We start from the raw sequence: 56611 nt of genomic DNA, 5'->3' as shown, positions 1-56611 counted from the left end.
AATCACCCGTGCGGATGTTCATGGCTTCGTGCAGCGTCATTATGTGCCGAACAACTGCTTCATCGTCATCACGGGCGATGTCGAGACCGCCGCTGTCGTCGAGACCGTCCGCAGCCACTTCGGCGAATGGCAGCGCCGTGCCTTTGACCCCGTGCAGCTTCCTGACGAACCGCGCCAGCAGGGCAGTCGCTTCGCCGCGAAAAACTTCGCCACCGATCTCACGCGCATCGCGCTCGGCTGGCAGATTCCCGGTGAAAGCCATGCCGACAAGGCCGCGCTCGACGTGCTGGCCTTCCTGCTCGGCGCTGGGCGCAGCTCACGCCTGTATCAAGAACTGCGCGAGAAGCGCAGCCTCGCGCACTACGTCTCGGCCGGTGCCTGGTGCGCGCCCGAGTGTGGTTTGTTCACCATCGAGGCCGAATGCAATCCAGCCGATGCCGAGAAACTGCAACGCGGCATGCACGAAGTCATCGCACAGATGCAGCGCACCGGTCCCGGCCATGCGGAACTCGACAAAGCCGTGTGCGCCACGCTCAGCAGCCAGGTGCGTGCGTTAAGCACCGTGAAAGGCCAGGCGGGCACCCTCGGCAACGGCTGGCTGCTCTCCGGCTCGCTCGATTACCAGCGCCAGTTCCTCGCCGCCATCTCCGCTCTCACGCCAGACGTGATTCGTGATGCCGCACGTCGTTATCTGCCGCAAAACAGTTTCAGCACCGTGCTCGTCGGCCCCGAGGTTGAAACCGCGAGCAAGGCCGGTTCCACCACCGACTCCGCACGCCCGGCCATTCAGCGTTTCAAGCTCACCAATGGCCTCATCCTGCTCGTCGGTGAAAACCCGCGTCTGCCGCTCGTCAGCGTGCGCACCAACTTCCTCGCCGGTGTTCTCGCTGAAACCGACCTCACCGCTGGTGTGACGATGATTTCCGCACAAATGCTGCTCAAAGGCACCAAAAAGCGTGCCGCAGCCCAAATCGCCGCCGAACTCGAAAATCGCGGCGGCAGCCTGCACTGCACCGCCGACGCGCATCGCTACATCCTCGGCGCCGATGTCATGCGCGGCGATGAAACCGCCGCGCTCGACCTGCTGGCCGATCTCATCCTCAATCCTGCCCTGCCACCGCCGCAGCTCGCCGAAGTGAAGAAGCGTCAGATCGCCAACATCATTGAGGAACAGGAAGATCCACTCACCGTTGCCATGCGCAAGGCACGCCGCGAGATCTTCGCCGGCCAGCCGTTTCACCGCACCGCGCTCGGCAACGAGCAGACTGTTGCCGCATTGAAGCTCACCGACTGCCGCAACATGCTGCACGCCAGCTTCGCCACCGGCAACGGTGTCATCTCCGTATTCGGCGACGTGAAAGCGGCTGAGATCAAGAAACAGGTCGAAAAAACCTTCGCCAAACTTCCCCGCGGCCCCCGCCAGATCGCCCAAGGGCGTGAATACCACGCCAGCGCCAAACCTGCCGCATGGACGGAGCATCTCGACAAAGAACAGGCCGTCATCGTCGTCGGCTTTCGCACCGTCGGCCTCGAAGATCGCGATGTGCATGCACTCAACCTCATCGACGAAGCTTGCAGCGACATGGGCAGCCGTTTGTTCAACCGCATCCGCGAAGAACTCGGTCTCGCCTACTATGTCGGCGCGCAAAACTTCGCCGCCATGGGTGCAGGCGCCTTTTACTTCTACGTCGGCACCGATCCCAAAAAGGTGAAGCTCGCCGAGAAAGAACTCATGGCCCAGATCAACGATCTCGCCGCCAACGGTCTCACCGTCGATGAAATCGACCGTGCCCGCGTGACGTGGCGTTCATCATGGCTGCGTGCGCAGCAGGGCAACACCGGCATGGCCGACATCTGCGCCTGGAACGAAGTCAATGGCCTCGGCTGGGATCATTTCCAAAAACTTCCCGGCATCATGGCGGACATCTCCGCCAAGGAGATCCAGCGTGTCGCCGCCAAATACTTCGGTGAGAAGAAAGCCTTCATCGTCCGCGTGACGCCGAAGTAGTGATGTTCTGCGGCGTTGCTGAAGCAGCATGATGTTTGTGCGTGACAGACCGGTGTCGGATTTGGTATTGCCTGTTTCATGTACACTCAAAACGAAAGCACAGCGGTTTCCGGCGATGACTCCAAGCTGAGCGCCGAGGTCAAAGAATGGGCGTTTGGCATTCGCTGCGTCTTTGTGGTGTTGAATATTCTGCCGCTCTATTACTGTACACGCGTGCTGCTGGTGGCGCCCAAGTTTGAGCAGATCTTCGAAGACATGCTGGGATCGAAGGCCAAGCTGCCCACCCTGACCAACCTGCTGCTCGACCATGCGCTGCCGCTGCTGGCGGTGATCTGGTTGTTCACCGCGCTGGCGACGGTTTTGATGTTCACGGTCAAACGTGCCCGCTATGTATGGGTCACTGCCATGGTGACAGCACTGACGTTGATCGTGACCGGTCATCTCGCCGTCACCGCGCTCTTTGAACCGCTGGTCGTTGTGATCCAAAATCTCTCCGGCGGGAGTGAATCTTCGCCCTGATTGTAAAAATCTGAACTTCGTCACCAAACTTGGCCCGGCGGCTGCTCTATCAAGAACTCAGTTGGGGCGCAAGCCACACAAACTTTCCCCGGGTTCGCCTGGGGGAAAAACACAACGAGCTGGAGAGTCGCTTCATGGTTGGGGTCTCTCTGGTCACCTAAAGGCCCGGAAGGATTTTGGTTGGGTCCTTCCGGGCCGAGTTGTTTTCAGACAGCTCGGTTCCCGCTGACATGCCGGTGGTGATTTTGATCATTGCAAATCAAGGTCTTCGTGGCTCATTCGCGGCCCCCAACCAAACCACTATGAAATCAATCGCACCGACTCTTGCCGCCATCGTGTTTACACTTGCCGGTCTGACCGGCACAACCCCAGCACAAACCGTGAGTGACGCCAAACCAGTGAAAATCGTGATGGAAACCTCCAAAGGCACCATCGAACTCGAACTCGACGCCGCCAAGGCGCCGATCTCCGTCGCCAACTTCGTCAGCTACGTGAAGAAAGGCCACTACGACGGCCTGATCTTCCACCGCGTGATCCCCGACTTCATGATCCAAGGCGGCGGCTTCACCCCCGACATGCAACAGAAGGCCACCGACGCCAACATCGAGAACGAAGCCAAGAACGGCCTCAAGAACGTCAAAGGCACCCTCGCCATGGCCCGCACGCCGAATCCACACAGCGCCAGCTCGCAGTTCTTCATCAATCTCAAGGATAACAGCTTCCTCGACTACCCCGGCCAGGACGGCTGGGGCTACTGCGTCTTCGGCAAGGTGAGCAAAGGCATGGATGTGGTCGCTGCCATGGCCGCTGTCGCCACCAGCAGCAAAGGCCAGCACGGTGATGTCCCGGTGGAGCCGATCATCATCAAGAGCGCCAAGCTCGCGGAATAATTTCCCGCAGACGCCTCGATTCAAAATCTCAAATGCCAGCCGGTCGCTCCGGCTGGCATTTTTTGTGATCACATGAACTTCTTCACGCGATCGCGCACATCCGTTTCGAGGCGCTTCACATAGTTCACTGAGTATTCGACTGGGCACAGGCTGTCATCCTGCGTCAGCGGCGTCAGATCCATCGCAAAGGTGAGCAGGCTGGTGTTGTCCGTCGTGTGCGAGTCGAAGTAAGTCGCATTGGCGTGGCGCAGGCCTTCCTCGGCCAGGTCATAGCGCTTGCCGCCGCTGATCTGGGAGTCAAACACCCCCAGCAGCGGGCGCAGCATGTGTGGGTGCTTGTCCACCCACAGCATCACCTTGTCATCAGAAAGCAGCCAGTCGAGCTTGCGCCAGACTTCGCAACCATAGACCTTCTCAGGACGCATTTCCGGCGGCAGTTCGCGAATGGCCTCCAGACACCGCAGAAAAGTCGCCACATGCGTGTCATGCCTGTCACAGGGATTGTGAAGATAGAGAATCTTGGGCTGGGCATGCTCCAGTACGAACCTCAAGTCTGCCACGGCCGGCTCATGCTTCGGCTTTTTGATGTCCTCGCTCGGGTAGCCGAGCTGCACCATGATGCTGTACTCGCCCACGTAAGCCGCCTTGCGCTGCTCGATGAGGCGCACTTTCTGCATTTCCTCGTCTGTGTATTTGGCATACGGCCCCTTGCGCGGACTGCCTGCACCATCCGTCACCACCACGCCGCCGAACCATTGGTCTTCATTTTTAAAACACTCGGTGATGCCGTGATACGCGGCGATTTCGAGGTCGTCCTGATGTGATACAATGCCCAGATGCGTCACGCGACGTAGCGCGGTCCAAGGTTCGGTTTCGTCGGGAATATAGAGGTCGTGTTTGGGATGTCGAAATTGCACAGTAAACCGATCATGCACGGGTGGAGAAGCAGCGCAAAGGGCAATCCATCCGACGTTGCCTATCGTCTGGACAAAGCCATGCGCCACGCCATGCTCGCGCCCCAGATCAACCAATCCGAATCCATCCTCCCATGAGCTTTATCGCCAGCATCTCCGAAGACCTCAAGAACGCCATGCGGGCCAAGGACACCGTGGCTCTCAACGTCATCCGCAACCTCAAATCCGCCCTCAAATACGCCGCCATCGAAAAGCTCGGTGCCGACGGCGAACTCGGCGACACCGACGCCCTGGCCGTCGTGCGCAAGGAGATCAAGAAACTGCAGGATGCCGTGGATGGTGCGGAGAAAGCCGGACGACCAGAAGCCGTGGCCGCCGCCAAGGCTGAGATCGTCGTACTGGAAAAATACCTCCCTGCTGCGATGAGCGCGGAAGATCTGGGCAAGCTGGTCGAGACCGTCATCGCCGAACTCGACGCCACCTCGAAGAAAGACATGGGCAGCGTCATGAAAGCGCTGCAAGAACGCGTCGCCGGGCGTGCTGACAGCAAGTCGATCTCGACTGAAGTCACCAAACGCCTCGCGTAACTTCACCGGCCGTCATGACCTCCGCCATCATCGTCGCCGCAGGCAGCAGCCGACGCATGGGTTTCAACAAACTCATGGCTCCGCTCTCCGGCGAACCGGTGCTGCGACGCACGCTCGGTGCATTTCAAAAGTGCGTGGCGATTGATGAAATTATCGTCGTCACCAGCGAGGCGCTGCGCATGGAGATCGACGTGTGGCGCATGGGCGGCATGGAAAAAATCGCCCGGGTCATCACCGGTGGTGCCGAACGGCATCTCTCCGTGCATGCCGGCCTCCAGGCATTGAATCCAGCCTGCGACATCGTCGCGGTGCATGATGGCGCGCGTCCTTTGATCTCCGTGCATCAAATCACCCGCTGCATCGAAGCCGCCCGCACGCAGTCCGCCGTCGCCTGTGCTCGACCAATGACGGAAACGCTCAAGCGCTGCGACAGTGACGGCCGCATCACCGATTCCATCGAACGTGCGAACGCCTGGATCATGGAAACGCCGCAGGTGTTCCGCCGTGATCTGCTCGTGCGTGCCTATGACGCCGTCATGCGCGACGGCCTGCATGTCACCGACGAAGTTTCCGCCGTGCAGCATCTTGGCGAACCCGTTTTCGTCATCGAAAATTTCGAGCCCAACCCCAAGATCACGTTTCCGGCAGACATTCTGCTGGCCCAACGTTTTGTGGACTGAACGCCGCCATGCCCGACCCCCTTGATCTTGACAGCGCACCGCAGTTGCCACGCCGGAACTGGATTTCTATCGTGCTGGTGCTGGTGGTGCAGGCGCTCAATTCGTTCAGCGACAACTTTGTCAAAATGCTGCTGATCGCGCTGTCGATCATCATCGCGAAGGACTCGTGGGTGGGCCGCCACATGGAGCTGTGGCTCGGGGCGATTTTTTCTCTGCCCTACATGATCTTCGCGCCGCTCGCCGGTTATTGGTCAGATCGTTTCTCCAAACGCAACGTCATCATCTGGATGCAGGTGATGCAGATCATCTGCTTCGTGTGGCTCGCGCTCGCGCTGTGGTTGGAACGTATACCCGGTTCGCTGGAACTCTGCCTCGTCGGCTTCTTCATCCTCGCCGTACAGGCCGCCGTACTCAGCCCGGCCAAAATGGGCGTGATGAAGGAACTCGCCGGCTCACGCCGCCTAGGCCGCGTTTCCGGCTGGCTGCAGGTCACCATGCTCGCAGGCATTCTTGGCGGCATGTGGGCCGGGGGCATCTGGTATGGCACCGAATACGAACGCACCGGCGATGCCTGGATGTCCGCGCTCTGGCCCTTGATCATCATCGGCATCTTTGGTGTCGGCGAACTCATCGCCGCTCTCTGCATTCAAAAGACGCCGTCGCATCCCGAAGTGCACTGGCGCAAATCCATGGCGCTGGAGCATTTCGAAAGCGTGAAGATCGTCTTCCGCCGCCGTTCCATCCGTCTCGCGGCGCTTGGTGTCACTTACTTCTGGTTTATCTCGAACGCGATCAGCTTCATTCTCGTCACGCTCACGAAGGAACTGCATCCCGACACCGGTCATGGCGATGGACCGATGGAACTGGCCAAAGTTGCCGGCATTCTTGGCATTGGTGTCATCAGCGGCAGCTTCTTTGCCTCGCACATCAGCCGAAATCGCATTGAGCTCGGCCTCATCCCTGTCGGTGGCTTCGGACTCGTCGTCGGCCTGCTCTGGTCCGGCCTCGCCACGCTGGGCAGCAGTTGGATGTATGCCGGTATCATCTTCACCGGTGCCGCAGGCGGTTGCTTCATGGTGCCGCTGTATGCTTTCGCGCAGGACAAGGCGGAGAAGCAGGAGAAGGCACGCATCCACGCCGGGATGAATTTGATGGACTGCCTCGGCACACTCGTCGCCGTCGCCATTGTCGCCTTGATGAAATGGCTGGAGTTCAGCTCCTCCACACAGTTCCTGCTGCTCGCCATTCCCACCTTCGCCGCCGCCCTCTACACCATGCGCCTCCTGCCGCAGGATCTCGTGCGCTTCCTCATGCTCGCCGTCGTGCGCTTCGTCTATAAGGTCAGGGCGGTGCATGCGGATCGCGTGCCGGCCACAGGCGGAGTCCTGCTGCTGCCGAATCACGTCAGCTACGTCGATGCTTTTATCGTCGGCGCCGCCAATCGTCGCCCGGTGCGTTTCGTCATGTGGGAAAAGCTGTACAATCTGCGGTGGACCCAATGGCTCATGCGCCTCATCGGCACCGTGCCGATCTCCGCCACTCGCGCGAAAGACGCCATCCGAGCCGTCGCTGCGGCGCTCAAAGAAGGTGAGATCGTCTGCCTTTTCCCTGAGGGCCAAATCACCCGCCACGGCATGGTCAATGACTTGCGCAAAGGCTTCGAGCTCATGGCACGCCAGGGCGAGGCGCAGGTCGTGCCCGTCTATCTCGACGGCCTCTATGGCAGCATCTTCTCCTTCCAGGGCGGCAAATTCTTCACCAAACGCCCCAAACACCTGCGCTACCCTGTCGAGGTGCATTTCGGCGCACCTCTCAACGCACGCGAAGCCACCACCGCTGTCATCCGCCACGCCATGCTCGCCTTGAGCAGCGAAGCTTTCCTCCGCCGCAAAAGCTGGAACCACGCCGAGGATGATCTCGTCGCCTTCGCTAACGCCCTGCGCCTCGCCGAAGTCGAATGGTGCAGAGCAGGCGATGTCCTTCTCAGCCTCGAACCCGAAGGCACTCTCATCCACCGCACCGTCAAGGCGCTCACTCAGGTCATCCCCGGTTCCAAATACATTGCTGACATGGGTGAAGCAAACGCCGCCCACGTCGTCGCCTTTGGCACCCGCGCCAGCCTTTCCAAGCTCACCGGCCAGGAACGCCTCGCCTTCTGCCTCGAGAGCGACCTCTCTCCCCTGCCCTCCACCACCGCCCTGTGCGGTTACATCGACTCAGACAGCGGAATACTCATCTCCTCCGAAGTCCCCGACCCTGAAATGCCCGAAGACGAAATAGGTGGCCAGCTCGGTCAAAAAAGCGGTTCCCTCGGCCGCCTGCTCCCCGGCCTGACCATTGAATCCACGCCCGAAGGCGTGCGTATCAGCGGTTTGATGCCCAATGACACCCAATCGGTCTTTATCGCCGGTTTCAAACTCGATGAGCAGGGCTTTCTTGTGATCTAAAACATCACTCCGCCATGAACAGCGCCTGGATGTCGGCCTGGGTGAGCTGGAGTTTGTCAGTGCGGCCAGAAAGCAGGCCTTCGACAAGGGCGGCTTTCTTTTGCTGCATCTTGAGGATGCGTTCTTCGATGGTGTTTTCGCAGATGAGCTTGTGGACGAAGACGGGTTTGGTCTGGCCGATGCGGTGCGCACGATCACTCGCCTGCGCTTCGGCGGCGGGGTTCCACCAAGGGTCGTAATGGATGACGGTGTCAGCGGCGGTGAGGTTGAGGCCGGTACCGCCGGCTTTGAGGCTGATGAGGAAAACGGGCACGTTGCCGGTTTGGAATTCTTGAATCGGTGTCTCGCGATCCCGCGTGCTGCCGGTGAGTTTCACATAATGCGTGCCGTCTTTTTTCAAGCGCGCCTCGATGAGCGCGAGCATCTCGGTGAACTGCGAGAACAGCAGGATGCGACGGCCTTCGTCGATGAGCTCGGGCAGGAGTTCGTCCATCAAATAATTGGTTTTGGCCGAGTCCTCGACGTTTTGAGCCGTCTCCTGTTTGAGAAGCTTCGGATGGCAGCAGACCTGGCGGAGTTTGAGCAGCGCATCGAGCACGACGATCTGCGAGCGATCGAGTCCGTTCACTTCGATGGCTTCGCGCACGCGTTTGTCCATCGCGGCGCGGATGGTCTCGTACAAGTCGGTCTGCGCTTGGCCGAGTTCGATGCTGTGGAGAATTTCGGTCTTCGGTGGCAGTTCTTTGGCGACGGCGTCTTTGGTGCGACGCAGCAGCAGCGGCTGAATGCGAGTGCTGAGCTGTTTTTGGCGTTCCACATCGGCATCACGCTCGATGGGATTGCGATAGTGCTGGCGGAAGGTGTCGGCGGCGCTCAGCAGGCCGGGCATGAGGAAGTTGTAGAGGCTCCACAGCTCTCCCAGATGGTTTTCCATCGGTGTGCCCGTCAGGCAGAGACGGTGTTTGGCCTTCAAACCGCCGCAGACCTGCGCGGCGAGACTTTTGGGGTTCTTGATGTTCTGCGCTTCATCGAGCGCGACGATGTGCCACTCCTGGGCCTGCATGACATCGACATCGCGCACGAGCAGCGGGTAGCTGGTGACGACGAGATCGTACTGCTTGAGATGCTTGAAGTCGCTTTTGCGCGACTGGCCGCGCAGGAGCAGCAAACTGAGCGTGGGCGTGAATTTGATGGATTCATTGATCCAGTTCTTCAACACACTCGTGGGTGCCACGATGAGGCAAGGATGCGTCATGCGGCCGCTTTCCTTCTCGATGAGGATGTGGGTCAGCGTTTGCAGCGTTTTGCCCAAGCCCATGTCATCGGCCAAAATGCCGTGCAGGCCAAACTCTCGCAGGAATTGCATCCACGAGGCGCCTTCGCGCTGATAGTCGCGCAAACTGGCCTTCAGCGTCGCTGGTGGGTCGATGAGACCGATCTCGCGGAACGTGCCGAGTTGTTGACTGAGAGCGGTGAGTTCTGCGGGCGCACGAATCGGCATGCCATCGAGCGTCGCGAGCTGCGCGGCGCGCAGTTTATCGAGCTGGAGCTTGCCGTCTTTGCGCACGGGCCGCGTGGCGAGAAGTTCATCAAAGAATCGCAGCAGCACGACGAGTCGTCTGGCAGGAACGGAGAGCACATCACCGCAGTCACCACCAAGTGAGAGAAGGAAGCGCTGATCGAGATTTTGTTCCAAAACGGCTGCGGTAAGGCCCTGATCAATGCAATCGACCAACAACGGCACCATTGAGATGCGCTGGCCTTCGATCTCAATGCCGAGATCGAGCGAGAACCATTCGCGCCCGCCTTGATCTCCTACGAGATCGGTGAACCAAGCGTCTTCATCCGCTTCGTGGATTTGAAAGCCGATGCCGTCCGGCACTTCAACCTGCCAACCGGCCTCGCGCAGCTTCGGCACCTGATCTTTGAGGAACTGTGACCAAAACAACGCCTGATCGCCCGCCACAGCCATGAAGCCGAGCGTTGACTCGGGCGCCTTGGCTCCTGGCAGTGCCTCGGAGAACGATTTAAAACCGAGACCCGACAAATCAGCCAGCAGGAGGCGTTCGGAGCGTTGATTGCGCACCACGGTGTGTCGCATGCCTTCTTCATCCTTCCATTCATGCGCGGGACTGCGCACCAGCATCTCAAAGCGCAGCGGGCAGCCTTCATACTCGGCACAGGGCTGAATGAAGGCGACACTCTTCGGCACCCAGGCCCCGATGTTTCGCTTCGCCGTGAGTTGAGGCATCTCCACCGTCATGCGGCGCACGAGAAGCAGCGGTTTCGGCTCGGCGGGTGGCAATTCGACCGTTTCAGGCTTCGGTGACGCATCATTTTCCGGCGCTGGCGAGGCACGCTCCTGCACGCGTGCCATGCCTTCGATGCGGCGCTTCCCTTCATCATGATCAAGCATCAGCATCAACGTGGCCGCATGCTGGCAAAGCGTGCCCACCGCACAGGTGCAGTGGGAAGTCATGGCCAGGCTGTCATCGTCACGCAGCCGCAGATGCACCGTTACCGAAGCCGAATTGAACAGCCCCGTGCCAACTCCGGCGATGATCTCCAACTCGTTCTCAGCACACACATGCACTCCAGCCAGCCCCACATCGCCATGTTTGAGCAAACGACCGGCCTCCTCGATGTGCTGCCGCCGAAACAACCACAGCCACGACTTCGAACGCACCTGCATCCAGAGTTTGGGAAATGAGAAGTGGCCGAGATCCATGAACGCGTCGTCAAACACTGTGCTTCACCGCATCCCAGGCCGTGTCCATCTGCTCCAGCGAGAGCTTGCCGAGTTCGTGGCCTTGCTCGCGCAGATGGGTTTCCATGGCGTGGAAGCGGCGGGTGAATTTTTCATTGGCAGCGGCGAGCGCGGACTCGGATTCGATGCCGAGTTTGCGGGCGAGATTGACGACACTGAAGAGGAGATCGCCAAGTTCGTCTTCCATGTGGGCTTTGTCACCGCTGGCGATGGCTTCTTCGAGTTCGGCGGCTTCTTCACGGATCTTGGCGAAGACGGGTGTGGCGTCCGGCCAGTCGAAGCCGACACGGGCGGCCTTCTTTTGCAGCTTTTGCGCGCGCATGAGAGCGGGGAGGCCATTGCCGGTGCCATGGAGCAGGCCTTCGTGCTCGGCACCCTTTTCGGTGCGCTTGATGGCGTCCCATTGCTTGAGCACGGCATCGGAGGTGTTGGCGGTGGTGTCGCCGAAGACGTGCGGATGGCGGCGGATGAGCTTGTCCGTCAAACCGTGGGCCATTTGGTCGAGATTGAAGGCTCCAGTCTCGCTAGCGATCTCGGCATGGAGAATCGGTTGGAGAAGGATGTCGCCGAGTTCATCGCAAATTTGGGCAGGGTCGCCGCCACGGATGGCATCGGCGACTTCGTAGGCTTCCTCGATGACATGCGGGATGAGCGACGCGTGCGTCTGCTCCATGTCCCAGGGGCAGCCGCCGGGCGCGCGCAGACGGTGCACGACATAACGCAGGCGGGTGAGGGCATCGGGGTGATTGAGCATTTCGTCCATGCTTGGAGGTAGCGCGGAGCGGTGGCGGCGTCAAAGAGTCGTCAAGAGGGTGCCGTCCTGACTTCTTGATCACCTCTTGACGGCGCAGCCTTGACCTTCCCTCACAAGAAAATATTCGCCCCATATGATGAGTGCTTGGCAAAACGAGTGTTCTCCATGACTATCCCGTAACAACCTTAATCAAACCATGCCGCGCAAACTCAGCCATATCGCACCGGACTGGTGGGACTACACCACTTTAGAAAACGATCTCATCAACGACGCCGCCCGGCTCACGGAACGAGATTTGCGGCAGCTCTCGCGTCCCGGCTTCAAGGTGGTGATGTATGACACGCTGGAGGATTTTTATCTGGCCGAGGCGCTGGAATACATCCACGCGTGGAAACAGGCCACGCCGGACAATCCAGCGGGCATTTGCGGCCCCATCGGTCCGACGGAGCAGCTTCCGCTCGTCGCGCGGCTGGTGAACGACCTCGGCATCTCGATCAAGGACGGTCACTTCTGGGGCATGGACGAGTGGTATGATGAAGACACGAAGAAGGAGGTCACGATGGAGCATCCGCTATCGTTTGAGAAGGCCGACCGCGAGCTGTGCTTTGACCGCATTCAAAAGAAACTCTGCATGCCCGACACACAGCTTCATTTCCCGAAGGCTGATACTGCCAATTACATCAAGAGCTGGCAGAGCGGGGTGCGCTGCGCCGTGATGCAGGGCGGCCAGGGCGACATCAAGCACTGGGCCTTCAATGATCCGCCCAAGCGCACCGGCAAGTGGAAAAACGAAGCGCCGCCGCCTGCGGAGTATCGCAAGCTGACCACGCGCATCGTTGAGCTGCATCCGATCACGCTCGCGCAGAACGCCCGCACCTCAGGCGGTGGTAACATCACCATGGTGCCGAAGATGGCGATCACAGTGGGTCCCAAGGAGACGTGGATGGCCGAAAAGGTCAGCATCTGGCATGCCGGCATGCACGACAATCCGCTCGGTCAACGCCTGACGGCCCTGATGATCTCGAAACGCCTCGCTGATGCCTCCGTGCCAATGTCGCTGCTGGCCGATCATCCGAACGTGCAGTTCAACTACTACCGCGGCGGCCTCGGCCACTGTGCGGTGGAGATGCACTAACCGCCGCTTCGCGCCGAATAACGAAATCCGAATGAGGAATGCCGAATGATCTGAGCCGACTTCATTCGTCATTCTGATCTCGACATTCGTCATTCGCGGCCCAGATCACTCTCAACGCCCAGGATTCCCTCCCGCACCATGCTCCAGACACTCGACGTCGCCCTCGGCCTCTCGTTCATCTTTTTCTTGTTCAGCGTGCTGGTTTCGACCACTGGCGAGATGATTCTCTCGTGGTCGAATGCGCGGGGAAAGATGCTGTGGAAGGCGCTTTCACACATGCTGCCGGAAGGCATGCGTGGCAACAGCGTCACTCCCATGAATGATTTTGTGCAGCATCCGCTGATGGCGGCGCTGCACCGTCAAACCAGTACGAACGACGGGGTGGCGAAGCATTTCCCCTCCTACCTCTCGAACTCGCAGTTCAGCCAGGTGCTGATGGATTTGCTCGAAACGAAGGGCGTCGAAGCGAAGGCCGAGACGCGCTGGGAGCAGGTGCAGGCGGGCATCGCCACGCTCGGCGACGGAGCCAGCGGCTCTTTGAAAGCCTTGAGCCGCGATGCGGAGCGCAATCTGCTGCCCGGGCAGGAGCCGCTGAGCGTGTTCCAATTCCTCGCCGGGCAGTGGTTCGATGCCGTGATGGACCGCACCACCGGCATGTACAAACGCCTGTCGCAGCTCTGGAACTTCGGCATCGGCATCGTGCTCGCCGTGGTCTGCAATCTGAACACCATCGCCATCACGCGGGCGCTTTCGACCAATGACGACCTGCGCGCGGCCTTCGTGCAAAAGGCCGAGGCGTCCGTGAAGGCGCAGAGCGAACTCGCGGTCAAACTCGGCGTCGAAGAGTCCAAGGGCGCACGTGCCGTGTTCGATGAAGCCGTGAACGAACTGGCCGATGCCGGCTTCCCGGTCGGCTGGAACAAGACCACCGCAAAGGCTTGGGGAACGAATCCGGTCAGCATGTTGTTCGAAAGCCTGCTCGGCTGGCTTATGGCCGGTGCGGCGGCGGCGCTCGGTGCGCAGTTCTGGTTCGATCTGATGAAGAAGATCATCAACATGCGCGGCACAGGTGCGAAACCGGCATCTGGCACCGCCAATGCGGACGGAGAGGCTGGCATGGTCGGCCCGATCCCGCCGGCGGGACTGATCATCGACGGTACGGAGTCGCGGCAAGGCTGAGACCGGAAGCGCAAACAGTCGAAACAATCATTTGCTATTCCCTCAAAGCAGACGACAGATCCGCCGCAAGTTAACCTGATAAAGGCTAAGCTAAGTCGTTCATCAGGTTGTTTCTTTGGTGTTCTTAAATCCGATCTCGGAGCTTACTCAGGCCTCATGAAGGCTGACTGAACCCAAGAAAACGATATGAATACCAAAATGTATGTGGGCAATCTGCCCTTCACCGCCACCGAAGACGACGTCCGCGCTCTCTTCACTGATTACGGCACCGTCACTGACATCCATCTGCCCATGGACCGCGACTCCGGTCGCCCACGTGGCTTTGCCTTTGTCACCATGGACTCCCAAACAGCCATGAATGAAGCCATCCGTGGCCTCAACGAGAAAGAATACGGCGGTCGCAACCTGACCATCAACGAAGCCCGTCCGAAAGAAGATCGTCCTGCCTACGGCGGCGGCGGTGGTGGCGGCGGCGGATATGGTGGTGGCGGCGGCGGCGGTGGCCGTGGCGGCAAAAGTGGTGGCGGCGGCGGTGGCCGTGGCGGCTACTCCGGCGGTGGTGGTGGTGGCGGTCGCTACTAAGCGCCCCTGATCCCCTCCCAACCCCCAAAAATTCACGGCGGCATCCTGGCAACGGGATGCCGCCTTTTTATGTGCCAGTGAGCCGTCCTCTACTCAAACTTGATGTAGGCGTAGCCTTGCAATTGCAGGTCGATCAGGCGCGGGAAGGCTCCGACGACGAGTTTCACGCCGGGCATCAGCTCAGAGGGCTTCACGCCTTTCTGCTGCATCGTGTTTTCGCACAGCTCCACTTGCACGCCGCGTTTCATGAGTTCCACAAGGATTTCACCATTCGGATTCGCGCTACCAGCGCCGAGGCGTTTGCGGGCGGCGTCATTCACCACGGCGGCGATGCCAGCGCCGTGATACACGAGATGAAGATGCACCTGGTCGGCGGTGATGCCGTGCTCCTCGTAGGTATTGATGAGCTTGCGAGCGTAAAACAAGCCTTTGTTCACACTCTGATGCTGCGTGTCATCAGTGACCTGGTACACGATGCGCAGGTTCTCGCGCACTTGCAGCGGTACAATTTTGGGGTCCGCAGCTTGGCCAATCAATCCAACCGAGATGAGGGAGGCGCTGAGGATGAGTTTCTTCATGGATTTGATATTATGGATCTTTGCTGCTGTGAGACACCGGCTGTCCGGCCAGCTGCCAGGAGTGATAGCCGCGATGCAGATGCTGAATATGGGTGAAGCCCTGCGCCTTCAGTACCGCTGCCGCTTTGCGGCTGCGAAAACCGCCGGCGCAATACACCAGCACCGGCGTGGCCTTGTCGAGCTTGCCGACTTTCTGCTCGAACTCGGTATCGCCAATGGAGATATGAATTGCCGCAGGCAGCGCACCGCCGCTGAACTCGGCATCGGAGCGCACATCGAGCACCTGCGTTTCCGGATGCGTGTCGAGGAATGCCTTGGCCTCCTGCGGGTGAATGTTTACGCAAACGCGGCCGGGCTCTGACTTGAACAACTGCCGGTCCCACCGCCCCTCATACCAATACCAGCCGAGAACGATGAGGGTGACGATGATGAGTGTCCAGATCATGGTGCAGTGATTCACTTCGCCGCTTCGATGATGGCAATGGTGTCTTTCTCCACCTGTTCGGCGATGGTTTTCAATTCAACCGACTCTGACAGCGAAGCCAGCAGCGCCGAGGGACGCACCATGCCGATCAACGTCTTGCCCCCGTCTTGATAAACGGAGATGCGACATGGCAGCGCGATGTTCATGCCCATGTCAGCAGCGAGCACGGCGGCGGCTTGCTTGGGATTGCAGACTTCGAGAATATGGCAGGCGTTCGGCAGGTCAAAGCCTTTGCTCGCGAGGGTTTGTTTGAGGTCGTAGGTGTGCAACACGCCGTAGCCGTGCTGTTTGACCGAGGCTTCGAGATCGGTCACGGCCTGGGCCGGTGATTTGGTGGTTTCGACGATGTAGCGTGGATTCATGATGGAGTGGGGTTAGCGATGTGAACTGAAAGCAAACAGCAGCCCCATCACGCCGCCGTAGATGGCACCACGCCACCACGTCGAGGTGAGCGGGCAGGTGCCGGAACTGCATTGGCCGAAGTAGCCCATGAGTGAGCCGAGCGTGACTCCGATGGCGATGGGAATGAGGTAGCGAGTCATGGAATTAGCCGCATTTCCCGCCACCGCAGCAGCCGCCGCCTTTGTCGTTGCCGCCTTTGCCGCAGGTGCTGATGCCGAGTGGGGCATACAGCGGGCAGAAGCGGATGAAGGCGGTGAGCAGTGGCACAGCGCCGAGGGCTCCGATCCACGAGTGATTGACGATGCCGTAGGCGATGAGGCCGAGGCCGAGGAGGATGCGCAGAGCGCGGTCGATGCTTCCGATGTTGGGTTTCATATCAGTGTTTGGGTTCGGGGTGTGAATGTTTGTTCGCCATGAAATACAAGACGGGCACCGCCATGCGGCTGATGAGCAGGCTGGCTATTTCTCCGGCCATCAAAGCGATGGCGAGGCCTTGGAAGATGGGATCGGCGAGGATGACGGCGGCTCCGACGACGACGGCCATGGCGGTGAGGAGCATGGGGCGAAAGCGCACGGCTCCGGCGTCGATGACGGCCTCGCTCAGCGGCATGCCTTCACGCACGCGCAGCTCGATGAAATCGACGAGGATGATGCTGTTTCGCACGACGATACCGCCGCCAGCCATGAAGCCGATCATGCTGGTGGCGGAGAAGAAGGCGTCCATCAATCCGTGCGCGGGCAGGATGCCGACGAGCGAGAACGGAATGGCGATCATGACGATGGCAGGCGTCAGGAAGCTGCGGAACCAGCCGACCATGAGGACGTAAATCAGGATGATGCAGGCACCGAAAGCCGCGCCGAGGTCGCGGAAGACTTCGATGGTGATGTGCCATTCGCCGTCCCATTTCATCGCGGGCTCGGCATCGCTAAAGGGCATGGAGGCGTTGAGGATTTGCAGTTCCGCGCCGCTGCCGCCGAACTCACGGGTGTCGAGCTTCTTGAGCGCCTCGTTCATCTGAAAAATGGCATACACAGGGCTTTCGACGACTCCGGCGACATCGCCGATGACGTAGGTCACGGGCATGAGGTTCTTGTGATAAAGGCTCTTCTCGACGGTAACGTGCTCGACCTTCACCAACTCACGCAAGGGCACGAGCGGCGAGCCGCTGGCACCGGGTTCGGGCAGCGCGTTGGCATCGCCGGAGCGCACGCGGAGGGCGAGAAGCTCCTCGGGCGTGGTTTTAGCGCTGCGGGGCAGTTCGAGGCGAATGTTCACGTCTTCCTTCTCGGCAGGCTGATGGAGCAAATCGACGTTTTCACCATCGACAGCGATCTTGAGCGTCTGCGAGATCGTAGCGGCGCTGATGCCGTGCAAAGCGGCTTTTTCTTTGTCGATGATGAAGCGGGCTTTTTGCTGATCGGCCTCGATATACCAATCCACATCCACAACGCCGGGCGTGGCCTTGAAAATGCTCTTCACGGCTTCGGCGAGCTTCAATCGCGCTTCTTCGTTAGGCCCGTAAATCTCGGCGACGAGCGTTTGCAGCACCGGCGGGCCGGGCGGCACTTCGGCGATGGCGACGCGGGCTTTGTAGCGATCCGCGATGGCCGTGACGGCGGGACGGATGCGTTTGGCGATGTCGTGGCTCTGCGCTTTGCGCTCGTGTTTGCCGACGAGGTTGACCTGGATGTCAGCGACGTTCGCCCCGCGACGCATGAAGTAGTGACGCACGAGGCCGTTGAAATTGTAGGGAGAGGCGACACCGGCATAGACTTGGTAATCGGTGACTTCCGGCTCGGTGCGGATCGCAGCGGCCATTTCGCGAGCGACGGCGGCGGTTTGCTCCAGCGATGAGCCTTCCGGCATGTTCAGGATGACTTGGAATTCGCTCTTGTTGTCGAACGGCAGCATTTTCACCTTCACCCAGCCGAGTCCGACGGTTGCCATCGAACCAAGCAACAACACGGTGATGCCGATGAGGAAAGTCCAGCGCCAGCCGGTGTGATGCAGCAGCGGCCCCATGACGCGGCGGTAGAGTTTCGTGAAGAAATCCTCGGGATGCTCGCTGGCGTCGTGATGTTCGAGATCTTTGGCCGATGGCGTGCCGTCAGTGAGTGTCAAATACTTCTTTCCCCAACGAAGGATGCGAATCGAAGCCCACGGCGTGACGATGAACGCGATCAGCAATGACCAAAACATGGCCGCGCTGGCTCCGATGGGGATCGGGCGCATATACGGCCCCATGAGGCCACCGACGAAGGCCATCGGCAGCACGGCGGCTATCACCGCGAAGGTGGCGAGGATCGTGGGATTGCCGACTTCGCCCACGGCTTCGACGGCGATGGCGGACCAGTTGCGGCCTTTGTTTTGCGGCAGATGGAAGTGCCGCACGATGTTCTCCACCACCACGATGGCGTCATCCACGAGGATGCCGATGCTGAAGATGAGCGCGAACAGCGTGATGCGGTTCAGCGTGAAGCCGTAGAGGTAGAAGATGAGCAACGTGAGCGCCAGCGTGGCGGGGATGGCCACCGCGACAATGCCGCTCTCCCGCCAGCCAAGCGTGAGCCAGATGAGGATCGCCACACTGAAGACGGCGATGCCCATGTGCAGCAGCAACTCGTTGGATTTCTCCGCGGCGGTCTCGCCGTAGTTACGCGTGATGCTGACGGTGACATCGGCCGGAATGACGCTGCCTTTGAGCAGATCGACCTTGCGCAGCACTTCATCGGCCACGCTAATCGCATTCGCACCGGGGCGTTTGGCAATGCTGAGCGTGACAGCGGGCTCTTCGCTCGTTTTGCTGCCGTGGAAGACGTATTGCGTTGGTTCCTCGCCGGTGTCGGCGATCTCGGCGACTTCGCGGAGATAGACGGGACGACCACTGAACACGCCGATCACGACATCGCCGACTTCGTGAGCGGTTTTTAGAAAGCCGCCTGTTTCCACGAGCACTTCATTGTTGCCGGTGGTCAGGCCGCCGGCGCGGAATTGCCGGTTCGCCTGCTGGAGCATCGGCACGAGACCTGCGGGGCTCAAATTGCGCGAAGCGAGCTTCACGGGATCGAGCAGCACACGCACAGTGCGCCGCGAACCTCCTATCAGCGTCGTCTCGGCCACTAGCGGCACTTGTTTGATCTCTTCGTCGATTTGCGCAGCCAAACGACGCAGCGTGAGATGCTCGTAGCGGGCGCTGTGCAAGGTGAGCGCGAGGATGGGCACGTCGTCGATGCTCTTGAGCTTGATGAGCGGTGCGCTGACACCCATCGGGATGCGGTCGTAGTTCGAGCGCAGCTTCTCCGTGAGTCTCACGAGGCTGACGTCTGGATCTTCGCCCACTTTGAAGCGCACGATGACGAGGCTCTCGCTGTCGCGTGAGGTGCTGTAGATGTATTCCACGCCAGGCAGCTCCCAGAGCAGCTTTTCCATCGGTCGCGTGGCGCGTTCCTCGATTTCCTTCGCGGTGGAGCCGGGCATGGAAACCATCACATCGACCATCGGCACCTTGATCTGCGGCTCTTCTTCACGCGGCAGCAAAACAATCGCCGCCGCACCGAGCAAAACGGACGCGATGACGACGAGCGGCGTCAGCTTCGAGTCGATGAACGCCGCCGCGATGCGGCCTGCGATGCCGAGATGGCTGGAGGAAGGCTCGCTCATGGCTGGAGGGTCACGGGTTGGCCGTCGGTGAGTTGGGCGCTTTCGCTCACGATGACCTGTTCACCTTCTTCGAGGCCGGAAAGCACCTCGACGCGGTCTTCGAGCACTTTGCCAGTCTTCACGAGGCGTAGCGCGGCTTTGCCGTCTTTGGCGACGAAGACGAGCTCCATCTGTCCACGCTTCAAAACGGCGCTTTGTGGCACCAAAAGCAGTTTCACCTCGGCAACCGGCACCGACACGCGGCCGAACTGGCCGGTGCGCAGGCCTTCCATTTGTGGGAGGTCGAACTTCACATTGAAGGTGCGGCTTACGGGATCGGCCACGGGCGAGATTTCGCTCACGGTGCCTTCAATGACCTTCGCGAGGCGCACGAGCATCTTCGCGCCGAGTTTCACGCGATCGAGGATCGCCTCGGGAAGATCGGCCTCAAAGCGCAGCGAGGTGGGCGCTTCGATTTCGAGCAGCGGCTTACCCGGCATCGCAAGATCGCCCACATCGGCGAGTTTACGCGTGACCACACCATCAAAGGGCGCGGTGACTTTGGCGTAGCTCATCATCGTTTCGGCCTCGCTGACAGCTCCAGTGCCGATTTTCACACGAGCGTCCGCCGCGTCGAACTCCTGCCGCGTCGTCGCATTGCTGGCGATGAGCTGCTTTTGACGATCAAAGTCACGTTTGGCCTGATCGAGCATGGCGCGGGCTTGATCGACCTTCGCCTGGATCTCCTGCACATCGAGCCGAGCGAGCAAATCGCCCGCCTTCACCATCGCGCCGGGCGTGGCGGTGTATTCGAGCACGCGCCCGCTGACCTTCGCCTCCACGACGGCGCGTTGCTTTGAGCGCACCGTGCCCACGACCTCCTCGGTGGCGGTGTGGGGTTCCAGCTTCGCCGTCTGCACCTTCACCGTGACGCCTGGAAGCGGCGCGGCGTTTTGTTGAGCGGGCTCGTGTTTGCCACAAGCGGCCAGCACGAGCAGAGGAAGTAGCGGGAGCAGTCGTTTCATGGCGGGATGAGTGAATTTATTTCCTGGCGCAGCACGAACCGCCGACACCGAGCTTTTTGAGGATCATCTCCGCCGGGCAGAAGCCGGTGAAGGCGGATTGCAGCAGGTTCGCGCCCACGAAAGCGGTGAACCAGAGCCAGTTCGGGCTCATGTAGTGCGCGAGGGCAAGACTGATGAGGATGAAGGCACCGGCGAGGGCTCGGATGGCGTTTTCGAGTTTCATGAGGGTGATGCTATCAGGTTTCAGGTATCGCAGGGGTAATATCAGCGGGCGACCGTGGAGTGCTTCTTGTCATGCTCGCTCCAGCCATGGGCGGCGAAGGCGGAAACGACTTTGGCATGATTCTGAGCGATTTTGGCGGCGTTTGCTGTGCGTCCTTTGACCGTCATGCGCACGCCCTTGTCCGTGGCAGTGAATTCGTGGTCCATCTCGGCGTAGTGGTCGCAATACTCGGCGAAGGCCGGATCCCAGCGGCGCACGCTGAGTCCTTCCCCGAGACGTGCCCGCATCTGCCCGACATGCTTTTTCAAAGCTGCGGCCACTTTGGGATCATCGCTCTCCGTCAGGGCCGTATAGCCGTCGGCGGTGAGCTTCAAATCACGACGGATTTTGGCATGCGAGTCAAAGAGGGCATGGATCTGCTCCCGCGCCTCCGGTGGCAGGCCGCGACCGCCGACCTGCTGTGCGCAGGAGGAAGAAAAAGCCATGGCGGCGGTGAAAAGCGCCAGGACAAAATTTTTCGTGGACGAACTTGGTTTCATGGTGTTCATGTATTCAACTGTATGAGTCTATACGCATATAGTAGATGTCTGCAAACCCTTTTTAACATCATGCCCGCCGCACGAAAAAAAACCCTGCCGCCGGTCTCCGATGAGGCCCTCGCTTTGATCGCCTCATGGTTCCGAACGCTTGCCGAACCCAGCCGACTGAAAATCCTCCGCGCCCTGGAGGAAGGCGGCGAGTTGAACATCACTGAACTCGTCGCCGCCACCAGCCTGACCCAGGCGAACGTCTCCCGCCATGTGCAGTCGCTCGTCGATGCCGGGATGGTCGGACGCCGCAAGGAAGGCCTCACTGTCATCTGCTTCATCGCCGATCCCGGCATCACCGACCTCTGCGACAATGTGTGCAACAATCTCATGAAGCGTCTCTCCCATCAGGTGAAGAAGCTCGGCGGTTCTTGATCTCGCAGGCACCTCCTCATGCACACCACATTCTGGCTCTGCTGCTCTTCGCTGAGTGCTGAGGCCATGTGAGTGTGCCGCTGGTGAAGCTTGTGAAGGGGCCGTGAAATAACCGCTGGACATGAATATCCATGCGACAATAATTCCGCTCATTCACGCTGGATCGCTGAGTGCCTTGAACCGCACGGAAACGATCTTGCGGGGGCAAATGAAGCATTACAACGCCCTTGGGCGCGGTTGCCATGAAAAAGTCGCCTTCGTCTCTCTGTGCAGCCGCCTCAAGCTGCAGGATGAATGTTTGCGTCGTTATCTTCGCGGCTTGTCTGGTGCCCTGCGCGCTCCGCGCTGCGAGTGATGTCACGGTCAGCACGGCGGTCACCTCCGGCGGTGCGTTCGGCGGGACGACGACGAAGACCTTCACGCCCAGCGCGGCCAGCGCGAACGTGAACCGCGATGACATCCAGACGTTCCTCGACGCGGGCACAGCCGTGGTCATCGAGACTGCGAGCGGCCAGGCGTCTCCCGGCGACATCACAGTGAACAGTGCTGTGACGAAGTCCGCAGGCGGCGTGGCAACGCTGACCTTGACTGCGGCGCGGCACATCACGCTCAACCAAGGCATCGTGCTCACTGCCGGAACGCTCTCGCTCAGTGCGCAGGGGACGCTAACCGTGGGGGCCGCGTTGCCGGTGCAGTCACCTGGCACAATCAACGCGGTCGGTGGCATCACGTTGCAGGGCACGGCGACGATGCTGTTCACGCTGGATTTGACCACGAGCCAGTTGGGGACGAACGGTGCGGCGACGGTGGCGGGCGCATTGGCCGCGAATTTTGCGAATGACTTTGAGGATGCAATTGACGGTACGTTCAGCGCCACGGTGGTGCAGGCGGTGGGCGGAGTGTCAGGCACGTTCACGGGACAGCCACCGGCCTCGCGGTTGACGCTGCCGAACGATCATGGGTCGTTGCGGGTGAACTATGCGGCCAACGCGGTGACACTCGACGACTGGCAGCCCCTCCTTCATGACCTGAACTGGGATCCGGGCACGACCGACGCGGGCACGCAGGCGTTCTCCAACTCCGGCAACACGCGCGGTGGGCGCCACTACTTCAAGGTCACGGCTCAGGCCACGGACATCGGCGCGTGGCGCACACGACTGGCGGTGGCGAATGGCGAGGCGCATGTGTATCTGAAGCAGGGTTCGCTGCCGACGACCTCGTCGTTCGATTTCAAGTCCGAGCGCGCCGGCTCCGACGGTATCATGCTGCGCGCAGACCAGTTCAACACGGCGGAGGAATGGTTCATCCTCGTGGATGCGACGGATGGCGCGCAGTGGTCGCTCGTGTCGGGCCGCGCATTCGTAGAGAACCTGGGCACACTTGGTTTCACCGATGCAAACTTCAACAGCCAATACGACATTGGCGAAGCCGTCATCCCGACGACCTCCGGCGGGGCGATGCCGCCGGAAGGCATCCGCTTCCTGAAAGCCACGGTACCCACCGGCACGCCAGCTTGGAGCCTGTGGCTGAGCGGCAGCACGCGGGAGATCGCAGTGCGCAAGACGCAGGTGCCCTTCCCCGACACCGGCCAGTTCGACAAGAAGCAGTCGGGCAAGATGCTGCTGGTGCCGACTTACCTCGGCACGGGGACCGGCGTGTATTTCCTGAGCATCAGCGCCGATCCGGGCGAGAGCATCACCTTGGACTCGCGCATCCAGCAGGTCACGGACATGGCGTTCGACTCGACGGTATCGAACGTGAGCGTGCCCGGGCCGCCCTACCGGGTGTATCGCGTGCAGGTGCCCATCCAGCAGATCGCATGGGATGTGAGCACGACGGCGGTGAGCGGGAACCCCGACCTCGTGGTGCGGGAGAACAACGTGGGCGCGGAGTTTGACAACGACGGCTACTCCGAAGCCACGGGCAGCACAACGGACAGCGTGACGCTGGTGCCGAATGGTTTGTCCGACGGCACGTGGTTCATCACCGTGCATGGCATTGGCGCGTATGAGTTCACCCTGCGCAACGGCGAGCCGGTCATCACCACGATCTCCTTCACGGACTTGAAGACCAACGACCAGCCAACGCGCGCGGGCTGGCGCTACTACAAGCTCACGGACGTGCCGTCCCAGCTCGGCTCGCTGGGATGGGAGCTGGAGCTGGCGAATCAGGTGCCGGGCACGGAGATCGCCATCCGCCGCAATGCGGTGCCGGGCCGGTGGTTGTATCGTGCCAACGGTTCTTCTTTGCCCTCTGACTTGGGCTTTGTGGACTACTCATCCACGGAGGGCTTCATTCAGAGGCCGGGGCACCAGGCGGACATCTGGTATGTGGGCGTTTACACTCCGCAGCAGGCGCTGGGGGCGTTCCAGCTCGACGTGCATCCCATCACGCCGACGACGGTGACGTTCAACAACGGCACGCAGTCCGTTAGCAATCTCGCCGTGGGACGCTTCCGCTACTTCCGCGTGGATGTCCCGAACACCGCAGGCATCCTGGGCTGGGATGTGCGCGTGCGTGATGTCACGAGCGGCACGCCGCAGCTTGTGGTGCGGCGCGATGTGCTGCCGGAGAGCGTGGGTTCGAGCGGATTCGGTTCGAATCCATCGGAAGCCACCACTTGGGCGAGTGGCAACAGTTGGGCCGGATCGGTGGACTGGACGGGACGCTCGCAGACTCCCGGCGGCGGCACTGTGTCCACTCAACGACTCGTCGCAGGCATGGGGCGTCCGCTGGAGCCCGGCACCTACTACATCGGTGTGTTCAACGCGGCCGGATTCACCCCTGACGTGGCCGGGTTCACGTTCGAGAGCCGCGGCATCGGCACAGGGCAGGCATTCCCGATCAGCACACTGGCGTTCACTGGCGGCAGCTCCGTGGTCAGCGCATTGACCGCGCGCGAGGCGCAGTATTTCAAGGTGACCATTCCCTCGAACACGCCGAGCTGGGAACTCACGCTCGCGCCTTCCTCCGGCGAGATGCTGCTGGCGGCGCGGCGCTCCACGGTGCCGGATTTCAACGCCGCGCAGGGAGGAGTCACTGATGCGATCGCAGGCACGCTGGAGGTGGAGATGCAGAAGACGGGACCGGAGCGCTTCACGTTGTTTGCGCCCAGTGGTGAGAACTTCATCACGCCGGGCGACTACTTCCTCGCGGTGGTGTCGGAGGGGCAGAATCCATCCGGGGACACTGTCGGCACTGGCACCGCGAGCGGCACGCTCACGAGTTTGGGCACGCTGGCGGTGACGAACCTGGGCACGATCACGGAGACAGCCACGACGCAGAGTGTGGCACCGCTCGAAGGCGGACGGGTGAAGGCGTTCCAGTTCAATGTCACGGCTGGCACGGCGAGCATTGAGATTAAACTCACCAACCGTGTGGGCAATCCGCAGCTCTACGTGTTGCCGGGTTCACTCCTGCCGGAATCGCAGCACTTCGGTGGCTCGGACTACGGGGTGGAGGGCGGCTCGACGGGAACAGGCTGGGCGAACGATGATGAAATCGTGACGCTCGTGAATCCGGCTGCGGGCATCGTGCATGTCACGGTGCGCGCGGAGGATGAATTCGGCGGAGCATTGCCGGATGCCTCAGCCACGCTGGAGGTGCGGGCGGTGCCTCCCACGGATGTGGCCTTCAACGGAGGCACCGCGGTCGTGACGGGGCACACGCCGGGCACCTGGAAATTTTTCCGCGTGGATGTGCCGAACACTGCGGGCATCATGGGCTGGGATCTGCGCCTGCGCAGCGTCACCGCAGGCACGCCGAAGCTTGTGGTGCGCCGCGACACGCTGCCGGATGCGTTGGCCACGGACTTCGGCAGCGCTCCCCACACCTCCACCACCTGGCCCTCTGGCTCTCGCTGGGCAGGCGGGGTGGACTGGACGGGCTACATGCAGGATCCAGACACTTCATCCGTCTCCGGCCGGCGTCTCGTCGCGGGCATGGGTCGTCCACTGGAGGCGGGCACCTACTACATCGGTGTGTTCAATGAATCCGGCATCACTCCGACCGACGCTGCCTACACGCTGGAGAGCCGCGGCATCGGCGCGGGGCAGGTGATTCCTGTGGATGACATCACCACCTTCTCCGGCGGCAATGCTACGGTCACCGCGCTGGCCGCGCGCGAGGCTGCCTACTTCAAAGTCACCGTGCCCGCGAACACGCCGAGCTGGGAGGTCTCGCTCGCGCCCTCGGTGGGTGACATGCTGCTGATCGTGCGGCGGGGCACGATCCCGGATTTCTTCTCAGTGCAGGATGACGACGCTGGCGCAGTGCTCGGAAGCGGCCTCGAAGTGGAGATGCAGAAGACCGGTGCGGAACGTTACACGATGATGCCTCCAAATGGAGAAAACTTCATCACCACCGGTGACTACTACTTGGCCGTGGTGTCTGAGGGCGTTTCTCCCAGCGGCAGCTTCGTAGGCACCGGCAGCAGCAGCGGAACGGTCACCAGCCACGGCGCGCTGGGTGTGGCCTCGCTCGGCGAGATCAGCCTCGCCGAGACGAACCAGGCGGTGTCGCTCGTCGGCGGGCAGGTGAAGGCGTTCCAGTTCACCGTGCCGGCGGGCGCGTATGCGCTCGAAGCGCGCCTCGACAACCGCACCGGCGGTCCGCACCTCTACTTGCACCAAGGCACGCGCCTGCCGAGGTCGTGGATCGGACTCGCGCACGACTACGGCATCGAAGCCGGCAGCGCGGACGCGGCATGGGCCACGGGCGCGGAGTCGCCCGTCACGTTGTCGAGTCCTGCGGCGGGTCAATACCGGCTCACCGTGCGCGCGGAGATGTCTTTTGGCAGCGACATCCCCGATGCGACCGCGATGCTGGTGCTGCGTCTCTTGCCAGCACCGGGCAATACAGTGCTGGCGTTCAATGGGGGCACTTCCTCTGAGACCGGCCACGCGGCCAATACCTGGCGCTACTTCCAAGTGACGGTACCTGCCGGTGTGGATGGCTGGGACATCCGCGTGCGCAACGTGACCGCCGGCACGCCGACAATCGTCGTGCGGCGTGACGAACTGCCCACGACTCTTGGCACCGATTTTGGCGGGTATCCCGAGAGAGCGACCTCATGGCCCACTGGTGCGCAGTGGGCTGGACTCGTGGACTGGACCGGCTACTCGCAGGATCCCGGCGGCGCTTCCGTCAGCGGCCGACGGCTCGTTGCGGGCATGGGACGGCCCTTGGAGACGGGAACCTACCTCGTCGGTGTGTTCAACTCCTCCTTCGCCGACGCTGCGGCCTACACCATCGAGAGCCGTGGCATCGGCAGCGGCCAGATGCTGCCGGTCACGGCGCTGTCCTTTACCGGAGGCAATGCCACGATCAACAACCTTGCTCCACGCGAGGCCGTTTACTTCAAGATCTCCATCGCGGCGAACACTCCGAGCTGGGAATTCACACTCGATCCTTCGTTGGGCGACATGCTTGTGGCGCTGCGCCGTGGCACCGTGCCGGACTTCGCTGCCTCGGAAGGTGGCCTTGCGGGCGATCCATTCGGCGGCAGTCTCGAAACACGGATCGCCAAGGACGGGGCGGAGCGTTACGTCATGCTACCGCCGAATGGGCAAACTTTTCTCACCGAGGGCGACTACTTCATCGCCGTGGTGTCCGAGGGGCAGAATCCTGACTTCACCAACATCGGCACCGGCAACTCCACGGGGGTGCTGAACAGCTTGGGCGTGCTTGCCGTCACCGATCTCGGCTCCTCGGGCGGCGCGGGCATCAGCCAGGCGGTGTCGCTCGTGAGCGGGCAGGTGAAGGCCTATGAATTCACCGCGCCCGGCGGCATAGGCATCATGGAGATGCGGCTGGACAACCGCACGGGCGATCCCGGGCTCTTCGCGAGGCCAGGCACTTCATTGCCCACACTGGGCAGCTATGGCTCGGAAGGCGGGGCCGCCGCCGGAGTTCTCTCCACCGAGGGCGTGCTCACGTTGTTCAATCCCACTACCGGCACCTGGCGGCTCATCGTACGCGCCGGGGGTTTTGGCTTCACCATTCCCGATGCGACGGCGGACCTCGTCCTCCGCCCGAAGACGCCGGTGACGCTGAATTTTTCCTCCACGCAGAACGGCAATGGCTTCAGCCACACAGACACGAAGCAGCTCGCGGACGCCGAACACGAAATCTACTCCGTGGCCGTGCCCACGACCGTCAGCGACCAGCCCGTGCTCGGCTGGAAGCTCACCGTGAACCACACCCAGGGCGACACCACGCTGCGCATCTACAAGGACATCAGCGACACCGGCACGTGGATCACCATCACGGACAACACGGCCATCATCGTGCCGCCTTACTTCACGCCGGGCGACACTTGGTTTGTGGATGTCATAGCCACCGGCCTCACGAACTACACGCTCACCAGCGCGCCCGTCACACTCGCACAGCCCGCCTGGACCATGCCCGCGACGCAGAACCAGACGTTTGCCGACACCGGCACCGGACTCCCCGGCGACCAAGGCACCGATCTTGGACAGGACGACTGGCACTTCTACGCGATTGACGTGCCGTCGGACAATCTCGGCCTGCTCCGCACCGAACTCCAGGCCATCAACGGCAACCCCGACCTCTACATCCGCGAAACCGCCGTGCCCACGACACTGCATGGCGCAGCCGGCCAGCCGTTCAACTGGTCGCCGCTCGTGGACCGCAGCCTGAACGGCAGCACCACCGAGCACGGCAACTGGGTGCCGCTCAACGGCCGCACCGCCAACGCGCTGCCTGCGGGCCGATGGTATCTCGGTGTGCGTGCCGCCGGCGGATCGAACGCGCGCTACCGGCTCATCGCCTCCACCGGCCAGGTGCAGGATCTGTCACTCACCAACGGCAGCGTGACGGATCACACCCTCGCAGGCGGCGACTGGCGCTACTACCGCTTCACCGTCCCCGATCCAGCGCCCGCAAACTGGACGCTCACCTTCACCCAGCAAGTGGGCGATGTCGTCATGTGGGTGCGCGACACCATTCCGCCTGGGCAGGGAAGCAGCGGTGGAATCTTCAGCAGCGGCATCGGTTGGGCAACGGATGCAAAAAACCAAGGCCCCTACGACAGCGGCAACGATCCGCCCGCCGCCTACACCTTCACCACGCCACCGCTGCGCCCCGGCACCACCTACTATGCCGGTTTCCAGGCGAAGAACGACGCCACCTTCTCGCTCACCTCCGCCACCAGCGGCGGCAATGTGGTGCCGGATGCCACGCTCGACTTCTACTCCGGCACCTTCAACGGCAATGTGCCCGGCAACAGCAGCCTCGTCTTCAAAGTCGTCGTGCCGCCCGAGGCCATCCGCTGGAAGCACACCTCCACGCATTCGGATGACGTGCAGGTGCGTCTCGAACAAGGCACCATCCCCACCGTCACCGGCAATGTGCATTTCACCGGCTCCGGTCCGAACTCATCTCTCAACCAGCCGCTTTCGCCCACCGAACAGTGGCCATGGCGTGCCAGTGCCACCTACTACGTGCGCCTCGTGAACACCGCCGCCACGGCAGAAGCGGTCGTCTTCAACCTCAACGGCGCGAATGCCGCGAACCTCGACGATGACAACGACGGCCTGCCGGATGTCTGGGAGACCTCGTTCTTCGGCGGCACCTTTGGTCAGGATGCCGATGACGACTCCGACCTCGATGGCCTGCTCAACCTCACAGAGTTCGCCTTCAACCTCAATCCCACCATCAGCGCCGTGCCGATCCTCGTTACCGGCACCGGCACCACGGGCCTGCCGCTGATCACCACCACCTTCCCCGGCGGCAGTCCGCGTCTCCGTGTCGAATACATCCGCCGCACCGCCGCCACCGCACCGCAGCTCGACTACACCGTCGAGTTCACCGGCAATCTCACCTCCTGGCTGCCCGCCACCGGCACGGAAAACGTCACGTCCATCGACGCCAACTGGGAACGCGTCGTCATTGAGGACACCGGTGCCCCCGGCGGCAGCGCGCGCCGGTTCGGGCGTGTCGTGATCACGCAGACGCCGTGACGAACTGTGGCAATACCAGCATCTGAAGCGCCTCTCTCGCCAGGTGAAGAAGCTCTTTGCCAAAGTCGCTCACGAGCGCAACGTTGGCGTTCTCGTTGACACGCACGACCACCGCACGCTCGATGTCTTCGACCGCATTCTTGAGGTGGAAGACGGCGGCATCACTGAGCGTCCTTTGCCTCACACCGCACCATGAAACGCACCACCACCCTCCTCTGCCTTCTCGCCAGTCTCGCTTTCGCGCAAGACGCCAGCGTCAAACCGGGCATCAACGACAAATTCCTCGATCCGAAGCTCAACGTCGAGGAATGGACGAAGAAGTTCGAAACGGAGAGCCGCGAGATCTTCCACCAGCGGGAGAAAATCGTCGTCGCGGCCGGTTTGAAGCCCGGCATGGTCATGGCGGACATCGGCGCGGGCACGGGGCTTTTCACGTTGCACTTTGCGCAGGCCGTCGGCGAAAACGGCAAGGTCTATGCCGTCGAAATCGCGAAGAATTTCCTGGAGCACATCAAGGCCCGCGCCTCCAAAGCGAGTGCCTCGAATGTGCAGACGATTCTCTGCACCGAAAAGAGCGTCGAGCTGCCTGAGTCGAGCATCGACCTCGCCTTCATCTGCGATGTGTATCACCACTTCGAGTATCCTCAGGCCACGCTCGCCACGCTGCACAAGGCGCTCAAACCGGACGGCGAACTGGTGCTGATTGACTTCAAACGCATCCCTGGCAAATCGAGCGACTTCGTCATGGGCCACGTCCGCGCCGGACAGGAGGTCTTCGAGGCCGAAGTCATTGCCGCTGGTTTTGAAAAGGTGGATGAAGTGAAGGATCTGCTGAAGGAGAACTACTTCGTGAAGTTCCGCCGGAAGTAGATCGACGCTCATGAAATCCGCCACCCTCAAAGACCTGTCATGGGTGATCGTGCAGTTGGTTCTGCTTGCGGCGCTGTTGTTGATGCCTGCATTTGGACATGTGCCGTTTCTCGTGCCATTGCGCCCGCTGGGCTTGCTGGTGTGCATCGCCGGGCTGTCTGTGTCGGGCGTGGCGACCTGGCAATTACAGGCGGGGCGCTCACTCACTCCGCTGCCTTCCCCGCGCGCGGGAGCCGCGTTGCTCACGAGCGGCTTGTATCGCCGCGTCAGGCATCCGGTTTACAGCGGCCTTCTCGTCTGGGCCTTCGGCATGGCGATCTCGGCGGCGAGTTTGCTGCATTTCGTGCTGTTCGGACTGCTTTGGGCCTTCTTCCACGCCAAGGCAGCGCATGAAGAAAAGCTGCTCGCGCAAAAATACAGCGGCTACCCTGAGTATGCCTCTCGCACGCCGCGTTTCTTTCCTTCACTCATCCCACTCAAATGAAACACACCTTCCTCCGCCGCATGGACTTGAGCAGCGCAAACTCCGTCTGCCCGATCCACTGACCGCGCGGTGTCTGATACCATGCATCATACTCCGCCACGCGGGGATCGAAGGTGATCTGTTCGTCATTCATAATCATGCTTTCTCGTTGAGGCGTGAGAATACCCAGGCGAGTGACGGCGACGACATCATTCATCAGCCGGTCGAACTCAGGTGTGCATTCAACGCTGACCGGGCTTCGCTTCTTCAAGAACCCACCCTTGCCAAATGGCCCGCTGCTTCTTTACCGATGAAGCGCCGAAGGTGGGAGTGCGGAGCTTTGGTCAGATCGACACGCAAGAGGCAATAGAGGGCATCGCCAAAGTCGCGCTCGACGTGGAAGTCGATGAAGCGGGCGTTCATGCTGAGGTAATGGCGGATGAGCGGTGGGATGCTGCGCTGGGAGCCATCGGGGGCGCGGATGGTGTCGCGCAGGGTTTCGATGGGGTCGCCCCGGTGCGCGGCGGAAGCATCGCCCCTGCACCGGGGATGTCCGCCTAAATTAGCGCTGGACGCACTTTTCACGATGAGGTGTAACCCTGCCGTGCCGGAAAAACTGCCTCCCCATCATGACCACCCTGCGCGGTGCTGATGCCGCGCTGAAGGCGATCAAGTCACTGCAAGGGGGGGCAGGTTCGGACATGGCAGGGGGATCATTGGCTAAAGCCACCGCCAGCACTCCAGGCTTGCTATTTCCGGTTCAGCCGTTAGTCAGTTGTCCGCTATGTTTTTCCGCTCTGCCAAACGCACCACCGCAGCACTCGCCCTTTTGGCGATGCTCATGGTGCAGTTGTCGGGTGGCATCTTCCACTACTACTGCGATTGCACGGGCAAGGCGGTCGTCACGATGGATGAGCATTGCCATGGTGAGCACGGGGAAGAAGGCCCGCTGGATCATGCGCCTGTCGGACACCAGCACCATGACGATGACCACAATGAGGTGCCTGCGGATTCCGGCAGCCATCATCACCATGAAGTGGTGCAGACGCCGACGGATACAGTCCCGCCTTATGTGGTGATGGCTCCTGCGATCGGTGTAACGCCGGTGCTTTGGATTGAAATCTTTGCGACGAACCTGGCTCCCACGAAGGAGCCACACACGGTCATTCTCCCGCCGCGTGATGATAGCGGCCCGCCGCAGCTACCGCTGCTGGTGGTGCGTTCGGTGGTCTTCTTGATTTGAGGGGACGTGGCTGACGGGAATCCCCGTCGAGCCGTTGCGTGATGTTTTATCGGGCCTTCGTGCCTGGAACACACGCCTGTCACTGCGGCGGCAGTTGATCCGCCGAATCCATGCACGCTCATCGTGCCCGGATCATTCCTGCGCTCATGCACTCCACCCTCTTTCACCATGCACACTCGTGTCTTTCCATTGCTTCTGCTTCTCGCATTTCATGCCCATGCTGCCAGCCCCGGCGGCTCCTTATCCTTGTCAGACGCGCTTGCGCTGTCTCTCCGGCAAAACCCCGAACTCAAATCCTATGATTGGGACATCCGCGCTGCCGAGGCACGCACGCTCCAGGCGGGACTGAAACCCAATCCCGTCCTCAACTACAGCGCCCAAAACCTACCCGGCAGCGGCCCCTACCGTGGTGGCGACATCATGGAAAACACGCTGGAGCTTGGGCAGCTCGTGGAGCTCGGCGGCAAACGTCAGGCGCGTGTCAATGAAGCTGCGGCTAGTCGCAGCGTGGCGGAGTGGGCTTATCAAGTGCGCCGTGTCGAAGTGCTCAAAAACACCACGCAGGCTTTTGTGGCAGTGCTCGCGGCCCAACGCCAGGTGCAACTCGCGGAGGAAACCGCCGCGCTGGCGGAGAAGGTCACGCCGATGACGCAGAAGCGAGTGGAGGCTGGCAAGGCCAACGCTGTCGAGGTCATGCGCAGCAAGGTCGCCGTGGCATCGGCGAAGATCGAACTGGAGCAGGCGAAGCGCACGCTTGCCACGGCCAGGATCAATCTCGCCGTTCAATGGGGTGCGCAGACAGCGGACTTTGATTCCGTGAAAGGTGATCTGGAAGGCATCAAAGCCCTGCCGAAGTTCTCCACGCTCGTGCAGCGCATTCAGAGCAATCCCGAGATCGCCCGCTGGTCGTCTGAGCGCGACCGACGTTACGCGGCACTGGCAAAGCAAAAGTCACTGGCAAAGCCGGACATCACCGTCTCCGCAGGGCCGCGCATGTTGGGCAAAGGCGATGACCTCTCATTCGTCGTCGGCTTCTCCATTCCGCTGCCGTTCAAGAACAAGAACCAGGGCGGCATAGCCGAAGCGGAGGCGGAAATCGCCAAGACCGACAGCGAGCGCAAGACCTCGGAGATGAATGTGTATGCCCAGCTCAGCGCCGCCTATCAAGTGCTGCTCCGCGCCACAACGGAAGTCGAGCTGCTGAACAAGGACGTGCTGCCGGGCGCGAAGGAAGCCGAAGAAGCCGTCATGCAGGGCTATGAGGCCGGACGCTTCACCCAGCTCGAAATCCTCGACGCCCGCCGCACGCTCATTCAAGCGCGCAATCAGCATCTCCGCGCCCTCACGGACTACCACCAGGCCCAGGCAGAGATCGCCGCCCTCACCGCTGCACCCATCTCACTTTCTCGCAAATAACACCCCTTTCAAACTCACCCCTTCATGAACTACAAAGCCATTCTCAATGCGGCCCTCATCGCGCTGCTCCTCATCGGCGGAGCTTATGCGGCCAAACGCATCCTCGGCATCGAACTCAGCAGCCACGAGCACGCGGAAGGTCACGGCGCGGCCCCCGCAGCCGATGATCCCAGCAAGCGACGCGGCCCGCACGGAGGCCGCTATTTCGGCGAGCCGGACTTCGAGTGCGAAGTGCAAATCTACGAGCCGGAAGGAGTCACGCCTGAGTTCCACGTTTACTTCTACAAGAACGGTCAGCCATATCAGCCCGACGACGTGAAGATCGTCGCCAAGCTGGAGCGAATCAACCGCACCGACACCATCACGTTCAAGAAAGAGGCGGACTACTACATCGGCACGCCCGTGGTCGAGGAGCCGCATTCCTTCCACGCCTTTGTGAATGTGCAGCACGCCGGAAAAAGCTACGAGTGGAAGTTCGACTCCATCGAAGGCCGTGCCGAGATGCCGGATGAAATCCTCGCCCGTGCTGGCGTGGAAATGGTGAAGGCAGGCCCGGCCAAGATACGCCAGCGACTCAGCCTGCGTGGCCGTGTGCAGCTCAATGAGCAAACGCGCACCAGCATCATCCCGCGCTTTGAGGGCATCGTGAAAGCGGTGAACAAAAACCTGGGCGACGTGGTGAGCAAAGGCGATGTCCTCGCCACGGTGGAGAGCAACGACAGCCTCCAGACCTACGAGGTCAAAGCCGAGATCGCAGGCACCGTGATCGAGAAAAGCGTGAAGCTCGGCGAGTTCGCGGACAATCAGCGCACGCTCTTTGTCATCGCCGATCTCAGCAATGTGTGGGTGGACTTCATCGTCCATCGCAAAGACTTCCCGCTGCTCAAAGCCGGGCAGGCCGTGGCCATCCATGCCGACGAAGGCATCGAAAGCGTCGAGGCCACGCTCAGCTATCTCTCGCCCTTCAGCGCCGAAGGATCGCAGACCATGATGGCCCGTGCCGTGGTGCCGAATGCCAAGGGCGAGCTGCGCCCAGGCTTGTTCGTCACTGGCGATGTCGTCTATGAGGAGGCCGAGGTGCCCGTTGCCGTGAAGGCCAGCGCTTTGCAAAACTTCCGCGACTGGGATGTCGTCTTTGTGCGCGTAGGCACTTTGTTTGAAGCCATGCCTTTCGAGATCGGACGCCGCGATGCCGAGTGGATCGAAGTCAAAGCGGGCATCCCCGCAGGCATCTCCTACGCCGCTGAGAACAGCTTCATCATCAAAGCTGACGTGATGAAATCCGGTGCCACCCACGACCATTGATCCACCGCCGCCATGATTGATTCCATCATCCAGTTTTCCATCAAGCAGCGCTGGGTCATCCTGCTGCTCGCGCTCGGCACCGCCATCCTCGGTGCCTACAACTACACCCGGCTGCCCATTGATGCCGTGCCGGACATCACCAACGTCCAGGTGCAGATCAACACCGAAGCACCCGGCTACTCACCGCTCGAAGTCGAGCAGCGCGTCACCTTCGCCGTGGAGAATGCCATGGGCGGCCTGCCGCACCTCGACTACACCCGCTCCGTCTCACGCTACGGCCTTTCACAAGTCACGGTCATCTTCAAAGACGGCACCGACATCTACTTCGGACGCCAGCTCATCGCCGAGCGTTTGCAGGAGGTGAAAAGCAAACTGCCGCCCGGCCTGGAGCCGAGCATGGGGCCGATTGCCACCGGCCTTGGAGAAATCTTCATGTTCACCGTCACTGCCGAACCATCTGCACGAAACGAGGAAGGCAAAGCCTACACACCCACCGACCTGCGCACCATCCAGGACTGGATCATCAAGCCACAGTTGCGAAACATCCCCGGCGTCATCGAGGTGAACACCATTGGCGGCTATGAGAAGCAGTTCCACGTCACGCCTGATCCGAACAAGCTCGTCACCTTTGATGTCACGCTGCGCCAGCTCATGGAAGCGCTCGACCTGAACAACGCCAACGTCGGCGCGGGTTACATCGAAAAGAATGGCGAGCAACTGCTCATCCGCGCTCCAGGTCAGGCCGAGGGCATCGAAGACCTGCTCAACATCATCGTCGCGCATCGCGATGGCACGCCCATCCTCGTCAAAGACGTGGCTGAGGTCGTGCATGGCCGCGAACTCCGCACTGGCGCGGCAACCGTGAATGGTGAGGAAGTCGTGCTCGCCACCGTCTTCATGCTCGTCGGTGAAAACAGCCGCACCGTCTCCAGCCGCATCGCTGCGAAGCTGGTGGATGTGAACCGCTCCCTGCCGGAAGGCGTGAAGGCCAACGCCGTCTATGACCGCACCACACTCGTGGACTCCACCATCGAGACCGTGAAGAAGAACCTCTTTGAAGGAGCCACGCTCGTCATTGTCATCCTGTTTCTACTGCTCGGAAACTTCCGCGCCGCGCTGCTCACCGCCTGCGTCATCCCGCTTTCGATGCTGCTCACCATCACCGGCATGGTCAGTGCCAAAATCAGCGGCAACTTGATGAGCCTCGGCGCTCTCGACTTCGGCATCATCGTCGATGGGGCAGTCATCATCGTGGAGAACTGCATCCGGCGTCTTGCCGAGGAGCAGCATCGTCATGGCCGCTTGCTCACCAAAGCCGAGCGCTTCGAGATCGTCTTCGCCGCCACCCGCGAAGTGCGAAAGGCCAGCATCTTCGGCGAACTCATCATCATGGTCGTCTATCTGCCCATCCTCACGCTCACCGGCATCGAGGGGAAGATGTTCTTCCCCATGGCCTTCACCGTCCTCGCCGCGCTGGGCGCTGCCATGATTTTGTCCGTGACCTTTGTGCCCGCCGCCGTCGCCATCTTCCTCGGTGGCCGCATCAGCGAAAAAGAAAACATCCTCATCCGCACCGCCAAGGCCATCTATGAACCCATGCTGCGTGCCGCCATCGCCGCTCGCGGTGCCGTGGCTGCTGCTGCCGTCATCCTCGTCATGCTCTGCCTGCTGCTCGCTTCCAGAATGGGCAGCGAGTTCATTCCGAAATTAGACGAAGGCGACTACGCCCTGCACGCCCTGCGCATCCCCGGCACAAGTCTAACCCAAGCGGTAGAGATGCAGCGCACTCTGGAGTCCAAGCTGAAAACAATCCCCGAAGTGAAGGAAATCTTCACCAAGATCGGCACCGCCGAGATCGCCACCGACCCTATGCCACCCAGCGTTGCGGATTGCTTCATCATGATCAAACCGCGCAGCGAATGGGCCAACCCCCAAATGCCAAAATCCGAACTGGACGACAAAATCATGGCAGTCGCCAAATCCGTCCCCGGCAACAACTACGAGCTGCTCCAGCCCATCGAAATGCGCTTCAATGAACTCATCGCCGGTGTCCGCAGCGACTTGGCCGTGAAGGTCTTTGGCGACCAGATGGAAGTCATGGAGGAGACCGCCGGGCAGATCGAAGACGTGCTCAAGCAAGTCCCCGGTGCCGTCGATGTGAAGCTGGAGCAGACCACCGGCCTGCCCGTGCTCACCATCGCCATCGACCGCCCCATGATCGCCCGCTATGGCCTGAACATCGCCGACGTGCAGGAGGTCATCGAGATCGCCATCGGCGGCAAAGAAGCCGGACAAATCTTCGAGGGCGACCGCCGCTTCGCCATCCTCGTGCGCTTGCCTGAAAAGCTCCGCACCGATCTCGAAGCTCTGAAACGCCTGCCCATCCCGCTGCCACAAAGAGCCGTCAATCTGACTCGCATCGCCTACCAGCCGAAAAGCAGCGTCGCCACCGCCGATACCATCCCGCTCGGCGAGTTGGCCGAGTTCACCCTCGCTCCCGGCCCGAACCAAATCAGCCGCGAGAACGCCAAGCGCCGCGTCGTCGTCACCGCCAACGTGCGCGGACGCGACATCGCCAGCTTTGTCGGCGAAGCACAGAAACGCATCGCTGAGGAAGTCACCGTGCAGCCCGGCTACTGGGTCAGTTGGGGCGGACAATTTGAAAACCTCATCTCCGCCAGCCATCGTTTGAAGATTGTCGTCCCCGTCGCACTGCTGCTCATCCTCATGCTGCTGTTCAGTGCCTTCGGTTCCGTCAAAGACGCGCTGCTCATCTTCACCGGCGTGCCCATGGCTCTCACTGGCGGCATCATTGCGTTGTGGTTGCGTGACATCCCGCTGTCCATCTCCGCCGCCGTCGGCTTCATCGCCTTGTCCGGTGTGGCCGTGCTCAATGGCGTCGTCATGATCAGCTTCATCAGGAAGCTCATCGAAGACGGCATGGGCATTGATGCCGCCATCCTCAGCGGCTCCCTCACCCGCCTGCGCCCCGTGCTCATGACCGCCCTCGTCGCCAGCCTCGGCTTCGTCCCCATGGCCCTCGCCACCGGCCCCGGAGCCGAAGTCCAGCGCCCCCTCGCCACCGTCGTCATCGGCGGCATCCTCAGCTCCACGCTGCTCACGCTTCTCGTCCTGCCAGCGCTCTACCGCATGTTTAACCGCGTCACCTCACGCAAAGAAATCCCATCCTCATGAGCAACTTCACCGACTACCTCGCCAGCGGCCACGCCTGGCTTTACGTCCCCGTCGCCATCCTGCTCGGTGCCTTGCATGGGCTGGAGCCGGGACATTCCAAAACGATGATGGCCGCCTTCATCATCGCCATCCGTGGCACCATCTGGCAGGCGGTGCTGCTCGGCCTCTCCGCCGCCATCTCCCACTCTTTACTCATCTGGGTGCTGGCCGCACTGGCCCTGCATTATGGCGGACAATGGAACGCGGAGCACACCGAGCCGTATTTCCACCTCGCCTCCGCCGCGATGATCTTCGGCCTCGCTGTGTGGATGTATCTCCGCACGCGGCGGGAAGTCGCCGAAGCCCACGCGCACGATCACCGCGATGGTCACGAGCACGGTCACTCGCATGAGCACGACACGCCACCGGCCAAATCAGATGAACCTGATCAATGGCAGGCGCATTCGCACTCTCACGACACCGCCACCGTAGCCCCACGTCTGCTTGTGGGTGAAACGATGACCCAGAGCGGCCTCATCCTACCCGCTGGCATGGCCGCTCCCTCTGCCGCTCCGTCTCGCAGCACCAAGCAAGGTGCGCATGGCGGCATGTTGCTCGATACCGGCCACGGCTGGCTGGAGGTCTGCATCTTTGAAACCGGCGTGCCTCCGCGCTTTCGCATCTATCCCTGCAAAGCTTCCGGTGAGGCCGTGCCGCTGCCCAAAGGCACGCAGCTCGGCATCGAAACCGCCCGCCTGGATGGCCGCACGCAAAAGTTCGCCTTTGAGCCACGAGACACCTTCTGGGAAGCCACCAGCGAGCTGCCGGAGCCGCACGAGTTTCTTGCTGTCATCAGTCTCGGTCACAGCGACCACGCCCACACCTATCGTCTGCGCTTCACCGAGGAGCATCACGGTCACAGCCATGCCCCCGTTGCCGTCGAAGAACCCGAAGACGACGGCGTGAAATACCAAGACGCTCACGAACGCGCCCATGCGCAGGACATCGCCAAGCGCTTCGCCAACCGCACCGTCACTACGCCGCAGATTGTCTTGTTTGGCATCACTGGCGGCCTCATGCCTTGTCCTGCTGCCTTCACGATCTTGGTCGTGTGTCTTCAAATCAAAAAAGTCGTCCTCGGCTTCGCCCTCGTTGCCGCCTTCAGCTTTGGCCTCGCCTTGACCATGGTCACCGTCGGAGCCCTCGCCGCGTGGAGCATCAACCACGCCGAGAAGCGCTTCAGCGGCTTTGGCGACTGGATGCGCCGTGCGCCCTACATCTCCTGTGCGCTGCTCGTCCTCCTCGCCGCCTTCATGGCATGGCAGGGCTGGCAGGGACTTTCCCAGCCGCACCCGCACTGATTCAGCCAAGCCAACTCACCCCCCAACGGAGGCACCATTTAATTATCAGCCTACTTGCCCAGCGAGCGTCATGCCCTCGATACCTGACAACCACGAAGCCCATGATTACGCCGAGCGCATCCGCAAGCGGCTGCCGCGCAAGCTCCAAGAGCTGCGGGAAGCTTGCGGCTTGAGCAAGTATGCACTGTGGCAGAAGACCGGTGTTTCGCGCGACATGATTGGCCGTATCGAGGGTGGCGACTCCATTCCCACGTTCCACGTCGGGGCACGGCTGGCGTATGGCGTGGACAAGACACTCCAGGAGTTCATCGGCACGATGGAGGATGAGTAGGCGGAGACCGTCCGACATGTCGGACTAACGCACCTCGCGGGGGCTGTGCTCCAATCGCGGCCATCAGACCCGATGCACGCGATGATTGCCCTCTCCCTCAAAACAGCCCACCTCCCGATGCCGGGAACGCCGATTTGCCCTCCAGCGCGGGCTTTCCCAGACAAAACGGCAGGGTTTGGCCCTGAAATGCCGCCCCCATTTCGTTCGGGGGCGGAGTTCCGCGCTGCGGGGGCAGCGCTGAGCGGCGCGGGGGCGGAGTTCCCGCTGCGAGCGACGCCCCCATTCGGCGCGGGGGCGGAGTTCCGCGTCCTGGGGGTGCCGATGAGCGGCACGGGGGGACCGCTGCCGCGTTCGGGGGCCGCCCCCATTTTATGGAGCGCCGCCCCCGGCGCATCCACCGCTGCCCCCGCCTGCGCCAGCGACGCCACCATTCCAGCCAGCGCTGCCCCCGCGAGGCACATCAACCCACCCAAAACCGCCAAGCCATGAACTGGGACACCGGAACCTGGGACAGCGGGCAATGGGATCAACAGACGCCGTCCGAATACTTTCAGTCCAAACCTAAACAACACACTAAAATGAAACGACAAGACTACTACCCAAGCCGTATCGGCGACCAAGTAAACTGGCTCGACAACTACGCCGTGAAACTCCCCATCCACGGAGCCACCCTCGGCGTCATCGCTGCCGACATCACCGCCAGCGTGAACGACGCGAAATATGCCAACTACGTTCTCGGCACCTGGCTCAGTGCCGTGCGGAACTTCTCGCCTTCCACCACCGACGCCGTCGATGACGTGCTCACGGGTGCAGGCACGGTGGCGATAGTTCTGCCCACCTTCACCGCACCCGCCCTGCCCGCTGGCGTCACCGCCACGCTGCCCGGTGTGCTCACACGCATCTTCGCCCTCATCGCGAAGATGAAACTCTCCCCTGGATACACCGAGGCCATCGGCACCGACCTCGGCATCGTCGGCTCCCAAGCCACGGAGAAGGCCGTGCCGAAGTTCCTCGCGGAGTTGCTGCAAGGCAGCGGCTGCCAGTGCGTGAAGCTCACCTTCTACAAATACACCCACATGGGTGTGTATATCGAAAGCCGTCGCGGCACGGGTGCCTGGGAGTTCATCGCCATCGACACCGAGAGTCCCTATGAAGATGAGCGACCGCTGCTCGTCGCAGGCACACCCGAAGTGCGCGAATACCGCATGCGCTTCTGGGACAAAGGCACCCCGAACGGCGACTGGACCGATGTGGTGAAGGTGACGGTGTCCCCGTAGCGCCGGAGGCGCTGTTTGCGGTGGTTGGCAATGGCTGAAGGGCGCTACACGCCGTTGACCGTTGTTTTGGAACCACTGCAAACAACCGTCAACCATCGTCAACAACTGCCAACTACTACAGCCATGCCTTTCGATCCGAATCTCCCCGCGACCAACTCGCCGAACTCATCGGCAGAGATGCGCAGCCAGCTCACCAGCCTCAAAGCGCTGATCGACGCCATCCTCACGATCACCGCCGCGCAAGTCGATGGCGTGAACACCCTGCCACCCGGCAATCCCGCCAGTGTGAGCCTGAGTGTCACTGGCAACACCCTCCACTTCACCTTCGACATTCCACAAGGAGACATCGGCCCGACGGGTGAAGTGACCACCAATGACATGAACACCGCGATCTCCAACGCTATCAGCGGCACCAGCAACAACACCAACAGCGTGAGCACGCTGGGTCAGAGCGCGGACTTCAATTACAGCCAGAGCCAGATGCAGGACGTGCTGAACAAATTGGATGAGTTCATCAACGCGGCGCGGCGATAGAACGATTTTCATCTGATGAGGCCCTTGCTGCATTGCGCTCAAGATTGGTTGTGGATTTCTGCGCGACAGCGCAGGCCTGAGGGACATTGTTGAGTCCTGATGAAACTCCCATCTCTTCTCCGCCGCATCCTGCCATGGCTCATCGTGGCGGGGATCGCGGGCTTCGCGGTTTATAAACTCAACGTTAAACCTGCCGAGGTCATCGTGGCGAACGTGGCTCAAAACACCAACGCCGATGAAGTCATGGGCACGGGCACACTGGAGGCGCGGGTGAAGACGACGGTGAGCGCACGCATTCAGGAGCGGCTGGCGGAAGTGCTGGTGGATCAGGGTGACAAGGTGAAGGCGGGGCAACTGCTCGCGCGGCTGGATGATGCGGAGATCAAGCAGCAGGTGGCCATCGCGGAGGCGACGCTGGCGGCGGCGCGACAAACGGCGGAGCGTGTGAGCGCGGATCTGGCACGCTCGGAAGCGGTGCTGGCGCAGGCGCGGCTGGATCACAAGCGTTTGATGGGCCTGCTGGCCTCCAACGCGGTCTCGCAGATGGACACGGACAAAGCGGTCGAGGCGCTGCATGTGGCGGAGGCGGATCTGAAGCGATCAAACGCGGCCATTGCGGAGGCGCAGGGCCAAGTGCTGGTGGCGGAGAAGACGCTGCTGTATCGCAAGGAGCAGATGGCCTTCACGCAGATTCACGCGCCTTATGACGGGCTCATCATCCGGCGTGATCGCGATCCGGGCGACATGCTGGTGCCGGGCGGAGCGCTGATGGAGATCATCTCGCTGGATGAGATCTGGGTGAGCGCATGGGTCGATGAAACGGCGATCTCCAAAGTCGCGGCGGGACAAATGGCGCGCATCGTTTTCCGCTCCGAGAGCGACAAAAACTATCCCGGCATGGTATCGCGCATCGGACGTGAGACGGATCGCGAGACGCGCGAGTTCCTCGTCGATGTGCGCGTGAACGAGCTGCCGAAGAACTGGACCATCGGCCAGCGGGCGGAGGTTTACATCCAAACGGAGCAAGCGCGACCATGAACCTCGCCGTCCGCGACATCCGGCACAACGCGGGCCGTTTTGTGTTCACCACGGTGGGCATCGGGCTGCTGCTCATGATCGTGATGGGCATGGGCGGCATCTATCGCGGACTCATTCATGAGGCCACGCTGCTGGTGGATCGCGTGGGCGCGGATCTGTGGGTCGTGCAGGGCAGCACGCGCGGGCCGTTCGCGGAGATCTCGCGGATTTCAGCCAGCCTGGAGGATCGCGTGCGCGCTGTGCCGGGCGTGGCGAGAGCGCGGCGCTTCGTGTCGCACACCATCCAGCGTGTGCATCGCGGCAGGCCGCTGCGCATGGTGGTGCAGGGGCTTTCGTGGCCTGATGATCGTGGCGGGTGGATTCCGCTCGTGGCGGGGCGCGCACTGCGGCAGGCGCACTATGAAATGATCGCCGATGTGTCGCTGCGGCTGCCGCTTGGAGAAAAAATCACGTTAGGCAAAGACGCGTATGAAGTCGTGGGACACACACAGGGCATGGTCGGCTCCAGCGGTGATGGACTGGCGTTTTTCACCGTGAGTGATGCGCTGGCGATTCAATTCGATGTGCCCGGCGAGGCCGTGCGTTTGGAACGCGCGGCGCGGCGTGCGCGATTGGAAAACATCGAGATCGGCCGTCTGCAACCGCTGCTGCTCGACCGCGCGGCCGGGCCATCGAGCAGCATCCCCGCGCTGTCGAAGCCGCAGGTCAGCGCCGTGCTCGTCAGCCTGCATCCGGGCGCGGATGCTGCCGCAGTGCGCGCCACGCTGGGCAACTGGCCGGACATCACGGTGTATTCCACGCAGGAGCAAAAAGACCTGCTGCTCTCCGGCATGGTGGACAAGGCGAAGCGTCAGCTCGGCCTCTTCCGCGTGCTGCTCATCATCATCTCCACCATCATCATCGCGCTCATCATTTACACGCTCACGCTCGACAAGATCCGCGACATCGCGCTGCTGAAGCTCATCGGCGCGCGCAACCGCGTCATCGGCGGCCTCATACTCCAGCAATCGCTGCTCATGGGCGCTTTTGGTTATGTGCTCGCCTGGTGGATCGGCCAGTTCGCCTTCCCGCGCTTCCCACGGCTCGTCGTCATCGAAACGACGGACCTGATTTCGCTCGGCTTCATCGTCCTCGTCATCTCCACGCTCGCCAGCCTGCTCGGCATCTGGAAAGCCCTGCGCGTGGAGCCCAACACCGTCCTCTCCGCATGAGCACGCCCGCCATCGAAGTCCAGCATCTGCGCAAAGTGTATGGCAGCGGCCACACCGAAGTCATCGCCATCCGCGATGCCACGCTGAGCATCGCACGCGGCGAGATCGTCGGCATGCTCGGCCCCAGCGGTAGCGGCAAATCGACCATCCTCACCGCCATGGCGCTGATCAATCCGCCCACCTCCGGCCAGGTCGCCATCAACGGCACGCCCGTGCTCGATGGATCAAAAGCGCTCGTCGATCTGCGCGCCTTCCGCCGCCAGCACCTCGGCTTCGTGTTTCAAAAAGCAAATTTGATCCCCTTCCTCACCGCCTTGGAAAACGTGCAGATCGCCCTCGAAGTGAACGACACCGCGCCCAAGGCCGCGCGTCAACGCGCCATGGAGTTGCTCGACTACCTCGGCGTCGCCGAGCGTGCCAATAACCTCCCCGTCGCCTTGTCCGGCGGCGAGCAGCAGCGCGTCGCCGTGGCCCGCGCTCTCGCGAACAATCCCAGCCTCATCCTCGCCGACGAACCCACCGCCGCTCTCGACAGTCATCGCGGCCGGCAGGTGATGGAACTCTTCGCCAAAGTCGCCCACGAGCGCAACGCCGGCGTCCTCGTCGTCACCCACGACCACCGCACGCTCGATGTCTTCGACCGCATCGTAGATGTCGAAGACGGCGGCATCACCGAGCGTCCCCTTTTGCCGCCGAAGTGATCGCTGCGGGCTTTCCGTTGGGGAGGTTGTTCGGAAGTGAAGGAGGGACCGGATGTGTGTGAAACGGCCCGAATTGGACATAAATGGACTGAATTGGACTGGAAAATGGACATTTGGAGGCGAAACTCACCCATGTCCCCGGTCCTGCCAGATTCCATCCCCATCTCTGCCGAGATGCTACGGCTCGTCAGTGAGATCGACGAGTTCAAGGGGCATTGGCGCACCTGGCAGTCGCTCACGCCCGACCGTCTCCAAGGCCTGCGCCGCGTCGCCACCATTGAGAGCATCGGTTCCTCCACCCGCATCGAGGGCTCACGCCTCAGCGACCGCGAGGTCGAGGCGTTGCTAGGCCGCCTGGAGACAAAATCCTTCGCCACACGCGATGAGCAGGAAGTCGCTGGCTACGCCTTCGTCATGGAGCAGGTCTTTGCGCACTTCAGCGAGATCCCGCTCACCGCAAACATGCTGAAGCAACTCCATCGCGACCTCCTTCAATACAGCATCAAAGACGAGCGCCATCGCGGCGAGTGGAAGTCCCTGCCGAACCACGTCGCCGCCTTCGATGCCGATGGCCGCGAGCTGGGCATCGTCTTCGAGACCTCCAGCCCCTTCGACACGCCCGCTCACATGGACGCCCTCCTCGACTGGCATCGCCGCGCCGAGGCCGACACCGGTCTGCACCCGCTGCTGCGCATCGGCATCTTTGTGGTCGTCTTCCTCGCCGTGCATCCCTTTCAGGATGGCAATGGCCGCCTCTCTCGCATCCTCACGACGCTGCTGCTGCTTCGCGCCGGTTACGGCCATGTGCCCTACAGCTCGCTGGAGAGCATCGTCGAGCAAAACAAAGAAGCCTACTACCTCGCCCTCCGCCGCACGCAGACCACATGGCGCGAAAGCAGCGCCGACTGGCCTGCCTGGCTCATGTTCTTCCTCCGCAGCATCCGCCACCAGATCACCCGCCTCCAGCAGCGCCTCGACGCCAACCGCCCACAGCTCTCCCCGCTCGCCCGTCAACTCGCCGCTCTCTTCGAGACGAGAGAAACCCTCACCAACGCCGAAGCCGTCACCCTCACCGGTGCCAACCGCTCCACGCTCAAAGCGAAGTTTACGGAGCTTATTTCCGCCGGGCTCGTTGAAGCGCACGGGAAGGGACGCGGAGTGTTTTATGCGAGGAAACTTTCGTAGCCTCCAAGGCCACCGATTTCGGATAGGTTAATTTGCCAAGCCCCAGATCAACAACAAGACTCAGGTCACTATCGGCCGCCCCTCCATGCACCTTCCGAAACACGATTTGCAATCACTCAATGAGGCGACTGTCTTTCTCCTTCAGGCGTGGTGCGAGCTATTCGCTCATGATACTCCAGATACATGCCAGCCCCGCATCTTCCACACAGGCCACTTGGTATCAGAATTGCTGGCAGTAGCAGAACAAGCTATCGAGACACGAAAGTTTTTGAAACACTTCGAGGCCGTTCGCCTAGAACTCCAAACATCGATCGAAAAGGAAACGGCATTTTTAGGACGGATGCCTCAATACAATTGGTTGCTGCGGCAGCTAGCAAACGAGCAAGACCCCGCCAAAGCAATCGTTCAAGCGCGTATCCTCGAAGGCAAGGTTTCTGAGTATGAAAGCACTTCAGTCCAGGCGCTACGCGAAGCCGTCGCGGAGCTGCCAGCTAAGAAGGACAAGGCGTTCGAGACTTTGACGCGCTTCGCCAGCGTGGTGATCCGCTCAGGGCGAACGCCACGCGAATGTCTTGATTTTGTAACTGACTGCTATTGGCAATCCTCACCTCAAGAGGTGGTTGAAGGCTTGATCGACTTTAGTTCTCCATCACCGCAAATGTTCGACTGCTACTTTTTGTTGAAGGGTGCCGAGCCCGACTGCTTTGGTGCTCTGCAGGCAGTGGGGTTCAGTGTGGATGGCAACGCAGGCACTTTGAGTAAACCGCCCCGACAGCTAGCGTCAGATGAAGTGTATCTCGTAACGCGCCAAGAATCCTCTGTGCCAGGAGTTGCCGTGCAACAAGCGGCATCCCGGCTGCGCCGAGTCATCGACGTGTTCAATTTCCATCACAACAGCCCCCGGCTTCGTATCGAGACGACAGCATTCGCACGGGCTCCGACTGGCAATCAGTGGCAAATCCCTTTGAGCGACGTCGCATTGAGACGCCTTCATCCACGAAAGAATGCCGCGAGACTAACACAAGAGCTAGTGAGTAACCCCACAGCTCTGAATCAGTTGAGTGACCGAATCCTAAATGCCCTGGAGCATGCATCTCTGGCTCAAGCCTCGGCAAATCCAAGGGTCCAACTTGTGAGCATGTGGGCTGCACTTGAGTGCTTGGCCGGCCCACAAGATTCCCGTTCTATTCTCGACCACGTTGTTGATGCCATTCTGCCAATAGTCATTCTCCAGCGAAGCGAAAAAACCGTTCGTTACCTTGGCATCGCACTCCGATCCCTTTGGATAAGGCAACCTGATCAAATTCTCGGCAGTGGCTTTCCAAACTCCAGAAAGTTTATTTACCCGGAAGAATTGCTGATCACGCTCTGCAAGCCCGAGAAGCACCCTGACATCACCGCACTTCTATCGTTTGCGGCTACCAATCCGCTGCTCTGCAACCGCCTCTTTACGACATGGAAGCTGTTCAGCAGTCCGCAGAATCTGGCACATAAGCTTTCCAGCGCTAGACGAACGATGGAGTGGCACTTTGCAAGGATATATCGGGCTCGAAACCTCATCGTTCATCAAGGGGTTGAGATGCCACACTTGCCCTGGCTGCTTGATCATCTTCACTATTACTTCGCAGCAGCTTGTGGCCGGGTTCTTGATGCCCTCAAAGCCAATCCCTCCTGGGGAATTGACGAAGCTCTAGCGTCGTGGAAGAGCAAAAGTGACTATCTCGTTCACGGCCTTGAGAAGCATCCAGACAAGTTGCGAGTCGGAGACATCATTCGTGCACCTGAGATCCTCGGCGATAATTGCCCGTGGAGTCATCTCTGAGTGGCATCAAGATGCCTTCAAAGTTGTGAAATTTAAGAGGAAGTGACGCTCAACTCTGCCGCATCCAGGCCAGCAGTCGTGCTGCAGGCTGGAAGCCGCTCGTTTGAGCGGTGACTTTGCCGTTGCACATCAGCGCGAAGGCGGGGATGCCCTGGATGCGGAACTGACTGGCGATTTGCTGCTGCTCGTCGGTGTTCACTTTGATGAAGAGGGCCTCGCCAGCGGCTTGGGCGGCGGCTTTGGCGAACTCGGGGGCCATCATCTGGCAGGGGCCGCACCAAGCGGCCCAGAAGTCGATCACGACGGGCAGCGGGCTTTGAGAGATGAGCGCGGCAAAGGCGGCGGGGCTGGTCATTTCGACCGGAGCCGCGACCAAGGGCAGGTCGGCTTTGCAGGTGCCACAGCGGCCTTGCTGGCTGACTTTGGCGTAGGCGATGCGGTTGGCGGTGCCGCAGGTGGGACAGGGCAGGATGATGCCGCGTTCGTCGGATTCGAGGTGATGGCTCATGGAGGACAAGATCGGAGGAGAGTTAAAACTTGCATATACGCATACGCTCATATAGCAGTTTGGCAAAGACAACCTTTCAACCACCATGAGCAAGCATTTACTGATCCTCGGCGGCGGCACCGCTGGCACCATGATGGCGAACCATCTGCGCCGACGCCTGCCCGCGTCTGAATGGCGCATGACGGTGGTGGATCGCTCGGAGAAGCATCTCTACCAGCCGGGGTTTTTGTTTCTGCCCTTCGGCAAGTATGAAGAGAGCGACATCATCCGGCAGACGCGGGACTTCATGCCGCGTGATGTCGAGTTCATCCAGGCGGAGGTGGATCAGATCACACCCGAGAATCATGCGGTGGCACTGAAGGACGGGCGTGAGTTGACATATGACCTCCTCATTGTCGCCACCGGCTGCCGCACGGCCCCGGAGGAGACCGCAGGCATGCTGGGGCCGAAGTGGCATGTGAACGTGCATGATTTCTACACGCTGGATGGAGCGCGGGCTCTGCGTGACAAACTGGCGGACTTCCAAGGCGGTCGCGTGGTGGTGCATATCAACGAAATGCCGATCAAATGCCCGGTGGCCCCGCTGGAGTTCACCTTCCTTGCCGACACATTTTTCCGGGAGAAAGGCATCCGCGACAAGGTCACACTGACCTATGTGACGCCGCTGTCGGGAGCCTTCACGAAGCCGAAGGCGTCGAAAAAGCTCGGACATCTGCTCGGAGACAAAGGGATCGAGCTGGTGACAGATTTCGTGGCCGAGAAGGTCGATCAGGAGAACAACAAACTGGTCTGCTTCGACGGCCGCGAGGTGCCCTACGACCTGCTGGTAACGATCCCGACGAACATGGGTGATGAAGCCGTGCGCCGCTCGGCGCTGGGCGATGACTTGGACTACATCCCCACGCACAAACACACGCTGCAATCGCTCAAGTATTCCGATGTCTTCGTGATTGGCGATGCGACCAACCTGCCCTCCTCGAAAGCCGGTTCCGTGGTGCATTTTGAAAGCGAGACACTGGCAGATAATGTGCTGCTCTACATCCAAGGCAAGCCGCTGAAGGAGGAGTTCGACGGCCACTCGAATTGCTTCATCGAATCCGGCAACGGCAAGGCGTTGCTCATCGACTTCAACTACGAGTATGAACCGCATGAAGGGAATTTTCCCTTCGCTTTCGGCCCCATGAAGCTGCTCGAAGAGTCCCGCCTCAACCACTTCGGCAAGTTGGCCTTCCGGCATGTGTATTGGAACGTCCTGCTGAAAGGCTGGCCGCTGCCGGGCATCAGCCGACAGAAGAAAAAGCCCGCGTTCGCGGAATGACGAATGACGAATTCAGAATGACGAAACTATTATCCGAACCACCACCATGAAAAAGACCATCGCAGGAAGTGAAATCGACGTAAATGAGGAAGGCTACCTCACCAACGCGTCACAATGGAACGAAGCCATCGCCGCCGCCATCGCAGTAGAGGAAAGTGTGGGGCCGCTGACGGACGCGCACATGAAAGTCATCCGCTACCTGCGCGAGCAGCAGGCCAAGGGCGCGGCGCTCACGATCCGCGGCATGGGCAAGAGCGGCGTGGTGACGACGAAGGAGTTGTACGATCTGTTCCCCGGCGGGCCGCTGAAGAAGTCCTCGAAGATCGCCGGCATTCCAAAACCAGTTGGCTGCATCTGATGAACTTGAAACCTGAAACTTGAAACTCTTATGTCCGACGACAAACAACCCATCAAGAAAATATCCATCATCGTGAGCCGAGGCTCGCTGGATGGGATTTACCCGGCGCTGATCATGGCGAATGGCGCGCGCATGGAGGGCATCGAAGCGTCGCTGTTTTTCACGTTCTTCGGCCTGAACGCGCTGGCAAACAAGACGCTCGACCATTTAAAAGTCGCCACCGTCGGTAACTCCGCGCTGAATATGGCCATGCCCATGCTTGGCCTGCCGATGACGATCCCCTTCCCAACGGTGATGGGCGCGATTCCAGGTGTGTCGGCTTTTGCCACGCATCTCATGAACAAGGAGATGGAAAAACTCGACATCCCGCCCGTGCGCGAGTTCTTGGAACTCATCTCCGACTCCGGCGGCAAGATCTATGCCTGCAAGCTGGCGATGGACATGTTCAAGCTGAAGAAGGAAGACCTCATGGACCGCGTCGATGGCGTGCTGACCGTGGGCCAGTTTTACGAGGAGTCAGCCGGAGTGGGAACGCACATCCTTTTCACCTGAGATGGCCGCGATCAGCAATGACCCGGCCCGCTGTGAGGTGATGAACCTCGGCTACGGACCACAAGGCCACGGCCCGTATCTTGTGCGCCAGGAGGGCTACGAACCGGGCAGCAGCACCTTCAAGCCGCAGCGCTTCATCCTGCAAAAAGATGGCCGCTGGCTGCTCAACCTTGGCTTTGTCATGCTGCCGGAAGCTGAACAGGAGAAACAGCTCTTCCACCACCTGACAGAGGTTTTGCTCTTTCTCGACGGTCTCAGCGACAAACCCGTCCAAGCCGACGGAAAACTGCCTCCGGGGACCGACGCCAATGAAATCATGGCGCACTTCGAGCAATGCACTCATCGCATTCTTCGGGGCATGCGCTCATGCAACGTGACGCCAGCGCGGGAATGATCACCACTGCAAGGTCGTCACGTCCACGCGCTGCTCGTTGTGGATTTCCTTGACGATGTGACCGTCGGACAGATGCAGCACGCGGTCGGCCATGGCGGCCATGGCGGCATTGTGGGTGATGACGACGGTCAGTGTCCCGAGTTCGCGATTGATGCGCTCAATGGCCTCCAGAACAGTGATGCCGGTGGTCACATCGAGAGCGCCGGTCGGTTCGTCACAGAGCAGGACCTCGGGTTTTTTGGCGATGGCACGGGCGATGGCCACACGCTGCTGCTCGCCGCCGCTGAGCTGCGACGGGAAATGATCGAGCCGATGGCTGAGGCCGACACGATCTAACGCATCCTCCGGCTTCATCGGGTCCGGGGCGATGTCGGTGATGAGGGCGACGTTTTCGCGAGCGGTGAGGCTGGGGATGAGGTTGTAGAACTGGAACACGAAGCCAACGCAGTTGCGGCGGAACTGGGTCAACGTGCGTTCGCCGCCGCCGGAAAGATCCCAGCCCTTGTAGCGCAAGGTTCCCGCCGTGGGGATGTCCAGCCCGCCCAGGATGTTCAGCAGCGTGGATTTGCCACTGCCGGAGGCACCGAGCAGCACCACCAGCTCCCCGGGGTGGAAATCGAGATCGACGCCCTGCAGCGCCACCACATCGAGCTCGCCTGTGTGATACACTTTGCGCAATCCCCGGGCCTCAAAGATCGGCTGGGTGGCAGCGAGCGCGTGTTTGGGAGGTTTTTGATCGAGGGTCTGCTGGTGGCGGGGCATCCGCACATCTTGCATGGCGAAAGTCATTGTGCCATCACGATGATCGGTGGTTGCGTCCGGCGTTCCTCGCGCAAGAATGGCGGATGCCCATTCTGGTCAGCGACGACGCCCCCGACATCCACACGTCGAGGGTTCGATTGTCCCCACGTGAACGCACCCGCGGGCGCACCCTGGTCATTGGCGACATCCATGGCTGTTCGACGGCGCTGGAACTGATGCTGGAGGAGCTGTCACCTCAGAGTGATGACGTCGTTGTGACTTTGGGCGACTATGTGGACCGTGGACCGGACACACGCGGCGTGCTGCACCACCTGCTGGAACTGGAAAAGCAGACCCAGCTCATCCCGTTGCTCGGCAACCACGAAATCCTCATGCTCGACGCCCGCAACAACCACGTCGATTCCGATTCCTGGTACGGCGTGGGTGGTCGGCAGACGATGCAGTCCTACGGTTGCATGGATGCTCCTGACTGGAACGCCATCCCGCAGGAGCACTGGGACTTTCTCAGCCAGCGCCTCCGCCGCTGGCATGTGACGGACACCCACATCTTCGCCCACGCCAATGTGAACGCCATGCTCCCCATGCCGGATCAAAGCGATGACTGGCTGTTCTGGCGGCGGTTTGATGACTCTCATCCGCATTTCTCCGGCAAGACACTGATCTGCGGCCACACCGCGCAGAAAGACGGCCTGCCCCGCATCTGGCCCGGCCGCATCTGCCTCGACACCTGGGTGTATGGCGAAGGCTGGCTCACGGCGCTGGATGTCGGCACGGAGACCTTTGTGCAGACCAGCCAGCGTGGCGAAGTGCGGCGCCTCCGTTTCGACGAGGTTCGCATGCTCACGGAAAAAGAATGATCCCCACCCGCCATGACTCGCGCGCGCTGGACTCTTTCCGTTGTGACTCTGCTCGTGTTCTGGCTCATCGGCGCGTTGATCTTCGTGCCACGCATGCAGCGTGATCTTGAGGCTGCCGCTCAGAGCACGCTCGCACAGCAGGCCACGCTGGCACAACGTCTCGGCAGGCTGCACCTCGCCTTCGATGGCCAGCAGGCGCATCTCACCGGCAGCGTGCGCACGATTCAGGACCGCCTCACCATCGAAGCTGCCGTACGCGACCTCGTGAGCGCGCCCACACCGCTGACCGGCTGCCTCGGCCAGCGCCTCAATCCCGTCAGCGCCGTGATCAACGAAGTCGAAGTCGCCCCCTACCCGCCTGGCTGGTTGCTATTGGCCGCCACCGGCATACGCGCCCGACTGCTCGGCACCGCCGCAAACGATTACGAGGCACGTGACCTAGCGCACAGCGTGCAGGAAAGCTGGAGTGCGAAAGGCGGCATGGCCGAGGGCACGCCCGGCACCGATGGAGACAACCACGACGAGGTCGCCAACGTCTCCACCACGCTGCGCGGGGTTCCCCCGCCACAGCCAACCGCACAGGCCCACCTCGCCCGTATCGGCCAGCCATGGCAAGAAATGTCGCTCAGCAAAACAGACGAGGCGCTGCTCGCTGAAGCACGCACCCTCGGCGTCAGTGAATCTGAATGGCGGCAAAACGTCCTGCCCGTTCTGCGCGAACTGCGCGGCACGCTCAAGCAGCAGCACCTCGCCGAAGCCGAAAGCACGCGCCTGGCCGGACTGCCGCCAGGCCACCTCTTCATCGCAGCACGCGATTCCCAGGTCATCCTGCGCGGTGAAGTCGGCTCCGTGACGATGAAACGTGCGATTCTCGATGAAGCCCTAGCCGTCTTCGCCCCACGCCGTGTCCATGATGAGATCCGCGTCAGCCCGCAGCGCCGCCCCACTGGCGACTTCGGCCCCATCACCACCGCCTTGCTGCCTTCAGGAAAAGAAAAAAATGCCCGCTCCTTCTTCCTCGGCCTCGGTGGTGATGCCTGGAAGCCGGTGGACTGGCAGATCGCCGCTGCTGAGCAGTCCTGGAAAAAAGAACTCCCCGCCGGACTCGCCCCCGCCCTGCTGCAACACGACAGTACCACACTCACCGGCTGGCTGCAGGATGACGGCACCCACACACCGGCTCCATCCCTTCAACCCGAGCCCGCCGTCATCACCCTCGCCCTGTTCGGCTCGAAGGCCGTCCTCGCCGGCCAGATCGCCGAAGAATCCGTGCGCGCGCAGCTCATTGCCGCCGCACGTCAGGCCTACGGCCCGCGCATTCTTGTCCTTAGCGACGGTGTCCGTGTGCGTGGCAACTGCCAGCCAGCCAGCAACATCCTCCACACCCTCAAAAGCCTTCCGCCACCTCCCTCCGCCGGCAGCGCGGGCGTCCTCGCCATCGCCACCCCCGGCAGCACCTGGACGCACATCTCCGTCACGCAGGAGCTGATCGAAGCAGGCGGCCTCGCGAAATCTACCCAGCTACCTGCCGGCATCCCCGCCGGTCTCATCGAAGAACTCTCCGCTGAAGCCATCGAACAGCTCCGGCTGCATCTTTCCCATCTCCCAATTTCCCGCTGATGTCCTCCACCCTCTGGCTGCTGCTCTACCTCGCACCGCTGCTCGGCCTCACCGCCGCAGTGTTCGCCTGGTTTGGCTGGCACTGGCGCGGCAGCGACATGCAAAAGCAGCTCAAGGAGCTTGAGACTCCAATCGATAACACCCGAAACACCCTGCACCATGCCGAGGCCCATGCCCGGCATGAGCAGACCGAGAACGAACTGCGCACCCTGCGTGATGATTTGAAATCCGCTCGGGCCGAAACCCTCCGATGCGAGGACGAAACCGCCAAAGCACGCGAAACCGCCCTGGCGCTCGAAACGGAAGTGGCAAAACTGCTGCGTAACCTCGATCACCTGCGCACTGAGCGCGATCACCTCCGCACTGAGCGTGATCAGACGACCACCGCCCTCACGACCGCGCAGGCTGAACTCGATCACCTGCGCAGTTCCCTGCCAATCGCTCAGGAGGCTGCCCCAGTCTCCCTGCCCATCGGAACCGAAGTTCCCGCCAAACCCAAACGCAAACGCACCACCCCCGCCAAACCCAAAACGACAGCGCCAGCCGGTCCCACCACGCTTCGCGAAAAAATCGCCGCGCTCGAAACCCGGCTCGCCGCAGAGCTGTCCTCCATCGCCACACTCACCCAGGAACGTGACGACTGGCAGCGCCGCATCAGCAAACTCGAAGGCAAAACACCCGCCGATCCCGCCGGACTCCGCTTGGCGCGCCGCAGCCTGGCCGACAGCGAAAAACGCCTGCTCACCGCCACCAGCGAGGTTGAACGTCTGCAAAATCAGACACGCGTGCTGCATCGCACCGAAGAAAAAGCCGCCGCGCTCGCCCACGTGCCTGACGACGACCTCACGCAAATCAAAGGCATCAAAAAAGTCATCAGCGAGCAGCTTCGCGCCCACGGCATCCGCACCTGGCGGCAGATCGCGCAATGGGATGACGACGAACTGCGCGCCTTCAGCGAACTCCTGGCTTTCAAAAGCCGCGCCACCCGCGAACAATGGAAGGAGCAGGCCCATGCGCTGCACGAAACCGCCCGCGCTTCTCATTGATCATTCATTTCCGCATGTCCGCCTTTTCACGTCTCACCACGCTGCTTCTTCCCCTGCTCATCGCCTCCTGCGTCAATCTCGGCACTCCTGCGGAGCGTCAGAAAAAGGCCCGGCGTCTCAGCCTCGATCTCCAGCAGCTCAGTCCCACGGTCAATGCCCGCGAAGCCGACCAGCTCGCCCTCACCGCCATCGAAACCTCCGCCGAACTCGCGCGTGATTTCAAGCCGCTGCGCTTTCCGTGGATGAACAACGGCCTCGTCAACACCGGGCTGCGCAAACGCGGCCTCTGCTACCAGTGGCGTGACGATTTGTTCCCCTTTCTTCATCGCTTGAATCTGAAAAGCATGGACCTGCACCTCACCTCGGCGCGGCGCACTCAATTGCTGGAGCACAACGGCATCGTCGTCACCGCCAAAGGCCAGCGTTTTGAAGAGGGCATCATCCTCGACCCCTGGCGTCACTGCGGCGTTCTCGCCTGGGCGAAGGTTGCCAAAGACCGCTATCCGTGGAAACCGCTGCCGCGTGAACTCACGCCGATGGTGCTGCGACCGCTGCTGATGCCGGAGCCTTATCTCTCACGCTGAGGCAAACTGTGAGCACCTTTAGACGCTCCCCTTGGACGTGACTATGGCGTGCGCACGGGACACGAAGCTCCAGTTCACGACGTTCCACCACGCCTCAATGTACTTTCTGCGGTCGTTCCGATACTTCAAATAGTAGGAGTGCTCCCACAGGTCGAGGCAAAGAATGAACCTGCCTTGCTGTTCCGGCTTCACGAACTCCGCCATCAGTGGATTGTCCTCGTTCTTCGTCGTGGTGATGACCAGCCTGCCATCCGGACGATAAACCAAAAATGCCCAGCCTGATCCAAAATGCTTCAGCGCAGCATCGGTAAAGGCCGCCTTGAAATCACCCATGCTGCCGAAATCGCGGACAATCGCCTCGGCCACCCTGCCCTCCGGTCCCGCCGGTCCCGTTCCGGGTGGCGTCAAAAAGCGCCAAAACGCGGTGTGATTGATATGGGCTCCTCCATAAAGCCGGAGTCCTTTCTGTGCCTCGACAGACGGCGTTTCGGGCGGCCCTCCCATCCGCACGACCGTGCGCCGTGCATCATACGGCAGTACCATGCCACGAATATTAGGCATCAAGGCCGTCACATTGCACACACTCAAGTTGATCTCCTTCAGCGTCGTGTTCAGCCTGGCGAGGATGTCAGCGTGATGCTTTGCATGATGCAGCTTCAACGTCGCCGCATCAAGATGCGGCTCCAGCGCCTCGAAATCAAAGGACAGGGGTTCCTGTTTCAATGACACCCCCAAGGGAGCCACGACCTCCTGTTCCTCAGCAAAAACAGCCCCCGCCACGGCTGTGCAAGCAGTCGAAAGAAATACACGTCGGTTCATTTCTGAATTTCCCATGACGAAGCCAGAGGATAAAGAATAGCCCGCATGTCGGGCAAGCTTTGTTTTTAGCCTTCGTGCAAAATCGGACAGAATCCGATCTCGAT

General features: G+C 61.1%; 54 protein-coding genes (2 of these 54 cut by a window edge). 37 read left to right on the top strand and 17 right to left on the bottom strand.

What is annotated here, in order from left to right; genetic code table 11:
- The 3 genes from U1A53_RS22740 to U1A53_RS22730 form a co-directional block, all read left to right on the top strand.
- Positions 1-2008, top strand: the 3' portion of a protein-coding gene (locus U1A53_RS22740; RefSeq protein ID WP_322284159.1) for a pitrilysin family protein. 557 nt of this gene lie to the left of the window's left edge; the window shows 2008 of its 2565 coding nt (coding positions 558-2565); the start codon falls outside the window, past its left edge; it ends in the stop codon at positions 2006-2008.
- 78 nt (positions 2009-2086) lie between these two features.
- The gene (locus U1A53_RS22735; protein WP_322284158.1) at positions 2087-2527 is read left to right on the top strand and encodes a hypothetical protein; all 441 of its coding nucleotides are present in this window, start codon (positions 2087-2089) and stop codon (positions 2525-2527) included.
- A 398-nt stretch (positions 2528-2925) separates the two neighbouring features.
- Positions 2926-3417: a peptidylprolyl isomerase gene (locus U1A53_RS22730; protein WP_345786504.1), complete on the top strand. Its 492-nt coding sequence runs from the start codon at positions 2926-2928 to the stop codon at positions 3415-3417.
- A 68-nt stretch (positions 3418-3485) separates the two neighbouring features.
- Here U1A53_RS22730 and U1A53_RS22725 read toward each other — a convergent pair whose 3' ends face one another.
- On the bottom strand, positions 3486-4352 hold the full coding sequence (locus U1A53_RS22725) for a PIG-L family deacetylase (RefSeq protein ID WP_322284156.1): 867 nt from the start codon (positions 4350-4352) through the stop codon (positions 3486-3488).
- 113 nt (positions 4353-4465) lie between these two features.
- Between U1A53_RS22725 and U1A53_RS22720 the strand changes: the two genes are divergently transcribed.
- The 3 genes from U1A53_RS22720 to U1A53_RS22710 are packed head-to-tail and all read left to right on the top strand — an operon-like array spanning position 4466 to position 8045.
- The gene (locus tag U1A53_RS22720) at positions 4466-4918 is read left to right on the top strand and encodes a GatB/YqeY domain-containing protein (protein ID WP_322284155.1); all 453 of its coding nucleotides are present in this window, start codon (positions 4466-4468) and stop codon (positions 4916-4918) included.
- 14 nt (positions 4919-4932) lie between these two features.
- Entirely contained in the window at positions 4933-5598 is a 666-nt protein-coding gene (ispD, locus tag U1A53_RS22715) for a 2-C-methyl-D-erythritol 4-phosphate cytidylyltransferase (RefSeq protein ID WP_322284154.1), read from the top strand.
- Positions 5599-5606: 8 nt separating this feature from the next.
- Positions 5607-8045, top strand: a complete 2439-nt coding sequence (locus tag U1A53_RS22710) for an MFS transporter (RefSeq protein ID WP_322284153.1) — start codon at positions 5607-5609, stop codon at positions 8043-8045.
- A 4-nt stretch (positions 8046-8049) separates the two neighbouring features.
- Here U1A53_RS22710 and U1A53_RS22705 read toward each other — a convergent pair whose 3' ends face one another.
- On the bottom strand, positions 8050-10773 hold the full coding sequence (locus U1A53_RS22705) for a DEAD/DEAH box helicase (protein ID WP_322284152.1): 2724 nt from the start codon (positions 10771-10773) through the stop codon (positions 8050-8052).
- Between the two features lie 10 nt (positions 10774-10783).
- Entirely contained in the window at positions 10784-11575 is a 792-nt protein-coding gene (gene mazG, locus U1A53_RS22700; protein WP_322284151.1) for a nucleoside triphosphate pyrophosphohydrolase, read from the bottom strand.
- Positions 11576-11762: 187 nt separating this feature from the next.
- Between mazG and U1A53_RS22695 the strand changes: the two genes are divergently transcribed.
- From U1A53_RS22695 to U1A53_RS22685, 3 genes are all read left to right on the top strand, one after another.
- The gene (locus U1A53_RS22695; protein WP_322284150.1) at positions 11763-12701 is read left to right on the top strand and encodes a glucosamine-6-phosphate isomerase; all 939 of its coding nucleotides are present in this window, start codon (positions 11763-11765) and stop codon (positions 12699-12701) included.
- A 138-nt stretch (positions 12702-12839) separates the two neighbouring features.
- Positions 12840-13880 (top strand): hypothetical protein, encoded by a 1041-nt coding sequence (locus U1A53_RS22690; RefSeq protein ID WP_322284149.1) that lies wholly within the window; start codon positions 12840-12842, stop codon positions 13878-13880.
- Between the two features lie 186 nt (positions 13881-14066).
- The gene (locus tag U1A53_RS22685; RefSeq protein WP_322284148.1) at positions 14067-14462 is read left to right on the top strand and encodes an RNA-binding protein; all 396 of its coding nucleotides are present in this window, start codon (positions 14067-14069) and stop codon (positions 14460-14462) included.
- Between the two features lie 89 nt (positions 14463-14551).
- Here the strand turns inward: U1A53_RS22685 and U1A53_RS22680 are convergent, their stop codons facing one another.
- The 9 genes from U1A53_RS22680 to U1A53_RS22640 are packed head-to-tail and all read right to left on the bottom strand — an operon-like array spanning position 14552 to position 21299.
- Positions 14552-15040, bottom strand: coding sequence for a DsrE family protein (locus tag U1A53_RS22680; RefSeq protein ID WP_322284147.1), 489 nt, complete (start codon positions 15038-15040; stop codon positions 14552-14554).
- A 10-nt stretch (positions 15041-15050) separates the two neighbouring features.
- Positions 15051-15485: a rhodanese-like domain-containing protein gene (locus U1A53_RS22675; protein ID WP_322284146.1), complete on the bottom strand. Its 435-nt coding sequence runs from the start codon at positions 15483-15485 to the stop codon at positions 15051-15053.
- Between the two features lie 11 nt (positions 15486-15496).
- Complete coding sequence (locus tag U1A53_RS22670; protein WP_322284145.1) at positions 15497-15886, bottom strand: DUF302 domain-containing protein; 390 nt, start codon at positions 15884-15886, stop codon at positions 15497-15499.
- 12 nt (positions 15887-15898) lie between these two features.
- On the bottom strand, positions 15899-16066 hold the full coding sequence (locus U1A53_RS22665; RefSeq protein ID WP_322284144.1) for a DUF6132 family protein: 168 nt from the start codon (positions 16064-16066) through the stop codon (positions 15899-15901).
- Positions 16067-16070: 4 nt separating this feature from the next.
- Positions 16071-16301 carry a DUF2892 domain-containing protein gene (locus U1A53_RS22660; RefSeq protein ID WP_322284143.1) on the bottom strand — a complete coding sequence of 77 codons (231 nt, stop codon included), beginning with the start codon at positions 16299-16301 and terminating at the stop codon, positions 16071-16073.
- Position 16302: 1 nt separating this feature from the next.
- Positions 16303-19587, bottom strand: coding sequence for an efflux RND transporter permease subunit (locus tag U1A53_RS22655; protein ID WP_322284142.1), 3285 nt, complete (start codon positions 19585-19587; stop codon positions 16303-16305).
- Positions 19584-20591, bottom strand: a complete 1008-nt coding sequence (locus U1A53_RS22650) for an efflux RND transporter periplasmic adaptor subunit (protein ID WP_322284141.1) — start codon at positions 20589-20591, stop codon at positions 19584-19586. The genes U1A53_RS22655 and U1A53_RS22650 overlap by 4 nt, the downstream gene beginning before the upstream one ends.
- A 16-nt stretch (positions 20592-20607) precedes the next feature.
- Positions 20608-20814 (bottom strand): DUF2892 domain-containing protein, encoded by a 207-nt coding sequence (locus tag U1A53_RS22645; protein WP_322284140.1) that lies wholly within the window; start codon positions 20812-20814, stop codon positions 20608-20610.
- 41 nt (positions 20815-20855) lie between these two features.
- Positions 20856-21299, bottom strand: coding sequence for a hypothetical protein (locus U1A53_RS22640; RefSeq protein ID WP_322284139.1), 444 nt, complete (start codon positions 21297-21299; stop codon positions 20856-20858).
- A gap of 123 nt (positions 21300-21422) precedes the next feature.
- On the opposite strand from U1A53_RS22640, the gene U1A53_RS22635 reads away from it, so the two are divergent.
- The 5 genes from U1A53_RS22635 (at position 21423) to U1A53_RS22615 (ending at position 31112) form a co-directional block, all read left to right on the top strand.
- Complete coding sequence (locus U1A53_RS22635) at positions 21423-21776, top strand: metalloregulator ArsR/SmtB family transcription factor (RefSeq protein WP_322284138.1); 354 nt, start codon at positions 21423-21425, stop codon at positions 21774-21776.
- A 326-nt stretch (positions 21777-22102) separates the two neighbouring features.
- Complete coding sequence (locus tag U1A53_RS22630) at positions 22103-29758, top strand: hypothetical protein (RefSeq protein ID WP_322284137.1); 7656 nt, start codon at positions 22103-22105, stop codon at positions 29756-29758.
- A 43-nt stretch (positions 29759-29801) separates the two neighbouring features.
- Entirely contained in the window at positions 29802-29954 is a 153-nt protein-coding gene (locus U1A53_RS22625; RefSeq protein WP_322284136.1) for a hypothetical protein, read from the top strand.
- Positions 29951-30628, top strand: coding sequence for a methyltransferase domain-containing protein (locus U1A53_RS22620; protein ID WP_322284135.1), 678 nt, complete (start codon positions 29951-29953; stop codon positions 30626-30628). Before U1A53_RS22625 ends, U1A53_RS22620 begins: the two co-directional genes overlap by 4 nt.
- 10 nt (positions 30629-30638) lie before the next feature.
- On the top strand, positions 30639-31112 hold the full coding sequence (locus U1A53_RS22615; RefSeq protein WP_322284134.1) for an isoprenylcysteine carboxylmethyltransferase family protein: 474 nt from the start codon (positions 30639-30641) through the stop codon (positions 31110-31112).
- Here the strand turns inward: U1A53_RS22615 and U1A53_RS22610 are convergent.
- Positions 31105-31245, bottom strand: coding sequence for a hypothetical protein (locus U1A53_RS22610; protein ID WP_322284133.1), 141 nt, complete (start codon positions 31243-31245; stop codon positions 31105-31107). The genes U1A53_RS22615 and U1A53_RS22610 overlap by 8 nt on opposite strands.
- 134 nt (positions 31246-31379) lie before the next feature.
- On the opposite strand from U1A53_RS22610, the gene U1A53_RS22605 reads away from it, so the two are divergent.
- The 15 genes from U1A53_RS22605 (at position 31380) to U1A53_RS22535 (ending at position 47689) form a co-directional block, all read left to right on the top strand.
- The gene (locus U1A53_RS22605; RefSeq protein ID WP_322284132.1) at positions 31380-31652 is read left to right on the top strand and encodes a hypothetical protein; all 273 of its coding nucleotides are present in this window, start codon (positions 31380-31382) and stop codon (positions 31650-31652) included.
- A 223-nt stretch (positions 31653-31875) separates the two neighbouring features.
- A complete protein-coding gene (locus U1A53_RS22600; RefSeq protein ID WP_322284131.1) occupies positions 31876-32334 on the top strand; it encodes a hypothetical protein in 459 nt (152 codons plus the stop codon).
- Between the two features lie 168 nt (positions 32335-32502).
- The gene (locus U1A53_RS22595) at positions 32503-33750 is read left to right on the top strand and encodes a TolC family protein (protein WP_322284130.1); all 1248 of its coding nucleotides are present in this window, start codon (positions 32503-32505) and stop codon (positions 33748-33750) included.
- A 24-nt stretch (positions 33751-33774) separates the two neighbouring features.
- The gene (locus tag U1A53_RS22590; RefSeq protein WP_322284129.1) at positions 33775-35055 is read left to right on the top strand and encodes an efflux RND transporter periplasmic adaptor subunit; all 1281 of its coding nucleotides are present in this window, start codon (positions 33775-33777) and stop codon (positions 35053-35055) included.
- Positions 35056-35067: 12 nt separating this feature from the next.
- The gene (locus U1A53_RS22585) at positions 35068-38250 is read left to right on the top strand and encodes a CusA/CzcA family heavy metal efflux RND transporter (protein WP_322284128.1); all 3183 of its coding nucleotides are present in this window, start codon (positions 35068-35070) and stop codon (positions 38248-38250) included.
- Positions 38247-39590 carry a sulfite exporter TauE/SafE family protein gene (locus U1A53_RS22580; protein ID WP_322284127.1) on the top strand — a complete coding sequence of 448 codons (1344 nt, stop codon included), beginning with the start codon at positions 38247-38249 and terminating at the stop codon, positions 39588-39590. Before U1A53_RS22585 ends, U1A53_RS22580 begins: the two co-directional genes overlap by 4 nt.
- A 70-nt stretch (positions 39591-39660) precedes the next feature.
- On the top strand, positions 39661-39921 hold the full coding sequence (locus U1A53_RS22575; protein WP_322284126.1) for a helix-turn-helix transcriptional regulator: 261 nt from the start codon (positions 39661-39663) through the stop codon (positions 39919-39921).
- 186 nt (positions 39922-40107) lie between these two features.
- Positions 40108-40410, top strand: coding sequence for a hypothetical protein (locus U1A53_RS22570; RefSeq protein ID WP_322284125.1), 303 nt, complete (start codon positions 40108-40110; stop codon positions 40408-40410).
- Entirely contained in the window at positions 40407-41198 is a 792-nt protein-coding gene (locus U1A53_RS22565) for a hypothetical protein (protein ID WP_322284124.1), read from the top strand. Before U1A53_RS22570 ends, U1A53_RS22565 begins: the two co-directional genes overlap by 4 nt.
- Before the next feature lie 123 nt (positions 41199-41321).
- Positions 41322-41732, top strand: coding sequence for a hypothetical protein (locus tag U1A53_RS22560; protein WP_322284123.1), 411 nt, complete (start codon positions 41322-41324; stop codon positions 41730-41732).
- A 99-nt stretch (positions 41733-41831) separates the two neighbouring features.
- Positions 41832-42770, top strand: a complete 939-nt coding sequence (locus tag U1A53_RS22555; RefSeq protein ID WP_322284122.1) for an HlyD family efflux transporter periplasmic adaptor subunit — start codon at positions 41832-41834, stop codon at positions 42768-42770.
- Positions 42767-43981 carry an ABC transporter permease gene (locus U1A53_RS22550; protein WP_322284121.1) on the top strand — a complete coding sequence of 405 codons (1215 nt, stop codon included), beginning with the start codon at positions 42767-42769 and terminating at the stop codon, positions 43979-43981. Before U1A53_RS22555 ends, U1A53_RS22550 begins: the two co-directional genes overlap by 4 nt.
- Complete coding sequence (locus tag U1A53_RS22545) at positions 43978-44682, top strand: ABC transporter ATP-binding protein (RefSeq protein ID WP_322284120.1); 705 nt, start codon at positions 43978-43980, stop codon at positions 44680-44682. Before U1A53_RS22550 ends, U1A53_RS22545 begins: the two co-directional genes overlap by 4 nt.
- Positions 44683-44814: 132 nt before the next feature.
- A complete protein-coding gene (locus U1A53_RS22540) occupies positions 44815-45867 on the top strand; it encodes a Fic family protein (RefSeq protein ID WP_322284119.1) in 1053 nt (350 codons plus the stop codon).
- Positions 45868-45952: 85 nt separating this feature from the next.
- The gene (locus U1A53_RS22535) at positions 45953-47689 is read left to right on the top strand and encodes a hypothetical protein (RefSeq protein ID WP_322284118.1); all 1737 of its coding nucleotides are present in this window, start codon (positions 45953-45955) and stop codon (positions 47687-47689) included.
- 49 nt (positions 47690-47738) lie between these two features.
- Here the strand turns inward: U1A53_RS22535 and trxA are convergent, their stop codons facing one another.
- On the bottom strand, positions 47739-48197 hold the full coding sequence (gene trxA / locus U1A53_RS22530; RefSeq protein WP_322284117.1) for a thioredoxin: 459 nt from the start codon (positions 48195-48197) through the stop codon (positions 47739-47741).
- An 85-nt stretch (positions 48198-48282) separates the two neighbouring features.
- On the opposite strand from trxA, the gene U1A53_RS22525 reads away from it, so the two are divergent.
- From U1A53_RS22525 to U1A53_RS22510, 4 genes are read left to right on the top strand one after another with little or no spacing between them, the layout of a single operon-like run.
- Complete coding sequence (locus U1A53_RS22525) at positions 48283-49515, top strand: FAD/NAD(P)-binding oxidoreductase (RefSeq protein ID WP_322284116.1); 1233 nt, start codon at positions 48283-48285, stop codon at positions 49513-49515.
- Between the two features lie 46 nt (positions 49516-49561).
- Complete coding sequence (locus U1A53_RS22520) at positions 49562-49873, top strand: TusE/DsrC/DsvC family sulfur relay protein (protein WP_322284115.1); 312 nt, start codon at positions 49562-49564, stop codon at positions 49871-49873.
- Between the two features lie 30 nt (positions 49874-49903).
- The gene (locus tag U1A53_RS22515) at positions 49904-50425 is read left to right on the top strand and encodes a DsrE/DsrF/DrsH-like family protein (protein ID WP_322284114.1); all 522 of its coding nucleotides are present in this window, start codon (positions 49904-49906) and stop codon (positions 50423-50425) included.
- Position 50426: 1 nt separating this feature from the next.
- Complete coding sequence (locus tag U1A53_RS22510) at positions 50427-50819, top strand: hypothetical protein (RefSeq protein ID WP_322284113.1); 393 nt, start codon at positions 50427-50429, stop codon at positions 50817-50819.
- On the opposite strand, the gene U1A53_RS22505 is transcribed toward U1A53_RS22510, so the two are convergent.
- Positions 50820-51581, bottom strand: a complete 762-nt coding sequence (locus U1A53_RS22505; RefSeq protein ID WP_322284112.1) for an ABC transporter ATP-binding protein — start codon at positions 51579-51581, stop codon at positions 50820-50822.
- An 83-nt stretch (positions 51582-51664) separates the two neighbouring features.
- Here U1A53_RS22505 and U1A53_RS22500 point away from each other — a divergent pair, with 83 nt between their 5' ends.
- From U1A53_RS22500 to U1A53_RS22485, 4 genes are read left to right on the top strand one after another with little or no spacing between them, the layout of a single operon-like run.
- Positions 51665-52438: a metallophosphoesterase family protein gene (locus U1A53_RS22500; RefSeq protein ID WP_322284111.1), complete on the top strand. Its 774-nt coding sequence runs from the start codon at positions 51665-51667 to the stop codon at positions 52436-52438.
- Positions 52439-52450: 12 nt separating this feature from the next.
- Complete coding sequence (locus U1A53_RS22495; protein WP_322284110.1) at positions 52451-54058, top strand: hypothetical protein; 1608 nt, start codon at positions 52451-52453, stop codon at positions 54056-54058.
- A complete protein-coding gene (locus U1A53_RS22490; protein ID WP_322284109.1) occupies positions 54058-55104 on the top strand; it encodes a hypothetical protein in 1047 nt (348 codons plus the stop codon). The genes U1A53_RS22495 and U1A53_RS22490 overlap by 1 nt, the downstream gene beginning before the upstream one ends.
- A gap of 14 nt (positions 55105-55118) precedes the next feature.
- Positions 55119-55688 (top strand): hypothetical protein, encoded by a 570-nt coding sequence (locus U1A53_RS22485; protein ID WP_322284108.1) that lies wholly within the window; start codon positions 55119-55121, stop codon positions 55686-55688.
- 18 nt (positions 55689-55706) lie between these two features.
- Here U1A53_RS22485 and U1A53_RS22480 read toward each other — a convergent pair whose 3' ends face one another.
- Both U1A53_RS22480 and U1A53_RS22475 read right to left on the bottom strand, forming a co-directional pair.
- Entirely contained in the window at positions 55707-56417 is a 711-nt protein-coding gene (locus tag U1A53_RS22480; RefSeq protein WP_322284321.1) for a superoxide dismutase, read from the bottom strand.
- A gap of 193 nt (positions 56418-56610) precedes the next feature.
- Position 56611, bottom strand: partial view of a serine hydrolase domain-containing protein gene (locus tag U1A53_RS22475; protein WP_322284107.1) — a 1-nt sliver only. It continues 1184 nt past the right edge of the window; only 1 of the gene's 1185 nt is visible here; its start codon lies beyond the right edge, outside the window — the gene reads right to left on this strand; only part of the stop codon is in view: it crosses the right edge, with 1 base visible at position 56611.

It is taken from the genome of Prosthecobacter sp. (assembly GCF_034366625.1).
Lineage (GTDB): Bacteria > Verrucomicrobiota > Verrucomicrobiia > Verrucomicrobiales > Verrucomicrobiaceae > Prosthecobacter.
Note: the sequence above shows the minus strand (reverse complement) of the source record. Positions and strands in the feature narration are given on the sequence as shown.

What these genes read in the sequence shown, in the direction of transcription:
- U1A53_RS22610 (WP_322284133.1), bottom strand. Translation starts at nt 31,245, where the DNA reads ATGAATGACGAACAGATCACCTTCGATCCCCGCGTGGCGGAGTATGAT.
- U1A53_RS22570 (WP_322284125.1), top strand. Translation starts at nt 40,108, where the DNA reads ATGCCGCCCCCATTTCGTTCGGGGGCGGAGTTCCGCGCTGCGGGGGCA.
- U1A53_RS22650 (WP_322284141.1), bottom strand. Translation starts at nt 20,591, where the DNA reads ATGAAACGACTGCTCCCGCTACTTCCTCTGCTCGTGCTGGCCGCTTGT.
- U1A53_RS22525 (WP_322284116.1), top strand. Translation starts at nt 48,283, where the DNA reads ATGAGCAAGCATTTACTGATCCTCGGCGGCGGCACCGCTGGCACCATG.
- U1A53_RS22635 (WP_322284138.1), top strand. Translation starts at nt 21,423, where the DNA reads ATGCCCGCCGCACGAAAAAAAACCCTGCCGCCGGTCTCCGATGAGGCC.
- U1A53_RS22735 (WP_322284158.1), top strand. Translation starts at nt 2,087, where the DNA reads ATGTACACTCAAAACGAAAGCACAGCGGTTTCCGGCGATGACTCCAAG.
- U1A53_RS22540 (WP_322284119.1), top strand. Translation starts at nt 44,815, where the DNA reads ATGTCCCCGGTCCTGCCAGATTCCATCCCCATCTCTGCCGAGATGCTA.
- U1A53_RS22520 (WP_322284115.1), top strand. Translation starts at nt 49,562, where the DNA reads ATGAAAAAGACCATCGCAGGAAGTGAAATCGACGTAAATGAGGAAGGC.
- U1A53_RS22705 (WP_322284152.1), bottom strand. Translation starts at nt 10,773, where the DNA reads ATGGATCTCGGCCACTTCTCATTTCCCAAACTCTGGATGCAGGTGCGT.
- U1A53_RS22580 (WP_322284127.1), top strand. Translation starts at nt 38,247, where the DNA reads ATGAGCAACTTCACCGACTACCTCGCCAGCGGCCACGCCTGGCTTTAC.
- U1A53_RS22485 (WP_322284108.1), top strand. Translation starts at nt 55,119, where the DNA reads ATGTCCGCCTTTTCACGTCTCACCACGCTGCTTCTTCCCCTGCTCATC.
- U1A53_RS22585 (WP_322284128.1), top strand. Translation starts at nt 35,068, where the DNA reads ATGATTGATTCCATCATCCAGTTTTCCATCAAGCAGCGCTGGGTCATC.
- U1A53_RS22670 (WP_322284145.1), bottom strand. Translation starts at nt 15,886, where the DNA reads ATGAATCCACGCTACATCGTCGAAACCACCAAATCACCGGCCCAGGCC.
- U1A53_RS22640 (WP_322284139.1), bottom strand. Translation starts at nt 21,299, where the DNA reads ATGGCTTTTTCTTCCTCCTGCGCACAGCAGGTCGGCGGTCGCGGCCTG.
- U1A53_RS22500 (WP_322284111.1), top strand. Translation starts at nt 51,665, where the DNA reads ATGCCCATTCTGGTCAGCGACGACGCCCCCGACATCCACACGTCGAGG.
- U1A53_RS22645 (WP_322284140.1), bottom strand. Translation starts at nt 20,814, where the DNA reads ATGAAACTCGAAAACGCCATCCGAGCCCTCGCCGGTGCCTTCATCCTC.
- U1A53_RS22690 (WP_322284149.1), top strand. Translation starts at nt 12,840, where the DNA reads ATGCTCCAGACACTCGACGTCGCCCTCGGCCTCTCGTTCATCTTTTTC.
- U1A53_RS22495 (WP_322284110.1), top strand. Translation starts at nt 52,451, where the DNA reads ATGACTCGCGCGCGCTGGACTCTTTCCGTTGTGACTCTGCTCGTGTTC.
- U1A53_RS22550 (WP_322284121.1), top strand. Translation starts at nt 42,767, where the DNA reads ATGAACCTCGCCGTCCGCGACATCCGGCACAACGCGGGCCGTTTTGTG.
- U1A53_RS22555 (WP_322284122.1), top strand. Translation starts at nt 41,832, where the DNA reads ATGAAACTCCCATCTCTTCTCCGCCGCATCCTGCCATGGCTCATCGTG.
- U1A53_RS22695 (WP_322284150.1), top strand. Translation starts at nt 11,763, where the DNA reads ATGCCGCGCAAACTCAGCCATATCGCACCGGACTGGTGGGACTACACC.
- U1A53_RS22535 (WP_322284118.1), top strand. Translation starts at nt 45,953, where the DNA reads ATGCACCTTCCGAAACACGATTTGCAATCACTCAATGAGGCGACTGTC.
- U1A53_RS22505 (WP_322284112.1), bottom strand. Translation starts at nt 51,581, where the DNA reads ATGCCCCGCCACCAGCAGACCCTCGATCAAAAACCTCCCAAACACGCG.
- U1A53_RS22565 (WP_322284124.1), top strand. Translation starts at nt 40,407, where the DNA reads ATGAACTGGGACACCGGAACCTGGGACAGCGGGCAATGGGATCAACAG.
- U1A53_RS22720 (WP_322284155.1), top strand. Translation starts at nt 4,466, where the DNA reads ATGAGCTTTATCGCCAGCATCTCCGAAGACCTCAAGAACGCCATGCGG.
- U1A53_RS22575 (WP_322284126.1), top strand. Translation starts at nt 39,661, where the DNA reads ATGCCCTCGATACCTGACAACCACGAAGCCCATGATTACGCCGAGCGC.
- U1A53_RS22615 (WP_322284134.1), top strand. Translation starts at nt 30,639, where the DNA reads ATGAAATCCGCCACCCTCAAAGACCTGTCATGGGTGATCGTGCAGTTG.
- U1A53_RS22680 (WP_322284147.1), bottom strand. Translation starts at nt 15,040, where the DNA reads ATGAAGAAACTCATCCTCAGCGCCTCCCTCATCTCGGTTGGATTGATT.
- U1A53_RS22545 (WP_322284120.1), top strand. Translation starts at nt 43,978, where the DNA reads ATGAGCACGCCCGCCATCGAAGTCCAGCATCTGCGCAAAGTGTATGGC.
- U1A53_RS22490 (WP_322284109.1), top strand. Translation starts at nt 54,058, where the DNA reads ATGTCCTCCACCCTCTGGCTGCTGCTCTACCTCGCACCGCTGCTCGGC.
- U1A53_RS22600 (WP_322284131.1), top strand. Translation starts at nt 31,876, where the DNA reads ATGTTTTTCCGCTCTGCCAAACGCACCACCGCAGCACTCGCCCTTTTG.
- trxA (WP_322284117.1), bottom strand. Translation starts at nt 48,197, where the DNA reads ATGAGCCATCACCTCGAATCCGACGAACGCGGCATCATCCTGCCCTGT.
- U1A53_RS22605 (WP_322284132.1), top strand. Translation starts at nt 31,380, where the DNA reads ATGGCCCGCTGCTTCTTTACCGATGAAGCGCCGAAGGTGGGAGTGCGG.
- U1A53_RS22685 (WP_322284148.1), top strand. Translation starts at nt 14,067, where the DNA reads ATGAATACCAAAATGTATGTGGGCAATCTGCCCTTCACCGCCACCGAA.
- U1A53_RS22590 (WP_322284129.1), top strand. Translation starts at nt 33,775, where the DNA reads ATGAACTACAAAGCCATTCTCAATGCGGCCCTCATCGCGCTGCTCCTC.
- U1A53_RS22665 (WP_322284144.1), bottom strand. Translation starts at nt 16,066, where the DNA reads ATGACTCGCTACCTCATTCCCATCGCCATCGGAGTCACGCTCGGCTCA.
- ispD (WP_322284154.1), top strand. Translation starts at nt 4,933, where the DNA reads ATGACCTCCGCCATCATCGTCGCCGCAGGCAGCAGCCGACGCATGGGT.
- U1A53_RS22510 (WP_322284113.1), top strand. Translation starts at nt 50,427, where the DNA reads ATGGCCGCGATCAGCAATGACCCGGCCCGCTGTGAGGTGATGAACCTC.
- U1A53_RS22560 (WP_322284123.1), top strand. Translation starts at nt 41,322, where the DNA reads ATGCCTTTCGATCCGAATCTCCCCGCGACCAACTCGCCGAACTCATCG.
- U1A53_RS22620 (WP_322284135.1), top strand. Translation starts at nt 29,951, where the DNA reads ATGAAACGCACCACCACCCTCCTCTGCCTTCTCGCCAGTCTCGCTTTC.
- U1A53_RS22655 (WP_322284142.1), bottom strand. Translation starts at nt 19,587, where the DNA reads ATGAGCGAGCCTTCCTCCAGCCATCTCGGCATCGCAGGCCGCATCGCG.
- U1A53_RS22660 (WP_322284143.1), bottom strand. Translation starts at nt 16,301, where the DNA reads ATGAAACCCAACATCGGAAGCATCGACCGCGCTCTGCGCATCCTCCTC.
- U1A53_RS22710 (WP_322284153.1), top strand. Translation starts at nt 5,607, where the DNA reads ATGCCCGACCCCCTTGATCTTGACAGCGCACCGCAGTTGCCACGCCGG.
- U1A53_RS22515 (WP_322284114.1), top strand. Translation starts at nt 49,904, where the DNA reads ATGTCCGACGACAAACAACCCATCAAGAAAATATCCATCATCGTGAGC.
- mazG (WP_322284151.1), bottom strand. Translation starts at nt 11,575, where the DNA reads ATGGACGAAATGCTCAATCACCCCGATGCCCTCACCCGCCTGCGTTAT.
- U1A53_RS22675 (WP_322284146.1), bottom strand. Translation starts at nt 15,485, where the DNA reads ATGATCTGGACACTCATCATCGTCACCCTCATCGTTCTCGGCTGGTAT.
- U1A53_RS22595 (WP_322284130.1), top strand. Translation starts at nt 32,503, where the DNA reads ATGCACACTCGTGTCTTTCCATTGCTTCTGCTTCTCGCATTTCATGCC.